Annotated in this window: 53 protein-coding genes and 4 pseudogenes (1 of these 57 running past the window's edge); 17 read left to right on the top strand and 40 right to left on the bottom strand. The window is 65.8% G+C overall.

Annotation, left to right across the window (positions count from 1 at the left end):
* Nucleotides 1–240 precede the first annotated feature (240 nt).
* The 4 genes from QH470_RS20675 to QH470_RS20690 all read left to right on the top strand — a co-directional run bounded on the left by QH470_RS20675 (nucleotide 241) and on the right by QH470_RS20690 (nucleotide 4,749).
* A complete protein-coding gene (locus QH470_RS20675; RefSeq protein ID WP_197986988.1) occupies nucleotides 241–576 on the top strand; it encodes a helix-turn-helix domain-containing protein in 336 nt (111 codons plus the stop codon).
* A 401-nt stretch (nucleotides 577–977) separates the two neighbouring features.
* Nucleotides 978–2,453, top strand: a complete 1,476-nt coding sequence (locus tag QH470_RS20680) for a hypothetical protein (RefSeq protein WP_043736662.1) — start codon at nucleotides 978–980, stop codon at nucleotides 2,451–2,453.
* A gap of 126 nt (nucleotides 2,454–2,579) precedes the next feature.
* Nucleotides 2,580–4,082, top strand: coding sequence for an exonuclease subunit SbcD (gene sbcD / locus QH470_RS20685; protein WP_113975353.1), 1,503 nt, complete (start codon nucleotides 2,580–2,582; stop codon nucleotides 4,080–4,082).
* Nucleotides 4,083–4,137: 55 nt separating this feature from the next.
* Nucleotides 4,138–4,749 carry a P-loop nucleotide/nucleoside kinase family protein gene (locus QH470_RS20690; RefSeq protein WP_051047265.1) on the top strand — a complete coding sequence of 204 codons (612 nt, stop codon included), beginning with the start codon at nucleotides 4,138–4,140 and terminating at the stop codon, nucleotides 4,747–4,749.
* A gap of 12 nt (nucleotides 4,750–4,761) precedes the next feature.
* Here QH470_RS20690 and QH470_RS20695 read toward each other — a convergent pair whose 3' ends face one another.
* On the bottom strand, nucleotides 4,762–5,673 hold the full coding sequence (locus QH470_RS20695) for a dihydrodipicolinate synthase family protein (protein ID WP_157227590.1): 912 nt from the start codon (nucleotides 5,671–5,673) through the stop codon (nucleotides 4,762–4,764).
* A gap of 86 nt (nucleotides 5,674–5,759) precedes the next feature.
* Nucleotides 5,760–6,533: a class I SAM-dependent methyltransferase gene (locus tag QH470_RS20700; RefSeq protein ID WP_067510743.1), complete on the bottom strand. Its 774-nt coding sequence runs from the start codon at nucleotides 6,531–6,533 to the stop codon at nucleotides 5,760–5,762.
* Between the two features lie 112 nt (nucleotides 6,534–6,645).
* Here QH470_RS20700 and QH470_RS20705 point away from each other — a divergent pair, with 112 nt between their 5' ends.
* Nucleotides 6,646–7,149, top strand: a complete 504-nt coding sequence (locus QH470_RS20705) for an HIT family protein (protein WP_043736653.1) — start codon at nucleotides 6,646–6,648, stop codon at nucleotides 7,147–7,149.
* A 237-nt stretch (nucleotides 7,150–7,386) separates the two neighbouring features.
* The gene (locus QH470_RS20710; RefSeq protein ID WP_043736650.1) at nucleotides 7,387–7,746 is read left to right on the top strand and encodes a hypothetical protein; all 360 of its coding nucleotides are present in this window, start codon (nucleotides 7,387–7,389) and stop codon (nucleotides 7,744–7,746) included.
* 156 nt (nucleotides 7,747–7,902) lie between these two features.
* Here the strand turns inward: QH470_RS20710 and QH470_RS20715 are convergent, their stop codons facing one another.
* The 15 genes and pseudogenes from QH470_RS20715 to QH470_RS20780 form a co-directional block, all read right to left on the bottom strand.
* A complete protein-coding gene (locus tag QH470_RS20715) occupies nucleotides 7,903–8,604 on the bottom strand; it encodes an HAD family hydrolase (protein WP_043736648.1) in 702 nt (233 codons plus the stop codon).
* Entirely contained in the window at nucleotides 8,601–9,962 is a 1,362-nt protein-coding gene (locus tag QH470_RS20720; protein WP_280274049.1) for a GDSL-type esterase/lipase family protein, read from the bottom strand. Before QH470_RS20720 ends, QH470_RS20715 begins: the two co-directional genes overlap by 4 nt.
* Before the next feature lie 5 nt (nucleotides 9,963–9,967).
* Nucleotides 9,968–11,692, bottom strand: coding sequence for a carbamoyltransferase family protein (locus QH470_RS20725; RefSeq protein ID WP_280274050.1), 1,725 nt, complete (start codon nucleotides 11,690–11,692; stop codon nucleotides 9,968–9,970).
* A 4-nt stretch (nucleotides 11,693–11,696) separates the two neighbouring features.
* Complete coding sequence (locus tag QH470_RS20730; RefSeq protein ID WP_067510745.1) at nucleotides 11,697–12,722, bottom strand: glycosyltransferase family 9 protein; 1,026 nt, start codon at nucleotides 12,720–12,722, stop codon at nucleotides 11,697–11,699.
* A 122-nt stretch (nucleotides 12,723–12,844) separates the two neighbouring features.
* Nucleotides 12,845–14,119, bottom strand: coding sequence for a PLP-dependent aminotransferase family protein (locus QH470_RS20735; protein ID WP_051047262.1), 1,275 nt, complete (start codon nucleotides 14,117–14,119; stop codon nucleotides 12,845–12,847).
* Nucleotides 14,116–15,240 (bottom strand): cytochrome P450, encoded by a 1,125-nt coding sequence (locus tag QH470_RS20740; protein ID WP_280274051.1) that lies wholly within the window; start codon nucleotides 15,238–15,240, stop codon nucleotides 14,116–14,118. The genes QH470_RS20735 and QH470_RS20740 overlap by 4 nt, the downstream gene beginning before the upstream one ends.
* A gap of 152 nt (nucleotides 15,241–15,392) precedes the next feature.
* On the bottom strand, nucleotides 15,393–16,502 hold the full coding sequence (locus tag QH470_RS20745) for a hypothetical protein (protein ID WP_138456835.1): 1,110 nt from the start codon (nucleotides 16,500–16,502) through the stop codon (nucleotides 15,393–15,395).
* Between the two features lie 14 nt (nucleotides 16,503–16,516).
* On the bottom strand, nucleotides 16,517–17,494 hold the full coding sequence (locus QH470_RS20750; protein ID WP_067510746.1) for an NAD-dependent epimerase/dehydratase family protein: 978 nt from the start codon (nucleotides 17,492–17,494) through the stop codon (nucleotides 16,517–16,519).
* Nucleotides 17,491–18,855 carry a PfkB family carbohydrate kinase gene (locus tag QH470_RS20755; RefSeq protein WP_232111129.1) on the bottom strand — a complete coding sequence of 455 codons (1,365 nt, stop codon included), beginning with the start codon at nucleotides 18,853–18,855 and terminating at the stop codon, nucleotides 17,491–17,493. Before QH470_RS20755 ends, QH470_RS20750 begins: the two co-directional genes overlap by 4 nt.
* Before the next feature lie 96 nt (nucleotides 18,856–18,951).
* Nucleotides 18,952–19,494 (bottom strand): annotated as a pseudogene (locus QH470_RS38275) (D-sedoheptulose-7-phosphate isomerase); the annotation flags it as partial.
* Between the two features lie 92 nt (nucleotides 19,495–19,586).
* On the bottom strand, nucleotides 19,587–20,381 hold the full coding sequence (locus QH470_RS20760) for an SAM-dependent methyltransferase (RefSeq protein ID WP_054814843.1): 795 nt from the start codon (nucleotides 20,379–20,381) through the stop codon (nucleotides 19,587–19,589).
* Nucleotides 20,382–20,409: 28 nt separating this feature from the next.
* Nucleotides 20,410–20,637: a hypothetical protein gene (locus QH470_RS20765; protein WP_043737912.1), complete on the bottom strand. Its 228-nt coding sequence runs from the start codon at nucleotides 20,635–20,637 to the stop codon at nucleotides 20,410–20,412.
* A complete protein-coding gene (locus QH470_RS20770) occupies nucleotides 20,637–21,605 on the bottom strand; it encodes a nucleoside hydrolase (protein ID WP_157227750.1) in 969 nt (322 codons plus the stop codon). The genes QH470_RS20765 and QH470_RS20770 overlap by 1 nt, the downstream gene beginning before the upstream one ends.
* Nucleotides 21,583–21,864: a hypothetical protein gene (locus QH470_RS20775; RefSeq protein WP_068048176.1), complete on the bottom strand. Its 282-nt coding sequence runs from the start codon at nucleotides 21,862–21,864 to the stop codon at nucleotides 21,583–21,585. Before QH470_RS20775 ends, QH470_RS20770 begins: the two co-directional genes overlap by 23 nt.
* A 6-nt stretch (nucleotides 21,865–21,870) precedes the next feature.
* The gene (locus tag QH470_RS20780) at nucleotides 21,871–22,074 is read right to left on the bottom strand and encodes a hypothetical protein (RefSeq protein ID WP_043737910.1); all 204 of its coding nucleotides are present in this window, start codon (nucleotides 22,072–22,074) and stop codon (nucleotides 21,871–21,873) included.
* Between the two features lie 200 nt (nucleotides 22,075–22,274).
* Here QH470_RS20780 and QH470_RS20785 point away from each other — a divergent pair, with 200 nt between their 5' ends.
* A complete protein-coding gene (locus QH470_RS20785; protein WP_043737908.1) occupies nucleotides 22,275–23,054 on the top strand; it encodes an aminotransferase class IV family protein in 780 nt (259 codons plus the stop codon).
* A gap of 66 nt (nucleotides 23,055–23,120) precedes the next feature.
* Entirely contained in the window at nucleotides 23,121–24,056 is a 936-nt protein-coding gene (locus QH470_RS20790; RefSeq protein WP_084537811.1) for an SUMF1/EgtB/PvdO family nonheme iron enzyme, read from the top strand.
* Between the two features lie 29 nt (nucleotides 24,057–24,085).
* On the opposite strand, the gene QH470_RS20795 is transcribed toward QH470_RS20790, so the two are convergent.
* Nucleotides 24,086–24,421, bottom strand: coding sequence for a hypothetical protein (locus QH470_RS20795; protein ID WP_157112997.1), 336 nt, complete (start codon nucleotides 24,419–24,421; stop codon nucleotides 24,086–24,088).
* Nucleotides 24,418–25,203, bottom strand: coding sequence for a hypothetical protein (locus QH470_RS20800; protein ID WP_043737903.1), 786 nt, complete (start codon nucleotides 25,201–25,203; stop codon nucleotides 24,418–24,420). The genes QH470_RS20795 and QH470_RS20800 overlap by 4 nt, the downstream gene beginning before the upstream one ends.
* Nucleotides 25,204–25,716: 513 nt before the next feature.
* Between QH470_RS20800 and QH470_RS20805 the strand changes: the two genes are divergently transcribed.
* Nucleotides 25,717–26,598 carry a helix-turn-helix domain-containing protein gene (locus QH470_RS20805; protein ID WP_197986986.1) on the top strand — a complete coding sequence of 294 codons (882 nt, stop codon included), beginning with the start codon at nucleotides 25,717–25,719 and terminating at the stop codon, nucleotides 26,596–26,598.
* 2 nt (nucleotides 26,599–26,600) lie between these two features.
* Nucleotides 26,601–27,011 carry a DUF397 domain-containing protein gene (locus QH470_RS20810; protein WP_051047393.1) on the top strand — a complete coding sequence of 137 codons (411 nt, stop codon included), beginning with the start codon at nucleotides 26,601–26,603 and terminating at the stop codon, nucleotides 27,009–27,011.
* Nucleotides 27,012–27,127: 116 nt separating this feature from the next.
* Here QH470_RS20810 and QH470_RS20815 read toward each other — a convergent pair whose 3' ends face one another.
* From QH470_RS20815 to QH470_RS20825, 3 genes are read right to left on the bottom strand one after another with little or no spacing between them, the layout of a single operon-like run.
* Nucleotides 27,128–30,175: a glycine--tRNA ligase gene (locus QH470_RS20815; protein WP_051047389.1), complete on the bottom strand. Its 3,048-nt coding sequence runs from the start codon at nucleotides 30,173–30,175 to the stop codon at nucleotides 27,128–27,130.
* A complete protein-coding gene (locus QH470_RS20820) occupies nucleotides 30,172–31,566 on the bottom strand; it encodes a radical SAM protein (protein WP_067510747.1) in 1,395 nt (464 codons plus the stop codon). Before QH470_RS20820 ends, QH470_RS20815 begins: the two co-directional genes overlap by 4 nt.
* 26 nt (nucleotides 31,567–31,592) lie before the next feature.
* Nucleotides 31,593–32,663 carry a PqqD family peptide modification chaperone gene (locus QH470_RS20825; RefSeq protein ID WP_157115845.1) on the bottom strand — a complete coding sequence of 357 codons (1,071 nt, stop codon included), beginning with the start codon at nucleotides 32,661–32,663 and terminating at the stop codon, nucleotides 31,593–31,595.
* Nucleotides 32,664–32,998: 335 nt separating this feature from the next.
* Here QH470_RS20825 and QH470_RS20830 point away from each other — a divergent pair, with 335 nt between their 5' ends.
* Both QH470_RS20830 and QH470_RS20835 read left to right on the top strand, forming a co-directional pair.
* A complete protein-coding gene (locus tag QH470_RS20830) occupies nucleotides 32,999–34,219 on the top strand; it encodes a hypothetical protein (protein ID WP_084537812.1) in 1,221 nt (406 codons plus the stop codon).
* Nucleotides 34,216–34,950 (top strand): glycosyltransferase family 25 protein, encoded by a 735-nt coding sequence (locus QH470_RS20835; protein WP_043737899.1) that lies wholly within the window; start codon nucleotides 34,216–34,218, stop codon nucleotides 34,948–34,950. Before QH470_RS20830 ends, QH470_RS20835 begins: the two co-directional genes overlap by 4 nt.
* 13 nt (nucleotides 34,951–34,963) lie before the next feature.
* Here the strand turns inward: QH470_RS20835 and QH470_RS20840 are convergent, their stop codons facing one another.
* The 5 genes from QH470_RS20840 to QH470_RS20860 form a co-directional block, all read right to left on the bottom strand.
* Nucleotides 34,964–35,581: an acyltransferase gene (locus tag QH470_RS20840; RefSeq protein ID WP_232110915.1), complete on the bottom strand. Its 618-nt coding sequence runs from the start codon at nucleotides 35,579–35,581 to the stop codon at nucleotides 34,964–34,966.
* 41 nt (nucleotides 35,582–35,622) lie between these two features.
* On the bottom strand, nucleotides 35,623–36,387 hold the full coding sequence (locus QH470_RS20845; protein WP_232110914.1) for an alpha/beta hydrolase: 765 nt from the start codon (nucleotides 36,385–36,387) through the stop codon (nucleotides 35,623–35,625).
* Nucleotides 36,388–36,429: 42 nt separating this feature from the next.
* The gene (locus tag QH470_RS20850) at nucleotides 36,430–37,146 is read right to left on the bottom strand and encodes a HalD/BesD family halogenase (RefSeq protein WP_051047386.1); all 717 of its coding nucleotides are present in this window, start codon (nucleotides 37,144–37,146) and stop codon (nucleotides 36,430–36,432) included.
* 29 nt (nucleotides 37,147–37,175) lie between these two features.
* Complete coding sequence (locus QH470_RS20855) at nucleotides 37,176–38,114, bottom strand: phosphotransferase (RefSeq protein WP_051047385.1); 939 nt, start codon at nucleotides 38,112–38,114, stop codon at nucleotides 37,176–37,178.
* Nucleotides 38,115–38,302: 188 nt separating this feature from the next.
* Nucleotides 38,303–38,857: a GNAT family N-acetyltransferase gene (locus QH470_RS20860; RefSeq protein WP_043737892.1), complete on the bottom strand. Its 555-nt coding sequence runs from the start codon at nucleotides 38,855–38,857 to the stop codon at nucleotides 38,303–38,305.
* A gap of 324 nt (nucleotides 38,858–39,181) precedes the next feature.
* On the opposite strand from QH470_RS20860, the gene QH470_RS20865 reads away from it, so the two are divergent.
* The 3 genes and pseudogenes from QH470_RS20865 (at nucleotide 39,182) to QH470_RS20875 (ending at nucleotide 42,627) form a co-directional block, all read left to right on the top strand.
* Nucleotides 39,182–40,012: a site-specific integrase gene (locus tag QH470_RS20865; protein ID WP_253807868.1), complete on the top strand. Its 831-nt coding sequence runs from the start codon at nucleotides 39,182–39,184 to the stop codon at nucleotides 40,010–40,012.
* Between the two features lie 54 nt (nucleotides 40,013–40,066).
* Nucleotides 40,067–40,408, top strand: a pseudogene (locus QH470_RS20870) (tyrosine-type recombinase/integrase); the annotation flags it as partial.
* Complete coding sequence (locus tag QH470_RS20875; protein ID WP_051047384.1) at nucleotides 40,405–42,627, top strand: tyrosine-type recombinase/integrase; 2,223 nt, start codon at nucleotides 40,405–40,407, stop codon at nucleotides 42,625–42,627. The pseudogene QH470_RS20870 and the gene QH470_RS20875, both read left to right, overlap by 4 nt.
* A 94-nt stretch (nucleotides 42,628–42,721) precedes the next feature.
* Here the strand turns inward: QH470_RS20875 and QH470_RS20880 are convergent.
* The 4 genes and pseudogenes from QH470_RS20880 to QH470_RS20895 all read right to left on the bottom strand — a co-directional run.
* Nucleotides 42,722–42,847: pseudogene (locus QH470_RS20880) on the bottom strand (recombinase family protein); the annotation flags it as partial.
* A gap of 138 nt (nucleotides 42,848–42,985) precedes the next feature.
* Complete coding sequence (locus tag QH470_RS20885; protein ID WP_051047383.1) at nucleotides 42,986–43,513, bottom strand: PaaI family thioesterase; 528 nt, start codon at nucleotides 43,511–43,513, stop codon at nucleotides 42,986–42,988.
* Between the two features lie 21 nt (nucleotides 43,514–43,534).
* A complete protein-coding gene (locus QH470_RS20890) occupies nucleotides 43,535–43,978 on the bottom strand; it encodes a universal stress protein (protein WP_043737890.1) in 444 nt (147 codons plus the stop codon).
* Nucleotides 43,975–45,558 (bottom strand): MFS transporter, encoded by a 1,584-nt coding sequence (locus QH470_RS20895; RefSeq protein ID WP_067510767.1) that lies wholly within the window; start codon nucleotides 45,556–45,558, stop codon nucleotides 43,975–43,977. Before QH470_RS20895 ends, QH470_RS20890 begins: the two co-directional genes overlap by 4 nt.
* Nucleotides 45,559–45,685: 127 nt before the next feature.
* Here QH470_RS20895 and QH470_RS20900 point away from each other — a divergent pair, with 127 nt between their 5' ends.
* Complete coding sequence (locus QH470_RS20900) at nucleotides 45,686–46,333, top strand: TetR/AcrR family transcriptional regulator (RefSeq protein ID WP_011212399.1); 648 nt, start codon at nucleotides 45,686–45,688, stop codon at nucleotides 46,331–46,333.
* A 19-nt stretch (nucleotides 46,334–46,352) separates the two neighbouring features.
* On the opposite strand, the pseudogene QH470_RS20910 reads toward QH470_RS20900, so the two are convergent.
* From QH470_RS20910 to QH470_RS20950, 9 genes and pseudogenes are all read right to left on the bottom strand, one after another.
* Nucleotides 46,353–49,368 (bottom strand): annotated as a pseudogene (locus QH470_RS20910) (Tn3 family transposase).
* A 223-nt stretch (nucleotides 49,369–49,591) separates the two neighbouring features.
* On the bottom strand, nucleotides 49,592–50,500 hold the full coding sequence (locus QH470_RS20915; RefSeq protein ID WP_043737886.1) for an IS5 family transposase: 909 nt from the start codon (nucleotides 50,498–50,500) through the stop codon (nucleotides 49,592–49,594).
* Nucleotides 50,501–50,628: 128 nt separating this feature from the next.
* Nucleotides 50,629–51,735, bottom strand: coding sequence for a DUF4238 domain-containing protein (locus QH470_RS20920; RefSeq protein WP_170160818.1), 1,107 nt, complete (start codon nucleotides 51,733–51,735; stop codon nucleotides 50,629–50,631).
* A gap of 64 nt (nucleotides 51,736–51,799) precedes the next feature.
* Nucleotides 51,800–52,234, bottom strand: coding sequence for a GNAT family N-acetyltransferase (locus QH470_RS20925; protein ID WP_068049986.1), 435 nt, complete (start codon nucleotides 52,232–52,234; stop codon nucleotides 51,800–51,802).
* A gap of 280 nt (nucleotides 52,235–52,514) precedes the next feature.
* Complete coding sequence (locus QH470_RS20930; RefSeq protein WP_043737884.1) at nucleotides 52,515–53,024, bottom strand: AAA family ATPase; 510 nt, start codon at nucleotides 53,022–53,024, stop codon at nucleotides 52,515–52,517.
* On the bottom strand, nucleotides 52,996–53,595 hold the full coding sequence (locus QH470_RS20935; protein ID WP_082393302.1) for an NUDIX domain-containing protein: 600 nt from the start codon (nucleotides 53,593–53,595) through the stop codon (nucleotides 52,996–52,998). The genes QH470_RS20930 and QH470_RS20935 overlap by 29 nt, the downstream gene beginning before the upstream one ends.
* Before the next feature lie 134 nt (nucleotides 53,596–53,729).
* Nucleotides 53,730–54,254 carry a hypothetical protein gene (locus QH470_RS20940; protein ID WP_138456832.1) on the bottom strand — a complete coding sequence of 175 codons (525 nt, stop codon included), beginning with the start codon at nucleotides 54,252–54,254 and terminating at the stop codon, nucleotides 53,730–53,732.
* Between the two features lie 81 nt (nucleotides 54,255–54,335).
* Nucleotides 54,336–55,289, bottom strand: a complete 954-nt coding sequence (locus tag QH470_RS20945; RefSeq protein ID WP_082393303.1) for a TRM11 family SAM-dependent methyltransferase — start codon at nucleotides 55,287–55,289, stop codon at nucleotides 54,336–54,338.
* Between the two features lie 104 nt (nucleotides 55,290–55,393).
* On the bottom strand, nucleotides 55,394–56,062 hold the full coding sequence (locus QH470_RS20950; RefSeq protein WP_043737879.1) for a hypothetical protein: 669 nt from the start codon (nucleotides 56,060–56,062) through the stop codon (nucleotides 55,394–55,396).
* Nucleotides 56,063–56,598: 536 nt separating this feature from the next.
* On the opposite strand from QH470_RS20950, the gene QH470_RS20955 reads away from it, so the two are divergent.
* Nucleotides 56,599–57,671 carry the 5' portion of a replication-relaxation family protein gene (locus QH470_RS20955; RefSeq protein ID WP_162240368.1) on the top strand. Its footprint extends 190 nt past the window's final position, so the window shows 1,073 of its 1,263 coding nt (coding positions 1–1,073); its start codon is at nucleotides 56,599–56,601; the stop codon falls past the right edge of the window.

The following is a 57,671-nucleotide window of genomic DNA, read 5'->3' on the forward strand; positions in this document are numbered from 1 at the left end:
CGCCCGTGCCCGACCCGAAACACGTGCCGTCCCGAAAACGTGGGGTTTCCGCGGGGTAGGACAAAATAAGACAGGCCCGGACCGATGCAACATCGGTCCTGACCTGCGATCTCTGTGGACCTTGGGGGACCTTACTACAACCCTAAAAGCGCAGGTAGAAGCCCTGAAACGCAGGCGGAAGCCCTGGAAAACCTGATCCAGAAGCTACCCGACCCCACAACATCGGCCCCACCGCCTGTGGTGAGAATCAGACCCCGGCGGGCACGGCAACTCGACGCCGATGAAGTCGCGGAGCTGATCACCGGCTACCAGGCCGGAGCAACCGTGTATGAACTGGCTGCCCGATTCGGTATCGAACGGCGCACAGTCAGCAATATCCTCCACCGACACGAGGTACCGATGCGCCGCCGCGGGCTGTCCCCCGACCAGGTCGACACCGCCATCCATCTCTACAAGCTCGGCTGGTCACTCGCCCGGGTCGGCAACCATCTCGACGTCAACCACACCACCGTCCTGACGGCACTTCGTCGGCGCGGAATACCCACGCGGGATCCTCATGGGAGAGCGCGAGTGTAATCGGTGGCTACGCTATCGCCTCGTAAGGAGAGGTGTTCCGAGACTGCGGCCCGGATGACCGGTCGGTGGCGGATCGTGGCGATGAGCCCCTGGGGTAGAGATGCCATCGGCCGATGGAGCCGGGCTTTATCGAATGAGACGCGGACGGCCCGGCCAGCTCCGATTCATCGCCGTCCGCGGCTGGTTCGACGGCCGCCGGGCCCCGCCGGAGCACGGCGACCGCCGACGAGAAACCAGAACAGGCGGCTGGCCGAACCACCACCAGGCCGACCCGCTACACCGGGCGCTGTCATCGAAACAGATGTAGCGCCGGACTGCCGTGGCGGGAGAGACTTTCGGCGTGACCGGCACTGAGGGGCTGGTACTGCCCCACGACGCGCCGGAGCATCGCTTCATGAGGTATGTCCGTGCACCACATGGCGAGCATCGGCCGTTGTATCCACTCGTCCCGGCGACGCGGCCCGCTGCGAGTCGGCCTGGATCTGTCGACCCTGGGGGCCGAGCCGCCCGATATCGCCGACTTCGTATCGGTGCTGCGACGGCGCCCGGAAATCGAGCCCGCGTTCCTCGTATTCGGCGAGCAACACGACGATCTGACCGAACCGTGGAGGCAGCGCCTCGATTGCGCGATCGTGCATGTCGTGGACTATCACAGCTTCGGCGAACTGGAAAAGATCGCCGACGCGTCGCAGGTCTGGGTGACCACCTACACCGCAGGCGAGCAGACCTTCGGCGGCTGGTGCCCGTTCTTCGGCGTCTACGCCAACCTCGACGCCCTACAGTCGGCAGAATCCGACCTCACCGAGGAAGACCGCTACCGCGCCGCAGCGCTGGCGGCCGTGGCCCTCAAACTCGGGCTAGACGTTGTGGTGACCGAGGCGCCGACCGCGGGCCGACCCGAAGTCGCCGACAACGATATCGCCGCCATGATCACCCCTCCCGACCTGCTACCGATATTCGGTCACTATCTGCGCATGACGGGAAACCTGAGCCTGCGGTACAACCGAACGGGCGTCATCGTCTACGACGATCTGCGCGCCGGATCGGTCAGCGGGGTCTACCACATCGGGATCGAGAGCCACATCCCGCATCTTCGCCACCTGATGGTGGCCGCCCTGATGGGCAGGCACACCGATGTCGTCTCCGACCTCGGCTCGATCTCGGCACGGGCCCAGCGCGCGCTGCGCGCGCTCGACGAGTTGCTGGCCGCACTGTCGACCCACAACGGGCCGCACACACCTACCGCCGATACCACCGAGCGGGTCAGCGAGGCATTCGACCGCGAACTGCTCTACCTGACCGCAGTATTCGACACATTCGGCCGACTGTTCAGACGGCTGCACGACGGCCGGGGACCGAAGAGGAACGAACCCAAGAGCCTGCACTCTCTGCCCCTAATCACCAGCCACATCGTCGAGAAATACGCCGCCGGTGAGATCGTGGACCGGATCGTCGAATACAGAACCTACGCCTACATCACCTCGACACTGCGCAACTACATCCATGAGGCCGTACTGCCGACTGGGCCGGTACCGAGCCGTGGATACGGCAGCGCTACCACCATCGCCGTAAACCTCGACCTGCTCGACGACGTGAAACTCACCCAGCAACAGGTCGCCAAACTCGGCGTCTGGAAGGCCAGCACCACGGTCCTGTCGGCCGAACCGACGACCGTCGGCGACTTGGCCACCTTCGCGGTCACCTTGATGACCACGGCGCTCGCCTACGTCGACACAGTGATCGAATTGATCCTGTTCCACCACCCCACCGACCCCACCGCAGACGCCCACCCACTCCTCGGATGCGCGCCAAAAGACCTCCATATACCCGAGCCACGCCCGGACGAATTGCTCATCCGCAGCTACTTCGGCTGGTAATCGGAGCAGCGAAACGGCCGGCGCCTGCCGCACGAAGGCCCACCGCTGGAACTCCTTGCGGGTACCCCTGGGCACTGTGACCCCGGTCCGCGAGAGTTGTCAGTGGCGCGGAATATCCTGTCGCGCATGCGGATCCTGCACACGTCCGACTGGCATATCGGGTTCCGGATGCGTGGCATGCCCTTGCTGGCCGCTCAGCGGGTCATACTCGTCGGGGAGATCCCAGCACTCGTAGAGGAGTGGGAAGTCGATCTCGTGGTCGTCGCTGGCGATATATACGACAGAACCGATCCATCTGAGGCCGAGGTTGCTGTGTGTCAGGACGCGTTCGCCGCGATCCGAGCTGCTGGCGCGCAGCTGCTGATAATAGCAGGTAACCATGACTCACCGATCCGTCTGGGAGCCGGAGCAGTGTTCTCTGCCGCAGGCGGGTTGCACTTGGTGACCAGCGTGGCCGGCATCGGCAGGCCGGTGTTGTTCGACGACGAGCACGGGTCTGTCGCGGTGTACGGGGTTCCATGTCTGCAGTTCACTGGATCCGCGCTCGGTTGTGGTGCGGGCCGGTCGCACGCCGATCGCTGGCTTACCGCGATGACGCGAGTGCGTGCGGACCTGGCGGGCCGTCCGGAAGCGCGTTCGGTGGTGGTCGGTCATGTTCCAGTGGCCGACCCCACCGAACGCGGTCCGGAACGGTTGCGGGTCGGTAGCCGTCACACGGTCCCGGTCGAGGTGTTCGCCGGAATCGACTATGTCGCGCTCGGTGACCTACACTGGCCGCACGCGGTCTCCCGCGCGGTCCGCTACTCGGGCTCGCCTCTGCCCTATGTCTACGACTTCGGCCCGCGGCCCATCGATTTCGACCCGCCGAAATCGGTCTGCATGATCGACCTCGGCGCAGACGGGCTGACCTCGACCACCGAAGTCCCTCTACTCATGCCGTCTGGACTGGTCCGGGTCGAAGGCACCCTCACCGAGCTCACGGCCGCCACGCGGTCGCTGGACTACGTGCACGCAACGCTGACAGACGCCTTTCGGCCATCCGGGGCATGGAAGCAGCTACGCAGGCGGTTCCCGTTCCTGGTTCGCGCGGAATGGGTCGATCCCGTCACCGCGAGCGTGACTCCACTTCATCCTGATGAAGCCGAACCACACGCGTCCCTCGCCACAAGCATGCCTGTGACCGGCGAGCTTTGGCGCGGGTTCTACGGCGAAATGGACCAGCCGTGCCTACGCTGCGGCGCGCACCCTGGACGCCCCTGCTTCCAGATTCGCAGCGCCATCGGCGCCTCGACCATCAACACCTTCCATCGCGAACGCGGACTCGACGCCGCCGAACTGGCTCGGCTCGGCTATCAACCCTACGAGGTCGACGACCACGGCACCCACCGCCAGCTGTGGCGCACCGAAAGCCAGTGGCCAGTACACCGGGACGGCTGCCACACCCTACCGCCGACGCCGGCCGAACGGCCCGGCCTTGCCGAAGGTCGCCCGAACCGTCTTGGGATCTGCGCCGCACCGGGGTGCGCGGCGCCACTGAAACAGCGCCGCGGTGGCAGACCAGCACTGTACTGCTCCGGCAAATGCCGTGTTCGCGCCCACCGCGCACGCACACCGGTTCCCGCAACGTGACCAGCACGCGGCTTGAATTCGCCAGCGCAAGCAAGTGTGATGGAGTCCATCGGTGATGAAAGAACAGCAGTCGACGTCCCTGGCCGCCCTGGTCTGCGAGCAGCTCGACCAGGCGGCGGCACCGATCCGGAGCACTGGTGCGATGGTGATTTGCGGATTCCCCGCATCAGGCAAGTCCTCGGCCGCGCGGTGGCTCGCCGCGGGGATGGGCGCGGTCGTGTTGGACAAGGACACACTCGCACCGGCGTTGGAGGAGTCGGTAATGACGCGGCTGACCGGCGATCCGTTCGATCGCGATTCCGACACCTACCGCGAGGTCGTTGCGCCGGGCATCTACGACAGCCTCATCCGTACCGGCCTGACCGTGGCCACCCACCACCCGGTGGTGCTGGACGCACCGTTCCTGTCGACCATGCGTGCGGCAGGCGCCGCAGGACTTCCGTTGGGAGTTTTCATGCGACAGCACACCGAAGCTGAGGCGGACCTGCCGGTCGTGACCGTGTGGATAGACTCGCCCACCGAACAGGTTCGACAGCGGATGATCGCACGGGGTTCTGCCCGCGACGCACCCAAGTTGGCGGACTGGACTGGGTATCGGTCCGGTGTTCTCGATTCCGGAGTTCGGGAACTGGCCCGCACAGTGTGCGATCTCGTGATCGAAAACTGAACCGGATTCTGATCAGTACGCCGGGTTGTCACGGTGGAGTAGCGGAAGTATCGATCTCATGACCGTGTGGATCTCTCGCGCATGTTCGGGTGATGCTGAGGTCAGCGGTGGCCGGACTAGGGTCGGGAACCCGGGCAGCCGGGTCGACACCGCGGCTTTGGCGAAGGCGACATCGCTGATGGGTAGTCGTTTACGGGCGTCGGTGTAGCGGTCGAATTCGTGTTGCCGGGCCTGGGCACGCTCGATGTCACCGGCCGCCACCGCCGCTGCGACCGCTACCGGCAGCTCCGCGACCGGCCCTCCGGCGCCGGTGACCACCCCGGCCGCCCCGATCTCCGCGATCCGGGCCCCGATCCGGTCGTCACCGAGATACACCCGGAAGTCGGGGCCGATCTGCTGATACTCGTAGGTCAATGAGCGGTCCTTCCCGGAGTCTTTGATCCCGGTCAGCTGCGGAAACTCTCCGGCCAGCTGCGCGGCGAGCCGCGGTGGGATTGGTGCCTGGGTGTGGCGTGGGAAGTTGTACAGCAGTGTCGGGCGCAGGCAGTGCGGCAACACTGCGCGGAAGTAGGCCCCGATCCCGGTTTCGGCAGCCTCGGCGAAGAAGAACGGGTTCATCACCGCCAGCGCATCGGCGAAGTCGCTGGCGTGGCGCGCCAATTCCACGGCATCACCGACCGCGCATGCACCCACGTGCACGACCAGGACACCGCTCCACCTGCTTCGGCAGTGCTCGGCGACCTGGATCCGCTCGCGCACCGTCAGACTGGCGAATTCCCCGGTGGTTCCGTTGACCAGGACCGTCTCGACACCCGCAGCCCCAATCAGATCCAGATAGTCGCTCAACGCCGAAAGATCCAGGTGACCGCCACGTTGGTACGGCGTTACCGTAGCGACAATCGGACAGGAGAAGGATTCGGTCACGGCCCCCAGCCTCCCACGCTCTCCGCAGCGCATCGTGCGGACGAGAGGCTCGGCGAACGCCTCGGGACGTACGCCGTGCGGAGCATCTACTGTGCGCGGGGTGCGATGAGGTGGAAGAACCGTGCGGTATGGGTGTACGGAGCGCGGTGGGACAAGGTGAGTTCCAGCCGCTCGAGCTTGCTGTAGAAATCCGGGTCGGACTTGCGGGAGTCGTCGACGATGAGGTCGCAGACACAGCGGATGCCGTACCTCCCGATAACGCTCAGCTCCGCCGTGCGCAGGTCCGCCGCGACCCGGTCGGCATAGCAGGCGTGAGTTCTGGTGTCGTACGCGCCGCTGTACCGGGTGGGGCTATCCAGCAGCCACAGTGCTTCGTCCAGATCCAGGCCACGCACCGCACTCAGCAGTGGGTCGGTGTCAGCGTTGGGTGCTATCAGCGACAGCACCCCAGCCGGCCGAAGCTGGTCCGCCAGCATGGTTGCGGTGCGTTCCCTCTCCGGAAGGTACTGAAGCACGTTATGCAGTAGCACGACATCGAAGCCGTCGGTGCCCAGCGTGGCGCCGAGGGAGTCGATATCGGCCGGGTATGTGGTGATGTGGTCGCGGACGCCACGCTCGGAGGCGATCGTGTTCGCTTCGGCGAGGGACTGGGGTGAGGGGTCGGCGATGGTGACGTGGTGTCCGCGTCGAGCGAGTTCAACCGCTTCCACACCATTGCCACCACCGACATCGAGGATCTCCAGTCCTCGCTCGGCGGGCAGGTGCCGGACAAGGTTCGCCATCGCCACCGTGTACCGCAGCCTGCCCCATGGGCTGGCCTGCCATTGCTGGAACTCGCCCAACTTGTCGTCGAACATCATTGATTCAGCTCCTTCTGCTCACCGCGACCACCCCGATCAGGCGGCACCGCGCCGCGTAATTATCGTGCCGTTCCGGCGCCTTCGTGAGCAGGATCGGCGCAGAATCGTTGTCATGGAACGCATCTCGTTCGACATCGACGACTATGAACGGCGGGTTCGCTCGAAACCGTGCTTCATCTGCGCCATCGTCGCGGGACAGCACGACTCGAAGCTTGAGCAGATCGTTGCTGAGGACGATGAGAACATCGCGTTCCTGTCCCGGTATCCGACCCTGCCCGGCTACGTGCTCGTTTCGCCGAAACATCACCATGAGCATGTGGTTGACGACCTGGACGAAGACGAATATCTGCGACTGATGAGAATGGTTCGCCGCGTTGGGAGAGCACTGCAAACGGTGGTCCCCACCGAACGGCTATATATCGCCAGTCTCGGCAGCCAACAGGGCAACGCTCACCTCCACTGGCACGTTGCCGCCCTACCACCTGGAGTGCCCTACCGCGAACAGCAATTCCATGCCCTGATGGCGGAAAACGGAATACTGTCCTGGTCTCTGGAGCAGGCAGTCGAACTCGCCGGCCTCATCCGCGCCGCCTTGGCTGCCGACGGCACGAACTGAACCACCATGCGTCGAAGAATTCATATCCGCAGGTAGCTGAGTAACCGCCAAGTGTAGGACCAATCCCTAAATTGTTTTCCGATGGACTCGCGAAAAATATTGCTGTGGAAATCTTTTCGCTGAATTACCTATTGATGGTCTCCGGGCGCACATATAGCGTCGTATCCGCCAGAATTGAGACGCCCCGGCTGGTGGGCCAACACCAGACCGGGGCAGGTACGGAGAAAGGGCTCCGCAATGCAAAGTGTAATCATCTCGGTCGGGTCCGAGGTCGAAGTCGAGGCACCATACGACCGCCGTTTCCACGACGCGGCGGACGAACTCGGTGGCACACCCACCTCGGATGGTGAAGCGTGGCGCTTCTCCCGCAACGACGAAGAACGTGTCCGCCAACTATGCAGCACAATCTTCGGAGAAGACCAGGGCACGACCCCGGCGACGGACCAGCCGCTCGACCGCTCCGAAGTCGGCACCAGCGAGGCTTCGGAACTGCCTGTTGTGAGCACCCATCAACGGCGGGCGGACCTGCTCGACCGTCTCGACATGCTGCTCGACGAGGTCGCTGAGGTACATACCGCCCTGCAAGCGCTGAAGTAGGGGCTGGCCTGCCACACAGAAATCAGAGGGCTTCGACCGGTGGCCGATCAATCCACCGGCCATCGGTCGTCGGCTCTCTTCTGATGCTTCGTGTTCTTGCTGCTGCTCGGTTGAACGCTCCGGTTTGCATTTGGCAGCAGGTCTACGGTGGCTCGTTCAGGCGGACAGCTCTTCCAGCCGATATCGGGTCCATTCGATGGCGGCACCGCCGCATCGTTCGAATGCCGCGCAGTTGTCGGCGCGGTCGTCGATCAGAAGCGCCTCGCCGAAGGAGAGCCCTGCGGTGGTCAGCCAGGAGCCGAAGAAGGCTTCAGGGTCTTCGGATTTCAGTACGCCGGTGTCGCTCGAGCTGATGATGTCGTCGAATACGGCGGCAGCCTCTTTCAGCGTCTCCGTGCCTGATGGTTGTTCGTTATGACTGGACGTGACGGCGTGAAAGGTGCTGGTGAACGCGTCGATATTGTCGGTCGCCAGGACAACGGTCGAGTGGTACCGGGCGTCACGCAGTGCTCGGAGAAGCGACTGGTTTACGGGCATGTGGGCGATGTCGTGTGCGAGTTGCGTCAGGAGCTGGTCAACATCGAGGCCCGAGTGCGTGGCAGCGAGGTTGGTGAGGATGTCGCGGGAGCTGCGCTTTCCGCACATCCATTCGCGGCCCTCCCGATTGCCTGTCGTGAACAGCCGGTCCAGTTCTCGATTCAGAACAGCGTAAAGGGAGTGATCCGGATCGTCGGTAATGCTGTGCCAGAACGGTTTCCGGCACAGCACTCCGTGCCAATCGCAGAAGACGACGCGAGGAGGGTCCGCACTTCGCATAACGTCTGCGATGGTCTTGATCGCCGGGTGGGCGAGGGTCACTGGGCGTATTCCCGAGCCGCGGTCGCGCGGTCGAGCCTGTCGAGGGTGAGCAGGCCATCGAGGACTCGGTGGGCGGTGATGGCTTGGTCGGTGATGTGTCGAACGGTTTCGTCGCCTTGTTCGGAGAGGTGCACTCCGTCGGCCCACACGCTGGGTGCTTCGGCGGCTGGGGCCGTGGGGGTGGCGGGTGACCATCCGAAGCAGGTGGCGACATAGGTGATGTCGTCCCAGATGTCGACGAAGACCGCGTCGTGGTCGGCGGCGGCGCGGCGGGCGCGCTGGTTGTATTCGGTCAGATCGCCGTTGGCGGCGGCGACGTCGATGGTGGGGTCCCAGCCGATCGGGGGTTCACCGATCACGACGATCCGGCGGGCGCAGGCGCTGAGGAGCCCGAGGGCGGTGCGGATGTTGGTGTCGTATTCGCCGATGCCGACTGCTTCGCTCATCCGGCCTTGGTGGTGTCGCCAGACGTCGTTGAGGCCGACTCCGAGGACGGCGAGGTCCCATCGGCCGCCGGCGTCGACTGCGGCTCGGAGGTTGGTCAGGACGTCGCGGCTGGTTGCTCCTCCTTCGCCGTGGTTGTCGGTGGTGAAGGTGATCCATGGGTAGCGGGTGGACCATCCGGTGGTCAGGACATGGACGTAGCCGCGTTTGCGCCATTCGGTGACCGTGATCTGTTCGCCGATCTCGGGGAGATCGGCTTGGACTGCGAGGCGGGGGTTGTGGGCTTCGTAGTGTTCCATCAGGGATGTTCCGAACCAGCCGATCCGCAGTTGGGGTCGGGGGTGTTCGGGGTCGAGGGGTCCGGGGTGGCGGGCGGTGACGCGGGCGGGCGCGCCGACGGCGGTGGTGTTCGGCGGCACGGATGCGGTGACGACGGCGTTGGCGCCGATGCGGGCGTTTTGGCCGATGGTGACGCCGGCGGTGATCGAGACTTTGTTCGCGACGATCGCGCCGGGCTCGATGGTGACTGGAGCGGTGTCGAATCCGCTGGCCCACGGGGTGATGGGCTCACCCGGGGTGAGGGTGTCGGGGGTGCGGGCGCGGTGGTTGTGGTCGTGGATGTCGACCATGTTGGAGATTCCTGCGCCGCGTCCGATGTGGATGCGGGTCATGGCGGACAGGACGACGTTCTCGCCGAGGGCGGTGTCGTCGCCGATGGTGATGTGTCCGCCGGTGTTGGCTTGCAGGGTCGTGCCGCGGCGAATGCTGACACGGTCACCGATGGTGATGGTGGCGTCGGTGTCGACGACGAAGTCGACGTCGTCGGCGATGTCGCAGTCGGCGCCGATGTGTACCGCGTCGCCGTAGCGGGCGCGGACTCGGTCTGTGAGGGCAATCGAGTCGGTGTCGGTCACGCTGGTCATGATCCTTTTCTCGGTGGTCGGTGCTGTTGATGGGTGGGTGCCGATGGTGGTGTGGTGACGAGGTAGTCGCCGATCACGAGGGCGTCCAGGCCGAGTCGGGCGCCGCTGGCGAGTGCGTCGGCTGGGGTGTCGACGATCGGTTCGCCGGGGCCGTTGTAGCTGGTGTTCAATACGACGCCGATCCCGGTCTCGGCTTCGAGGGCGTGCAGGAGTCGGGCGTATTCCGGTTGGTGTGCGGGGTCGACGTGTTGTGGGCGCAGTGTGCCGTCGGCGTGGACGACGCCGGGGATCTGTTGGCGTGCTCGGGGTGTGGCCTCGTGGGCGACGATCATGAATTCTGCCGGGCCGTCGGGTGTGGTGGTCCAGCCGGTCGGGTCGAGCATGCTCGGTGCGAGGGGCCGCCAGAGTTCGCGGTGTTTGATGTCGCGGTTGATGCGGTCGCGCAGTCTGGTGGTGCGGGGGTCGGCGAGGATGCTGCGGGCACCGAGTGCCCGTGGACCGGCTTCGGCGCGGCCCTGGTGCCAGCCGATGACCTTGCCCTCGGCTATCAGGCGGGCGGCGGTCGCGGCGATATCGGGTGGGGTGGTGAAGTTCGCGCCGGCATCGTGCAGGGCGGTCTCGATGGCGTGGTTGTCGTAGGCCGGACCCAAGAAGGCGTGTGCTTGGCGAGGACCGGGCACTGTGTGGTCACCGCGGCGGTGCGCGACTTCCAGGGCTGCGCCGAGAGCGCATCCGGCATCACCGGCGGCCGGTTGCACGAACAAGGTGTCGGTGTCGGGGGTGCGGGCGAGGATGCCGTTGGTGGTGCAGTTGAGCCCAACACCGCCGGCCAGACACAGCGCGGTCGCGCCGGTTTCCTCCAGAGCGGTGGAGACGACGCTGATCAGGCAGCGTTGCAGCAGGAATTGGGCCGATGCTGCGAGGTCGGCGGCGAGGCTTTGGTGGGCGTCGTCCGATCTTGGTGCTTGGCGCGGGATTCCGGCGTCGGTGAATACCTTGCGGTAGGCGTGGCGCAGGGCTCGGTAGTAGGTGAGGGCGGTGTAGCCGGCGGTGTGGTCGGCCTCGGGTGCGAGGCCGTAGGGGGTGAGGTCGAGGTGGTAGCCGTCGCGGGTGGGGTGCAGGAAGTTCAGGTCGATGGTCGGTTTTCCGTAGGCGGCCAGGCCCATCAGTTTGCCTGCGTGGGTCCAGTCGCCGAGCCCGGCGTGTTCGGTGGCGAATTGGTAGAACCAGCCCAGTGATTGTGTGAACGGGAAGGTTCGCAGGCATCGCAGACCGGCTCGGGTTCCGTGATGGATGCTGGTGGAGACACCGTCGCCGGAGCCGTCGACCACGATGACCGCGGCGTCGGCGACACCTGCGGGGTAGAAGGCGCTGGCGGCATGGGCGAGGTGGTGGCCGACGATGGTCAGTCGACGTGGTCTTTCCGGGCCGGTGCCGAGCGGTCCGAGGAGTTCAGCGATTAGGTCTGGGTCGGTGATCTCATCGGCGGGGTTCGGCCAGTACGGGTTCCAGGCCACCGCGATCTCGTCGATATCACCGCACCGGATTCCGGCCTGGGCCAGGCACCATGCGGCCGAGGAGGCGGCCGAGCGGGAATCGCGGTGATGCTTGATTCGGGAGAACCGTTCCTCTTCGGCGAACGCGACGGGTTGGCCGTCGGCGACGAGGCAGGCGGAGGCGTCGTGATGGTAGGGGCCGCCGAGCCCGAGCACGTATCCCACGCGGTCAGCCCTCCCGCACGGCGGCTGTGGACAGTGAGTTGCGGACCGCGCCATGGACGTCGGCGACCGTGATGGTGTCCATGCAGCCGCCGATCCCGCCGCAGGTGACCCGGTGTGCGCACGGGGAGCACGGCAGAGTCGACCGCAGCGCGGTGACATTGTCGGCGTGTTTGGGGATGACTTCGGCGCCGTTGCTCGGGCCCAGGAGCAGCACCACCGGCAGGTCGTAGGCGAGGGCGAGGTGGAATCCGAGGCTGTCGCCGGTCACCATCGCGTCGCAGAAGTCCGGGACCGCGGCGAATTCCTGCAGGGTCATGGCGTCGTGACGCACTCGGCCCACTCCGGTGTCCAGTTCTCGTAACAGCTGGTGGCAGGTGCGGGCGTCGGCGGGGCCGCCGGTGATGACCAGCCGGTGCCCGTCGCCGAGCAGTCGCCGCCCGAGGTCGGCCCAGTGACCGGTGGGCCACAGCTTGGTCGTCTTGGAGCCGCCGACGTTAAGGCAGACCCAGCCGCCGCTGGTACCTAGCCGCGCGGCGACGCGGGCTTTGGCCGCGTCCGGCACCGACAGCTGGTAGGGCTCGCCGGTGTAGATGTAGCCGGCGACCTCGAAGTACAGCTCGGTCCACGTCTTACTGTTTCCGCTGGTGCGGAAGTCGTTCCAGGTGTTCATGGCGAAGAAGTGCCGGGCCGCTGTGCCGATCGGATAGAGGCTGTTGTTCTCGCCGCCGTAGGCGAGGCCGGCGTGGTGCTCGGCGCTGATCCGGGGCACGAGCCCGGCCACGGCGGGGTGGCGTTCGAAGCTGTAGACGGCGTCGTAGTGTTCGGCGAGCACTGTGTGGGCGGTCTCGGTCTCCCAGGTCAGGACGCGGTCGACGTGCGGGATCATCTCCACGATGGGGGCGGATTCGGCGCCGACGAGCCAGGTGATGTGTGCGCCGGGGTGTTCGGCTTTGATGCGGGCCGGTAGTGGGGAGGCGATGAGCATGTCGCCCATCCGTTTGAGCATCACGATCAGGATGCGGTGGGTCACCGGGTCATACAGTGTGCACCCTGGGCAAGGACGCCAGTGCTTGCACGGCAGGCCGCCGATGAAATGACGACAGTCGGGTCGCCAGAAGAAGTCGCTGGTGGTCAGTGGCAGATCAGTGGCGTTCATGAAGTCCTCTCTTCCTGCCGCCACGCTCGGCGCAGCACCTCCTGCGCCGTATGGTCGGCCGCAGCGGCGTCGCCGATGCCGTAGCGGATGCGCAGGTCTGCGACGTTGCGGGCGACCTGTTCAGGGTGATCGCGGTGGATGAGTACGCGCGCCATGAGCGCGGCGAGTTCGTCGAAACCCGCGGCGTCGAGACCGGCGAAGGTCAGTTCCTGTGCTCCCAGCCGCAGGCCGGGCTCGGGCAGGTAGGGCAACGGGATGGCGTTGACGACGATCCTGGCCTCATACAGCAGCCGTGAGGCAGTATCAGCCGGGCACGTGGGAGCGATGTCGATCCACACCTGGTGTGATCGGGTGTATCCGTGGTCGGCCGCGCACACGGTGAACCCCTCTGCAGCGAGGGCGTAAGCCAGGCGGCGGGCGTGGGTGACGGTCGCGGTCGCGTAGTGGGTGGCATGGGCGGTCATCCATGCCGTCGAGATCGCCAGCGCGGCGACGTCGGCGGGGTGATGGTGCGATATCCATCCGGCGGCGTGGGTGTCGATCTGGTGGGCGAGGTTCGGATCGTTGGTGGCCACGATGCCCTTGCCGACCGGACCGGGCCAGGTCTTGTGGACGCTGCCACCGAGGCTGTCGGCGCCTTCGGTTAGGGGGTTCTGGAACGCGCCGCCCGCGATCAGGCCGAGGGTGTGCGAGCCGTCGTAATGGATCACCGCGTCCTCGCCGACCGCGGCCCGGATGCCGGCGATGTCATGGGGGAACAACGCCATGAACGAGTCGAGGTACACCAGCACGGGCCCGCTGGTCCGGCGGGCCTGGGAGGCCAGCAGCTCGAGGTCGACGCCCATAGTGGCTGGGTCGACGGGCAGGGGCTGCCAGTTCAACCCGAACCTGTGTGCGACGAACTGTGTCGAGCCGTGACCGCCATCGGCTTCGGCGAGGCTGAGCACGGTGTGTGCCGGCCCGGCCAGCGCCGAGAGCGCCACCGTCATCGCCGACAATCCCGAGACGGGTTTGGTGTTCACATGCTGGGCGCCGAGGAGTTCTCCGATGGCGTGGGCCGCTACCGATTCCAGCTCGGCGAGTTCGTCGCGTCCAGGCCACGCCCAGTGCGTGTCCTCGGCGCTGCCGAAGCAGTAGCGGACGGCGGCAGCGCTCACATACGGCAGCCGGGCGTCGGCGGGCATCTGGTTCTCGCTGGCGATCAGATGAAGCCGGGCTGCTGTCGCGGTTTCGAACCGGGCGAGCCGGTCGACGATGTCGTCGATGTTCACCGGCCAGCCACCTCCCTTGTGCGTATGCGGGCTTCGACCGGCCCCGCTGGCGCCCGGACCGGCTGGAATCGGCCGACCTCTGGTCGTCGGGCCGGCAGGTCGATCCAGTGTTCGGCCAGCACAGCCGCCGCCAGCAACAGTGTCGTGGCCTCGGCGAACCCGCGACCTGCACAGGCGTGCGGGCCGCGTCCGAACGCGAGCAGCCCCGCGGCGCGGCGCCTGCCCTCGGCACTGCGAAAGCGTTGCGGGCAAAACGCTTCCGGGTCCGGATATTCCTGCGGTAGAAGGTGGGTGACGGGAGCGCTGTAGGCGACGTGCCAGCCTGCTGGGACCAGATAGCCGCCGAGCGTCACCGGCGTAGTGGCCCGCCGGGTCGCGATCGTGTTGGGTGTATGGACTCGGGTGCACTCGGTCAGCACGTGCCGCAACTGCGGGGTAGCGCCGTGCTGGAGCACCTGCAACGGGTTCTCGACCAGACTGCGGGCTTCAGCGGTGAGCGCGGTGGCGAGCTGGTCGTCGAGCGCGCACTCGACCAGCAACCAGGTAACCAGGCTGGCGGTGGTTTCTCGCGCGGCGATCAGCAGGGCCAGCAGATGATCAGCCAAGCTTCCGCCCGGGGCGTGACCGGCGGCGACCAGCTTCGAGGTCACCGACTCGGCCCTGCCCTCTATGCGCACTGCGGGCGATTCGAGCAGGGCGCGCAGTTCCTCGGCGGCGGCGAGTGCGGCGGCGTATGCCGGGTCGCTGCCGGTCGTGCGGGTCGGTGGGAGTTCGGTTCCGGCGACGAATCGGTCGAACAGGTCCGGCACCCGCTGTGCGATGGGGTCGTCGACGGCCAGGCCGATGATCGCGGCCAGGCACACTGCCATCGTGTAGTCGCGCGCCGCCTGATAGAGCTCGATGGTCGGCAGGGTGGCCCATTGGGCGACATGGCGGTGCGCAATAGCGCCGATTGTCGGCAGGTAGGCGGTGACCGCACCGTGGCGCAACCCGGTCGACAGGAAACTGCGCGCCCGCAGGTGTTCGGCACCGTGGAGGGTGAACACCGCTCTGCGGAACAGCGCCTGCACCGCCGCAGTGTTGTACACCCTCAGCGTGCCTGCGCGTTCCTGGTCGAACATCTCCCGCACCGAGTCCGGCCCGATGCAGAACACCGTCGGCGGCCCCGTCGTTGAGCCGACACCAAAGACGGGGCCATGCCGAGCGTGCGCAGCAGCCAGAATCTGCGGCAGGTGCGACCCTGGTGGTGGTTCGGCGATGGTAGGTGGCGGTTTCACGGGGTGGCCTCGCCGACGTCGAGGGATGCCGCGGTGCGGGCAAGGATCGCGTCATGGTCGAGGTCGACCGCTCGTATGTCAGGCCGGCAGTCGCAGGTGACGGGCAAATCGGCGAGGTCACCGGTGACGCTGTAGGACACCAGCCCGTCGACGATGCCGTTCGCGCAGCGCTCGCAGGAGTCCGGGTACACCGAGTCGAAGTCTGTGCCGCGCATGTTGATACAGGCCACCCGCACCGCCGCTTTGGCGTGCGCGCCGCGCACGGCGTCGACGACGGTCCACAGGTTCGGCGCCTGGTAGTGCCCGCGTTGGTAGAGCCACCACGCCACGGTGTTCGGTGCCAGCCTCGTCGGGCACACGGTGACTCCGCCGATGCCGAGCGAGGCCACGTACTCGGTGGAGGAGATCACGTCGGTGATGGCCTCGCCGTCGGTGAGGAACGGGGGCTTGATCATCAGGTACACCTTGGGAATTACGTGGTGTGCCTGCATCAACGCCACCGCGTCTTCGAACGACTCACGGGTGATTCGGGTGTTGACCAGGGTTTCGCGGACCAGCCGGTCGGCCGATTGCAACCCGATTCCCACCTCGAGCTCGACATCGCCGAGGGCCTCGACGAAAGGTGCCAGGGTCTCGGGCGTGAGGAATTGGGGCAGGCTTTCGACGACCAGGCGGCGCACACCAGTGACCGCGACGCGGCGGGCGATATCGAGCTGGACCTCGGCCGGTACCTCGCGGCGGGCGAAGAACGACCCGTCGTTGTAGAGGGCGAGCATGTCGTAGTCCGGCTCGTCATCGGTGCGTGCCAGCAGCGTGGCGACCTGCTCGCGCAAGCCCCGGGGGTTCGCGCCGTGCAGGCCGAAGTTGTTGTAGTTGGTGAACGGACACATGGTGCAGGTCGGCACCGAACAGCCGCCCGACATCAGGATCGCCTTCTTGCGGCCGTAGGTGGTGCCGTCGGCATCGCGGACGGTGTCGTAGCTGATGTACCGCGGCTCTTGGAGGTGCTCGACCGCGGTCACCTCGCGCAGCGACCGCGACAAGGCCGTGAGCCGGTGGCGTAGCGCCTTCTCGCCAGCGAGCACGCCGGTTGTGCTGGTAGACATTGCGTTTCCTCCGATCACAGGGACTTCACAAGCTCGCCGACGCCGAAGGTTTCGGCGCGGGCGTGGTCGAACAGGTCGCGGGCGTACCGGTGGATCACCTCGGTGTCCACCGGCTCCAGGCCAGGCAACGCGGCGCGCAGTCGCCGCATATCGGCGCACGTCCAGTACTGGTAGCAGTCACGGATCGGGTTCGGCACCCCCACCAGCGGCACCGGTGCGCCCGCCCACTCCGTACACCAGCCCAGCAAGGTCTCGAACCGGATCGCGGTCCCGGAACCGAGGTTGTAGACGCCTGCGACCTGCGGGGTATCGAGCAGCCGCACCAGCGTCGACACCAGCACCTGCACCGGCAGGTAGTCCCGCGCGGCGGTCAAGGTGTCGTCGAACAACCGGACCGGCCGCCGCGCCGCCACGGCCGTGACGATCTGCCACAGAATCGAGGCCATCGAGCTTTTGGATTCCTCGCCGGGACCGAAGACGTTCGTGTAGCGCAACCCCACGCAATCCAGGCCGAACACCGCCGCGCGGCGCAGCATCGACTGATCCAGGACGAGTTTGGATTTCGCGTAACAATTCAGGGGGCCCGAGCAGCGCCCACGATCCTCGGTGTCGGATTCGCGGGACGACGCCCCGTGCGGCACCACGCCGTACACGCTGCCCGAGGAGGCATACACCAGTCGTGTCCCGGAGTCGGTGCATGCGCGAGCCAGCCGCAGCGGCACCGTGGCGTTGGCCCACCGCAACCGCTCGTCATCTGCGGCGAGGGTGTCGCTGACCGCTGCCTGGTGCACGACCACCGCGAACTCCCCTCCAGCGATCCGAGCCAGCACAGCTGGGTCGGCAGCGTCCACGGTGATCGATTCCCACGGCCACGCCGTAGCCGCGGGATTCTGGTCGACTCCGGTCACCGTCCACCCGGCCGCATGCAGACCGGTGGCAACATGCCCGCCGATGAACCCGGCCGTCCCGGTGACCAGCACGGAGCGGGTCATGGCTGCATCACCCGCCCGGCGACAGCGCGTTCGATCAGCTCGCTCGTCGACACCCCTTCCAGGTACGGGCCGACGACAACTTGGCCGCCATGACGTTGCACCACGGCCGTTTCGGGTAGTTCGGTCGCTCCGTAGTCGCCGCCTTTGACCCACACATGCGGACGCAACCTTTCCAACAGCGCAGCCGGGGTGTCCTCGTCGAACACCAGCACCGCGTCGACGAAGGAGAATGCTGTCAGCATCGCCGCCCGCTGCGCTTGCGGTACCAGCGGCCGGTTCGGTCCCTTCAAATTGGCCACCGACGCGTCGCTGTTGAGCAGCACGATCAAGCAGTCGCCCATGGCGCGAGCGGCCTCCAGCAGCTGTCGGTGCCCGTCGTGCAGCACATCGAAACAGCCGCCGGTGGCCACCACCCGGCCACCGGCTGCGTGCACCCGATCGGCCACAGCGAACCCGTCACCCGCGCCATCCGGTCGCGGGTGGTTGCCCGCCGTAGCGCGTTGCCCGGCGACGTAGTCGGCCGCCGCTGTGACGGCGCGTTGCACAGCTGTCGACATTGTGCGATTACCGATCAGTTCACCGAGCAGCCTCACGGCGAACCGATCACCCGCCCCGCAGGTATCGCCTTGCTCCCGGCGTGGGGCCGGGAATACGTGCGCGGGATCGGTGTCGGCGCCGACCAGGACAGCGCCATCGGCGCCTCGGGTGACCACCGCGTACTGGCATCGCCATCGTGATCGAAGGCTGCGCGCCCGGCGGACATCGCTGTCGAGGTCGCCGGCCGCTCCGTCCTCGGCGGTGAGCAGATCGGCTTCCTCCGCATTCGGGACGATGACGCTCACCCCGTCGGTCGGTGCCGGGCCGTGACGATGGGGATCCCACACCACCGGCACACGCCGCGCCACGGTGGCCAGCAGTACTCGCAGTCGTGGTTGGGCGGCTACCCCGCGCCCGTAGTCGGCGACGAGTACGCCTTGTGCCTCGACAAGGGCGTGCGCGACCTCTGGGGGCGGATCGCCCACCGGCACCGCCGGATCGGAGTCGTCGACCATGACCAGGGTCTGTCCGCGTGCCCGCATCCGGATCTTCACCGGGGTCGGCGCCTCGATGCCCAGATCGATCACCGACACCCCCGCCTCGGTGAGGTCGCTGAGAATCCGCAGGCCGGGCTCGTCGGCGCCGATCGCGGTCACCAGCGTGACCTCGCAGCCATCGTGGGCGGCAAGGATCGCGGCCAAGCCTGCCCCGCCTGGTCGCCACTGCCGTGACACCGCGCTGAGCACCGGCACTGGCGCTTCCGGCGATACCCGCGTGACCTCACCGCACCAGTCACAGTCGGCCAGCACGTCACCGACAATCACCAGGCGCCGAGCGTGCTCAACCGTCGGCGGCGGGACGGACTCGGCGGTCTCTGCTTCGGTCGGCTGCGACGTCGACGGGGCGGATGCCAAAGCCGCATCGACCGCCGCACACAGTTCGTGCGCGATCAGAAGGTGGCATTCTTGAATGGTTGAGGTCGCCGACGAATCGACTGACACCACCTCGTCGCATACTCGCGCCAATACGCTGTCAGCGGGACCGGTCAAGGCGAAGGTGAGCATCCCTAGCTCGTTCGCCTCTGTGGCGGCAGCGATCACGTTCGTGCTGCACCCGGAAGTGGAAATCGCGATCAACACATCGCCCTCCCGACCGTGTGCACGGACCTGCCGGGCATACAACTGGTCGAAGCCGTAGTCGTTGCCGATCGCAGTCACCACCGCGGAGTCAGTGGTGAGCGCGAGCGCAGCGAGTGGGTTGCGCTCCGTCTCGAACCGGCCCACCAACTCAGCAACCAGGTGCTGCGCCTGCGCGGCGCTTCCACCATTTCCGACGGCTAGCACTCGCCCGCCGCGCCGTAGTCGGCTGGCTACCATCTGGCCCCACGACCGGACCTTGTCCAGATCGGTGCGTTCCAGGGCTTCGGACAACTTCGCGACGCGATCCGCGCCGGATTCGTTCATCTGTCTCCCCGCCTCGATCATGGTTACGGATCTCCTTGTCCATCAGCACATTTGATGCTCATTTGGGTTGGCGTTCGCCGGGGCTCACCTCGTCATCGCAGTCGCCCGACGGCGGCGCGGCAACACAGGTCGTCGGCCTGCGGCGGCTCCCAGCCGAGGTTGCGGGCACGACGCTGGTCGACGTCGTGGGGTGACCACCAACGGTGTGGCGCAACCAGCCCAGGTTCGACGAGGTCATAGCCGGCCAGCAGTGCCGCGACCTCGTCGCGACTGCGAGAACGGAATTCGATGCCGAATCCGGTGTAGATATCGGCCGCGCGGTCGACGGGGCCGGGATCAGCGTCACGTGTGATATGGCTGAGTGCCAGGAACGAGCCGCTCGGCAGCATGGTCGTGACCGCGTCCACGACCATGCCCGGGTCGGGCAGGAATTCGGCGACGAACGACAGACACACCGCGATCGGCTCGCTCGGATCCATGGCAGCGGTGATCTCGGTGACGAGGGCGTCGGTGTCGCTCAGATCGGCGTGGACGAATTCAGTTTGTTCGTCGGCGAGAAATACTCGGCCGTGGGCGGCGACCACCGGGTCGTGATCGACGTAGACCATGCGTGCGGTCGGCGCGCAGTTGCGGGCTACCTCGTGCAGGTTCGGCGAGCATGGGTAGCCGCTGCCGAGTTCGACGAACTGCCGTACCAGCTGTTCACTTGCCAGGTACCGCACGGCCCGCAGCAGCCACAAACGTGTCGCGCGGGCCGCGACCAGAAAGGCGCGGGAGTGGGTGATCAGCTTGTGACCGGCCTCGAGGTCCACCAGATAGGCGTCTTTGCCCGCACCCAACAGGACGTCGTGAATGCGTCCGCTGTGTGCCTGAGACGGATCGAGCACGATCGCCTCATTGTCTGCGCGACGGGGACTAGTCATCTGAGCTCGCCTCTCCGATTTCACTGGCCGCAGTCCCGAGCTGTTCATCGATTCGGTTGCGGACACCGCAGCTCGGTGAGCAGTACTGGTGCAGCGTCTGGGCATGCAGGGCCTGGCCGTAGGTCAGTGCGCCGGGGTCGGCGAAGCAGTCGCCGATATTGGATTGGGTGTGTGTCAAGGTGGCCGGGTTCAGGTGCCCTCGCACCAGGCTGTCGGCCATTACCGGGTACCGATCGGCATGGCGTGCCCGGTGGCCACGGGTCGGGTGTTCCCCGGCTTATGCCCGATCAAGGCGGGGTCGTATCGCATCCCGACCTCGAGAGCATGCTGCACCACCGTGGTGACCCACGCCCGAAACGCCGCATAGTCCGCCGCCACCGACATGGACAGGGCCACACCGTCGGGGTTGTCGTACATGCGCGCGTCCGGCGCCACCGTCACGTGATGGGTGGCGAACTCGACGAAGCCCATCCCGGCCGCAGCGGTCACGGTCAGCGGGTCGGCCGCCATCGACGCGGAACGTTCCCCGGCGAACCATCGGTCGTAGCCCGCAGCGACGAGTTTCGCCCACTTCGGCGCGTTGGCCGCCGCGAGCAGCTGATACACCTCGCTGTCCGCGTCGATCGCGGTCTCGGGGGTGAAGGTGACATCGGAGGTCACCAAGGCTACGTCCAGATCGGGCGCGGTCAGCACCGTCCGGGCGCTTGCGGGGTCCATGCGCAGGTTGTGCGAGGCACGATCGGGCCGTCTGTACAGATGGGCGAAGCCGCCGCCCATCTGCATGATCGTCAGCCGCCGCGCCAACCCCGGTGCGTCGGCGTAGAGGTGGGCCAGGTTGCTCATCGGTCCCTGACCGATCCACGCCGCACGCCCGGTCTCGCCCAGCACCGCGCGCACGGCGTCGATTACCGACCCGGTCACCGGCGCCGAGACTGGCGGGAATCCGGCGGGCACCAGACCGTCGCACACCCATCGCGCTTGCGCGCCCTCGATTTCCGCGCCGGCGACCACCACGACCCCGGTTCGCCCGCACAAGTTCAGCAGGAACCGCGCCAGCCTTGCGCGTTGACCGCCGCCGAATTCGTCACTGGTCACCACCAGCCGCAGCGGCAGCGCCGCCGCAGCGAGGATGAGCGCCAGCAAATCGTCCGGGTCGTGCCCGACATCAGTGCAGATAATGGCGGGCATGCGGTCCATCGGCCGCATGCCAGGCCGCATCGGTGCTCGTATCGAGTCCATCAGTGTGGTCGTCCCTTCTGCTGGGTAGGAAAAGCCGCTGGTACGGAAGTTGTTTCATCTCGTCGGTCGCCAGATCGTCGACCGTCACACGCGCCAGTCCCTGTCGTGTTGCTTCGGCGGCGAATGCCTCTGCGGCACACCGCTCTGCTCGGTAGTGCTGTACCGGCACTCCCGGGATGTCGAAGTCAACGACCAGGCGGCGCTCCATGGCGGATCAATCGGCCGCAGGGTCGCCGGTCCATAGCGGTAATTGCTCAGCGACCCGTCGCATCGTCGCCTCGTCGCACGAGAACGACCGCGCTAGCGGGCCGCCGGACTCGTCTCGGGCGACGATGACCGTTGCCAGCGCCTCGCCCAGCCGCTCGAAATGCGTGGGCAACGTCGCTCCTGGATTACGCTGCGGCAGATCGTCGGTCATCACTGAACCCCTTGCGCATGTATCGAGCGGCCTGGCCGGGCACCGAACCCGGCCCTGCCCTCGGTGGTTTCCATGAACCTCAGAATCGGTGTGCGGGCGCTTGGCCGGAACTGTCGCTTCACGGCGTTGCACTGACGTTTCGCTGACGTTGAGCACCCAGCGCTGCTTCCAGGCAGGCCGGTCGATGACAGACTGGCCCCATGGAACTCAACGGGTCGCCAATCACCGAGTCCGATCTCGCTGCATTGGGTTTGGTCGGGTACGGGCACTTCACGTCCATGCGGGTCGAGAACCACGCTGTTCGCGGACTCAGCCAGCACATGGACCGACTCATCCGCGACTGCCGCACCGTGTTCGACACCGAGCTCGACCCCGACCGGGTACGCGAACTCATCCGTCACGCGCTGCCGGACACGGCGTCTCCGGTGGTTGTTCGCGTCACTGTGTTCGACCCGCACCTCGGGCTCGGCAAACCTGGAGCCGACGCCGACCCGCAGATCCTCGTCACCTCGCGGGAGGCTCCCGCCGTCCCGCAGGCCCCGCTGACTTTGCGGTCGGCCGTCTACACCCGCGACCTGCCCAAAACCAAGCATGTCGGGTTGTTCGGCAGTCTCTACCAGCGTCGCCTCGCGCAACGCGATGGCGCTGATGACGTCCTGTTCACCCTGGCCGATGGGACCATCACCGAGATCGCGACCTCCAATATCGGTGTGATCTCCGATGGCCAGCTGATCTGGCCGCAGGCCGAGGTACTTCCCGGCATCACGATGCGCCTGCTCAGCCAGACCCTCGATGAGGACGTCGTCGTCAAACCCATCACGCTGGCCGAACTGCCGCATGTCGACGGCGCGGTCGCGACCAACGCAGCGGTCGGCGTTCGCGCCATCGCCCGCATCGACAACGTCGACCTGCCCGTCGACCATGAGATGATCGCCAGGCTCCGGACAGAGTACGAATCCATTCCCCCGCAACGCATCTGACCTGCTTTGCGCCACTATTGTGACTAGGCTCGGAACCCACCGCTCGGGGAAGGGAGCACACAGGCGATGGGCATCGTGGTCCGCAGCTGGACCGGCGCCGAAGCGCGCGCACTGCGAGACGCACGGCGAATGAGTATCACCGAATTCGCCGCACACATCGGCGTCAATCCTCGGCTGATCTCCCGCTGGGAGGCCGGCGGCAAGAACATCCGCCCCCGCCCGGTCAACCAAGCAGCACTCGACACCATCCTGGCGCGGCTGGGCAGCGACGAACTGACCCGGTTCGTCGAAGCGATATCCCCGGCCGTCCTCAGCGACGCCCGCGATACCGACGTACCTGAGCAACGCACCGACACCCGCCATCCCGCTGACGGCAAGCTCATGACCTGGATTCCCGAAGGGATCTACCTCGCGGGGCCACAGGACCAACCCGTATGGGTGGCTGGGTACTGGATCGATGTCTTCCCGACCACCAACGCGGATTACGCGAGATTTGTGGCGGCCCAAGGGTATTCCGCACCCCACCACTGGGGCGGTCCGGCTCCGGCCCGTGAGATCGCCGATCACCCGGTGGTCTGGGTGAGCCGGGACGACGCCGCCACCTATGCCCGATGGGCCCAGAAGTCCCTGCCGACCAGCCAGCAGTGGGAGAAAGCTGCTCGAGGTACCCGCGGCAACGTCTGGCCCTGGGGAAACCAACCGACCCCAGCCAAATGCAATATTCGCGGTTCCGGCCCTGGCACGACAACCCCTGTCGCGACCTACGCCAGCGGTGTCAGTCCATTCGGTGTATACGACCTCGTCGGCAACACCTGGGAATGGACCGCCACCGAAACCACCAGCGGCCGGTACGAACTCAAAGGCAGTGCCTTCACCAGCCCCTTCGACCGAGGCGAACCGTCGGCATTCAACGACGCCGCGCATTCGATGCTCGACGACGACACCGGATTCCGATGTGTCGCAACCGGCCTCGCGAACGAGGCGGACCAAGTCGACCGATAGCGGATACTCCGTGTGGCCCGCGAGAGATGTCATCGGATCTCCCGCAGGCGATCGGGGCGCGATATCAACCGCGTCCTGCCTTCACCCTGGGGCCAGCACACGCCCCGATCGACCGACCACACCTCAGCTGTGCGCCGGGCGGCGGGAATCCACGCGCCCAAGTGGGCTTCCGACGGAATCATCACCAAATCGACCGAGTCGGGCAGATTCGCGAGCAGCCGGACCAAGCCTTCGCTGGAGTCGCGAAACACGATCTCGTCCAGCTGGATGCGGTGCACGCGCGCCAGCGCCCTGATCCCCGCAGCCACCGTTTCGGCCGCCACCCCCGCGATATCGCGACGGACGATCCCCAATGCCCGCCTCATGATGCTCGCCCCGCCGCCAGCGGTGACTGACCAGGCTCGATCGGCAGCCGGATCCAAGAGATTCGGGCGCCCCCGCGTAGCGAGCGTCGGCCAGCCGCTGCCGGGCCAAGTACGTCGGGACCGATCGGTTCGAGAGAAAGCATCGGCGACCGAAGAACCTGCACCTCCAACGCCGGGCCCCGAAGCAACAGCCACACCGTCAGAACGATCGACTCGGTCAGATTCGGCAGCGTGGCTGTGAGATCGGCGAAGATCGGCGGATTGCCGCCGCTGTCTGCGGGTATGAAGTCGGACAGAGCAGATAGCACGAAGTGTTCGACGTCGTCGACCATGTGCCGCAGCCTGGCTCTCGACAGGGTATTGAGGATGTCCATGCGGGCCTCCTCCACTACAGTCACCGAACCGGTCCGCAGCAGGAGTCGAGCCAACGTGCGCTCACGCGGCAGGACGACGCTGCGGCGAAATCCGCTCAGCACAACCGACCGGTTGCTCAGGTCCAAACACCACACACGCAAGCCGTCGACGGCATCGAGATCGTGGAGGAACTTCGTCCGCTGCTGACTACGGCCCGCAGTCAAATGCGCTTCGGACGGAACGGCGACATCGCGGGCACCGGTCGATTCGATGGCCCGCATCAACTGCCACAACGCACCGGTCCCCGCGCCCGTCTCGCAGAAGAGGGCCGCGATATTGAACCCGTTCAGCCCAGCCAGATCCCGCAGTCGATGTTCGACATCGCTCTGGTGGTCACCGAGCAGTTCCTTGCGCAGGTACCCGTACATCAACGACGGTTCTCGGTCCGCGTTCGACAACACCCGCGCTCACCTCCGCTCGCCCGGTAGCCAGATCCGCGCACGACGCGGTGGGAGATCAGGAATGGTGCAGGTGACACCCAGTACAACCGCGAGTTCATGGACGGTCAGCCCCAGCGCGTCAGCACCGAAGCGGATATCTCTCCAGCGGGGATCGCCGGGTGGAGGCGCAGCCTGTAGTGCCTCACCCGCATGAACAGCCGCATTCGCGGCCAGGGTGTCCACCGTCCTGCCCTGCATCCACGGCAACGTCCACGACTGTTGCCCGACATACCACGCGGACAGCCGGTCAGTATCGGCTCCAGTTACAAGTTGCATGGCTGATCACTCCTGAGATCACTCGAACACTCGCTGAGTGCGCGGTATTGATGTGTTACTCATGCCACGACATTGAGAGTAATGTAGCTGGTATATATACCAGCCGCAAGGGATGGGGCGATCCACCCTGAGAGGCGGGATAGGGTGCTAACGCACGATCGATGAATGGAGGCCGCGATGACGACGCCAGGATGGGACCGGTCAGATCCGAATGCCCTGCGGTTCCTCATCGGCCGGGAGTTACGCGACGCTCGGGAACGAGCCCGCATGTCACAGCGCCAGGCCAGCGAACACCTCGGCTGCACCCAGACAAAGATCAACTACCTCGAATCGGGCCGTAATCAGCAACAACCTGACGAGGTAACTCACCTACTCAAGCTCTATGGCGCCGACGACGTCCACATCACACGCCTCGCCGCGCTCGCGTCCCAGGCCGACCAGACAATCTGGTGGGCGCCGTTCGGCGACGCCTTCCCGAACTGGTTCCGCACCTTCGTCGGACTCGAAGGGCTCGCGACCTCGGTATTCACCTACGAACAGACACTGCTCCCAGGACAGCTCCAGACACCCGAGTACGCAATGGCGCTTCTTCAGGGGAACCTGAGAGTTCCGCCGATCGATGCACCTCAGGTTGTGGAGGCGCGGATGGCACGACAACGCCTCACCGCAGCAAACAACCCGCTGCGGTATCGCGCCGTCCTGGAGGAAGTCGTACTCGATCGCCTGGTCGGCGGTTCTACGGTGATGCGGCCGCAACTCGAGCGCCTACTCGAACTGCAGGAACTCGACAACGTCGAGCTGCACATCATGCCGCTCAGCGTCACCGTCCACGACGGACTCGACGGCGACTTCATGCTGCTGAACTTCGACAATGCCCAATCGATCGGATATGTCGAATACCCGGCTGGCGCCCTGTACATGCAGGAACAGGACCAGGTGCAGTTGTATAAAATGGCAGCTGACCGGCTCTGTGAGGCAGCGCTGTCGGAGTCCGACTCCGCTGAAGTCATCAGAGCCCGAATCAGCACCCTGACAGACAAGGAGTGACGGTGAACACCGGCACCCGCCTCGAATGGCGGACATCCAGCTACAGCAGCAACGGCGAGAACTGCGTCGAGGTCGCCCCCTCCGCCGGCTGGCGGACATCCAGCCACAGCGGGGCCGGTGAGAACTGCGTGGACGTCGCCCCCCGCGATAGTCGCGTCTACCTGCGGCACAGCAAGCACCCCTCGCACGGCACGATCACCTTCGATCTCCACGCATGGACCGCGTTTATCGACGAATCGCGCAGCGGCTCGCGCAGCGCCAACGGCATCGTCAATGTCCGCAAGGACGGAGCGGACACCCTCGTCCAGACTGCGGATGGCGCGATCAGGCTCCGCTTCGACGATGGCGAATGGACCGCCTTCGTTGCCGGAGCCCGCGACGGCGAATTCGATTTCCTGCCGAACACGAATTGACGGCGGCGGCCCGCGCGGCGGCAGCGGTAACTCATGACGGAAGCTCTGACCGTCTGACAATGACGTCGCGATCCGCCATGGCTCCAGCCGCCTGCGCGGTGCCGGGTCGACGAGTGTCATCCATCCCGCTTCTGCAGCATTTGGTGGACTTCTCGCCAGTCGATTCCGGCTGGAGCTTTCGCCAGGATCGCGGCCAGTAGACCCAGCCGTGCGGTGCGGTCGGCGGGGTCGTCGGCCATGACCAGGACATCGTCGAAAAACGTGGTCAGTGGCTCGATCAGGGTGTGGCCGTGGGGGATCCATTCGGTCAACGGCTTGCCATCGGCAACAGGCACCGAACCCATCACGGTCAGGAGCTGCTGCTCGGCGGGGCCGATGAGCCTAGCGGGGTCGTAGGTGGTGGGCGCGGCGGGAGGCAGGATCCGCATGATCCGTTGCAGTCCTTCCACAAGGTCGGCGAATCGGTTGTCCTCGCTGGCTTCGCTGATCTGGTCGATCAACATGTCCGCGCGATGCGGGGCCTCGGCGGAGGGACGGACTGCGGCGATGAGTCCTGGACCGACTGCTTCGTCGCGGAGTCGCTGCTCGTAGCGGGTGGTGATCAGTTCCTCAGCAGTGGACAGGACCGCGGGGTCGATGGTGAGGCCCTGGCCGCGGAGTTGGTCGGCGGCGGTCCTGAGGCCGATTGGGATGGTGACGTCGGCGAGTTCGGGGTGGTCGCGCAGGATTGCCAGGATTCCGGCTGCCGCGCGGCGCAGGCCGTAGGGGTCGGCGTTGCCGGTGAGTTTGGCGCCGACGGCGAGCATCGCGACCAGGAGGTCGAAGCGGTCTGCCAATGCAAGGAGCGCGCCGGGTGTGGTGGTGGGGAGGTCGTCTCCGGACGAGCGGGGCAGCTCCATTTCCCACAGTGCCGTGGCCACTGGTTCGGATTCGCGGGACTTGGTCGCGTATTCGCGCGCCATAGTGCCGGCGAGGGAGGTCATTTCGATCACCATTTGGGTGGCGAGGTCGAACTTCGCGAGGGCACCAGCGCGGGTCAAGGTGGCCGCGTCAGCAGCAGGGAGGCCACTGCGGGTGCCAAGTATGGAGGCCGCTGTGGCAATGCGGTCGGCGCGGTCAGCCATGGTGCCGACCTTCTCGTGGAACATGAGTGCCCCGAGCCGGGCCCGGAACTGGTCAGGGGCGATGGTCAGGTCGACATTCCAGAAGAACGCGGCATCCTCGAAGCGGGCGCGGAGCACGTTTTCGTTGCCGCCGCGGACGACGTCGGCGTCGCAGTCGCCGTTGGCCATCGTCACGAAGACCGGCAGCAGGTCACCCGCGCCGGAGCGGACCGGGAGGTAACGCTGATGCTTGCGCATCACAGTGATGAGGATTTGTTCTGGCAGGTCGAGGTATTTCGGGTCGAAATGGCCCAGGATACCGGTCGGGGATTCGACGAGGTTGGTGATCTCATCGATCAGGTCGGCGTCGCCGTCGACGTCGATCCGGCCGTTCGCGGCCTCAGCCAGAGCGGCGGCCGAGGACACGACGCGTGCGCGGCGCTCGACCGGGTCGACGACGATTCCCGCGGCCTCGAGTACTGGGAGATAGTGGTCGGCGGCAGGGAGATCGAACGTCGGTGTAGCGGACTGGCGGTGGCCTCGGGTGCTGCGGCCCGCTACCAATGTGCCGGCGGTGATCGGGAGGATCTGGTCGCCGAGTAGCGCGGTGAGCCATCGGATAGGGCGGGAGAAACTCAATTCCGGATCACGCCAGCGCATGTTCTTGTCCGCCCGCAACGACAGGGTGAGCCGGGACAGGACATCGGTGAGTACCACTGCCGCCGAACGGCCGGCGCGAGTGCTCTCGACCGCGACGTGCTCGGCACCGCCGACTTCGATCCGTTGCAGATCATCGGCCGAAACACCCTGCGCACGAAGGAAACCGGCGAGAGCCGGAGTGGATTTACCGTCGGCATCGTAGGCTGCGGCGACCTTCGGGCCCCGGCGCACGTTCACGCTGTCGGGTTCCCTATCGGCGATGCCCTCGACTCGCACGCCGATCCGGCGTGGGGTCGCCTGCACGGTGATCTCACCATGCGGCAGGGCAGTGGAATCAAGGAGTTCGATGAGTGTGGCGCGCACGCTGGAAATGCTCGCGGTCACGACATGCGGCGGTAGTTCCTCGGTGCCGATCTCGAACAGCAGCACCGATCCGGGTGCTGAAGTGATCGTGGCGGGATCGACGGGAGAAGTGGCCAGCGGCGGCGGGGCGTGTACTCCGCGCGGATACCCGGCCTCCGCACGTAAGTCGGTCCACAGGGCGGCGATCTCGCGGGATTGCTTGCGCATCACCGCGAACCACTTCGCGCGCTCGGCTGTACTCACCGCACCGCGCGAATCCAGAATGTTGAATGCGTGGCTGGATTTCAGGACATGTACATGCGCAGGGACCGGCAGCCGGGTGGTGATCATCCGGTCGGCTTCGGCCGAGTACGCGGCGAGCAGGCCACGGGTGGTGTCGATGTCGGCGTCGTCGAGGTAGTAGCGCGACATCTCGTACTCAGACTGGCCGAACACTTCGCCGTAGCTGACGCCGGGCGCGTAGGCGATGTGCTCGAAGTGTGTGACGCCCTGGATCGCCATCAGGATCCGCTCGAGGCCGTAGGTGATCTCGACCGGGATCGGGTCGAGGTTCTGTCCCGCGACCTGTTGGAAGTAGGTGAACTGGGTGATCTCCATACCGTCGAGCCAGACTTCCCAGCCCAGACCCCACGCCCCGATCGCCGGCTGAGCCCAGTTGTCCTCCACGAACCGCACATCGTGGGCATCGAGGTCGATACCGAGCGCGGCCAGCGAACCCAGGTACAACTCCTGCGGATCACCCGGTTCAGGTTTGAGTATCACCTGGAACTGGGTGTGGGTCTGCAAGCGGTTCGGGTTCTTACCGTATCGAGAGTCGTCGGGACGTACGGATGGTTCGACGTAGGCGACGTTCCAGATTTCCGGACCCAGCACACTCAGCAGCGTGGCGGGGTTCATCGTGCCGGCACCGACCTCGGTGTTGAACGGCTGACCCAGCAGGCAACCTCGCTGCGACCAGTACGCCTGCAGACGAAGGATCGCTTCCTGCATCGATACGGGGACGGAGGGGTTGTCGTTGTGGGCAGTTGCCGTGGTCATCCGGAAATCCTATCGGTGGCGAGAGCGGGCATTCCGAGCGCTACTCCGGTCGCTGGAGCGAAGAAGCTGGGCAGGTGGCAGCCGCCGCGGCAGGCGTCGGCGACTGCGCAACCGGTGCAGGTTGGCCTGGTGGCGACCGCTGCGTGCACGGCGTCGGTCAAGGCGGGCCATGCTCCGGCGAGGGGTTCGGTGTGCAGGGAACCGAAGTAGACGTTGGAGTGCGGACAGTTCCGCAATCGGCCGTCGTAGGAGACGCTGCCCCACACCATTCCCGATTCGCAGTGCCCGGATATCTGCGACAGCCGCAATCCGAGGGTTGGGTCGTCGGACCGTAACGGGGTGTCGGTATCGGAGGTGCACACCTTCTGCGCGCAGGGCCACGCCACCGTCATCCCGGGGCATTCGGTGGCAAGGAGGTGGTCGATGCGGGTGATCAGCGGCATGGTGACCGACACCGGAATGCCGTAGCGGTCGTCGTGGCGGCCGGTCGGGACGTAGCGCATGACGCCGAACTCGCGCACCCCGAGCGCATGCACATCGCGGATGACGTCCAGCGCACCGTCGATGTTGCTTTTGACCAGTGTCATCTCCGCGACCACGGTGATGCCGGCGTCGATCAGCAGTCGCATCGCGTCGATCGCGCGGTCATAGGCGCGGGGATGGCCGGTTAGTTCGTTGTGGGTGTCGCGGTCGCCGTGGATCGAGACGAGGACACAGCGCACGTTCGCTGCTGCCAGCCGCTTCGCCCGTTCGGCGGTGAGGAAGTGGCCGTTGGTGAACACCACCTGGTACAGGCCGCGGCGTCCACCGTGTTCGAAGATCTCCATCGCATCGGGGTGCAGCAGTGTCTCACCGCCGCTGTAGCGGATGACGAAACAGCCCCGGTCTGCGCATTCGTCGAGGATCGAGCATGCCAGCTCGGTCGGAATATGCTTTTCCGGCAATGCTTTTACCGCGCGCCGGACCTCGGCGTCGCTCATGTCCGGGTCGATCTTCCACACGTTGTAGCAGAATCCGCACGCCCAGTTGCATACGGCGGTGAGCTCGATTTCCAGCCGCAGCGGGAAGTCCAGCTTCGTGTCGAACCGCTTGTCGACGCCCAGCAACGATCCGCGGCCGTCGTCCTGGACGGCTGCTGGCTGCGGGGAGGTCAGGGTGGCGACCAGGTCGGCGGCGTCGGCGGCGACGCGTGAGGGGGCGGCGTTGTAGCGCTTCGCGATATCGCCGATGACGGTGTCGTCATCGGCGCCGGAGAACATCAGGGACACCATCGATTCGGCGACCGCGTTGCGGAGTCGATGGAAGGTGCCGGTGTGTGGGTCGAACAGCAGGCCGAGGTCGGCACGGTATCTCAGCTGCTGGGTCAGGGCCCGGGACAGGGTGGCGGGCATCGCGATGCTCCTCGAATCGGGGACGGTCAGACGGGTGAGAGCCGCGCGAACAACGTGGTGACGTCGTCAGCAACGCGCTCCGGCGGCACCTCATAGGTTTGGGCGAGCGTCTGCGTGATCTGCTCGAGGTCGAGACCCCGGTAAGCCAGCCGCACTGCCTCCGCGGCGGTGGTGTTGACCAGTCGTTCGCAGCGGTCGCGTTGCCAGTCGTGCAGCAATTGCTTGCCCGGGTGATAGCGGTAGTGGCGCAGGATCCACTGCGGCGACCCGGTCGGGGCTTCGTCGATGGCCCGGTAGATTGCGCGGGCCTGGTCGATGTGGTCAGCGACCGACGGTCGTTCCAGCAGTCGACGCGCGTAGTCGCGCACGGCGGGGTCGTCGATGCCGATATGCCAACCGCGGAGCTGCTGGAAGTAGGTCGACACCATCACATCCGCGAGCCCGAAGTCCCCGACGAGGAACGGACCACCCGAACGGCCCAACAATCCGGACACGACGTCACACAGCCACCGTGCCTGCCCCACCGCGCCGGGCCCAGGAATGCCGGGGGCGGTACGGAGCGAGCGAGCGTAGGACGCGCCCTCGCGCAGGTACGGCAGGTCGTGACTCGCCCAGGCGGAGATAGAGCGGACCAAGGCCCGCTGGCGTCGCGTGGTGCCCATGAGGCTGGGACCGGAGTCCGGTGCGATTTCATCGAGGTATTCGGCGATCGAGACCACATCTCCGGCAACGGCTCCGGTCTCGGTGTCGGCCAGAATCGGGACCCGAGGCAGCAGCGACATCGCGGAGTCCTCCAGAATGCCTTCGACATCGGCTTCCGCGAGTTCGTCGGCATCACACGCGCAGCCGATACCGGCCTCGCGTTCGTCGGTCCCGTCGCCGGCGAACAGCACCCCGTCCGGACTTTCCCGGATCGGCCAATCCAGCTCCACGATCCTTTCGGCCACTGGAAGGCCCTTCTCGGCCACCGCGACTCGACCGCGCATCGACCATCCCGAAAAGTGGAGATCACCCACGTACAAGGTCAGCATTCGACCACCCCTTGTTGTTGCCGCCGGTCCCTGGCCGACCACACCGCGGCCGACCAGGGTTGTCATCTCAGTCGCACTGGCGGCTGATCATCGTTTTCGTCTCCACCTTGGGGGCTTCGTACTCCCCACGCTCGGCCGTGGTGGTGGTTTGCTCCGACATGACTTTTCCCTTCCGTCGGTCTCCTGGACGGTGGCTGGAGTGCACGAATCCTGCTACTTCCGAACAGGTTTTCGATCAGCCACGATTCGAGTGTCTGTCGACTGCGGTGTATGTGCTATCCCTGCTGCATCCCGAGTTTCTGGACACCCTGGACTGGATTGGACATTTTCTGGACACAGGTAGTACGGCCGCTCGGGAAACCCGATGTCGCATTCGCCTTCGCTGGACATAAGGTGGACAGATGCTGGCGCCGCCCTCTATCGACCAGGTGAAGGACAGCTTGAGACGGGTGCGCCGCGGACTCGGATTGGCGCGGCCCACAGCACTGCTCACCATCATCGGCGAACCTGTGCAGGCATATCTGTGCCGCGACTCCGACGTCGAGCCTGGCTCTGCCGAACACATCGAACATCTCGCCGCAATCCTGCGTCAGGCGATCGGTCAGCTCACTGAGAGCGAGCGGGTCTACGCCGAAGTGGATTTCAACGTTCGACCTGACCACAGTTACCCGACGCTCACCGACAGGCAAGAGTCCCTGGCCCAGCACCTCAAGTGCGCGGTGAAGACCGTGCGCCGCCGTTCCGACCAAGCCCTCGACACCCTGGCTTATCTCCTGGTAACGATCTCGTCGGCTCCTGACGGGGCACAGACGCAGGCCATCGACCGCAGCCCGAGCCACCACGGCCGGGCCAGCAAACAGGATCCCTACGATGCTGTGCGCCGGTTCTGGGGCCTGCGTCCTGGCGGTGGCGTCGACATTGTCTGCTCCGAAATCCCCGTGGACGAACGTCCAGAGTATGCGTCACCACAGGATCGGAACTACCTGCGGTATGCCAAGTTCGCTGACTTGGACACATTGATCTTCGTCCGTACCCAACTGGCGCAACTCGCTCCCACCGCGGTTGTGCGCGACTTCGCGCCCTCGGAGTACTTCGATACCCAGGTCGAGGTTCTCGTGGTGATCGGCGGCCCACCGTGGAATGCCAAATACCGGGAGTTCCTCCCGCAGTTACCCTTCTACTTTGATGCGAATCCGCTCGGTGAGGACGACCCTCTCGTCGTACCCGAACTGGACAATCGCTGTATGGCTCCACGGTGGACACCCGGTGGCGAGCTGATCGAAGACCTCGCCGTGCTCACCCGGCTCACCGTGCAGGGAACCACCGCGCTACTGCTGGGCGGGTGCCTCACCCTCGGGGTCCTCGGCGCGGCCCGCGCACTACTCGATCCACGACGAGGACCCACCAATGTCGAATACCTCTCCGACCACGTCGGTCAGGATGACTTCGTCGTGGTCACCGAAGCCCGTCGCGTCGGCGGCATCACCGACGTCGCCGACCTCACCGTCATGGAGCCCCTGCTGCTCATGTCCCGCCCCCACGGCGCGAACTGGGGAGTCGTGATCGACAACACCAAACGCTTCACCTGCCATCACCGCTGCTCCCCCGGGCAAACGGCGTGACGAATCTGGACGACATCGCCACCTATGTCGTGAATCTGCCACGGCGGAAAGACCGCCGAGCATGGATCAGCGCCCGGCTACCTTCGGCAATGACGGTCACCTACACCTCGGACCTCGACGTGGTCATCGACGGCCGGCAACTCGCCACCAGCGACCTCCAGGCGCTTGGAATCAAGCTGTTCGACTGGCAAATCGACTCCGACAACCCGTGGTGGAATCGACCGCTCAAATACGGCGAAATAGGCTGCACTCTCGCTCATCTCGCATGCTGGAACCACGCCGAGAAGCACAGCGCAGCCCCGTACACTCTGATCCTCGAAGACGACGCGACCCTCCCACCGGAATTCGCACCACGCCTTCTCCAGACCCTGAACCTGATCGACGAAGTCGATATCGCATTCGACATGCTGTACCTCGGGCGCGACCTGCTCCGGCCGGACACCCCTACGCCGGTTCCCGGGATCGTCCACCCCGGCTACAGCCACTGCAGCTACGCCTATCTGCTCACTCGCAGTGGCCTGCGTACCGCACTGTCCACCGAACTCACCGAGGCCATCGTGCCGGTCGACGAGTTCCTTCCCGCCCTCTACACACCACATCCACGACCCGATGTGCGGGCACGGTTCGCACCGCGACTCACCGCGCTAGCGTTCGATCCGCCGCTGGTCACACAACGACCGAAGGACGACGCCGGCAGCGACACCGAGAATTCCGACTTCATTCGGTGGTGATGCGCGGCTTCGATCACCGCATCGGTCGCGGTGCCGTCCAGTGTTCGATCAGCGCCGAAAGACGTTTACCGGGCCACTCGCCGATCGGCGTGTGAACATTGACGCCGGTGACGACGTGCTCACTCGGCACGTTCTTGGTCACGACCGCGCCGGCCGCGACGTAGCTGCGAGGCCCGATCCGGACGCCGCCGACCACTCGTGCACCAAACCCGACCACCGAATCCGCCTCGACCACGGGCGGTTCTTCATCCACTCCCCACCAACCCAGATGCGGACTCGTGTACTCGTGGACCAGCTCGCCCATCACGGTCGCGCGGTCACCGATCACCGTCGCATCGCAAACGAACCCAGCGACACACGCGTCCGCGCCGATCGTGACGCGATCACAGATGTAGGCGCCGTGGACGACCCGGGTCCGGTCGCCGATCACACACCCGTACCCGATCCGTGCCCGGTCTTCTACCACGCACTCCATGCCAAGAGCTGTGCCTTCCTGGATGATGACCTGGTTGAACAGCAGACTCCGATCTCCGATCACGACAGGAGTACCCGCCGACCATCGCCCACGTTGAGCTTCCCGCAGACGCGTTTCCTTCGGGCATCCCAGAACGCAGTGCTCGCCGATGATCACATCATCACCGAGCCGAATCGGCCCGTGCAGGTCCCTGGGAGTCACGAGGCGGGCGCGACCTGGCCGACCAGCCAGTCAACCGTCTCCGAGATCGCCTGATCTTCGCGCTCCCGCGAGTCGAAGCCGTGATCCGAACCAGCGATGGTACGCAGCGCCGTATTCGGCCTCGACATCGCGGCCCGAGCGGAAATCTCGTAGGAGACCGCGGTGTCACGGTCTCCATGGACGATCAGCGACGGCACGGTGCTGTCGAGGAATCGTGCCAGTGGGTCGTAGTGGGCGAACTCGCTGAACAACACGCGGCCGAGTTCGAATTCCCCGTCGACCACCAGGACTCCGGTGTCGTGCAATAGTTTGCGCTGCGACGCGCCGAAGTTCTCTTCACCCCACGCCAAATCCGGCTCCAGGAACGTATGCCGCAGGTCGAGGACAGGATTCCACAGCACCAACCGATCAAGCCCATCAGCAAGCCACGGCAGCGACAGCACCGTGGACACGGCCCCGAAACTAGCCGCCACAATCGAAAACCGGCCCGGAAACCGCCCCTGGAGGAACTGCACCGCAGCCTCCAGATCCAGGCACTCGCCAGCAATGGTCACTCCGCGTTGCGTCCCACCGCTGTTTCCATGCCCCCGGAACGAGAACCGCACGACATCAAATCCCACAGCGGTCAGTCGCTCGGCCAAGCGGACGAACATCCCACCGCCCTCGTCCATATCCACAGTGATCCCGTGCACCAGCAGCACGACCCCCTTGGCCGGAACGGATGCCATATGGACCGCTGCGTCGAGCCGCACACCGTCCACTGATCCCAATGTGACGCTCTCAACCGGCAAGGTTTCCTCCGCTCAATCCCCAGGCTCGGACCACAGTGCGTCCATCGTCTCGTGCGATACGGGCCGCGACAATTCATCCTCCGCCGCGAACGCCATGTTCACAATCGTGCGGCGGCCCCGCCGAATCGGGTGCACCCGATGCAGCGTCGTACTCGCCCGCATGAGATACACCTGTCCCGGACCGGCCTCCAGCCGGTGGATCGCGCGATCACGAAGTACCTGCTCGATGCCCGGCTGCTGCTTATCCCACACCGTGCCCGGGACACACTCGACGAATCCGCCGTCAACGGTGTCCGGGCATTCGGCCACCCACACCAGCGCGAAACTGTAATCGTCCCAATGCCATCCATGCGTGTCACCCACCCGGTCCAGCTGGGTAACCACGAACTGTTCGGGCTCATACGGGCATGAATACACAGCTTGACCGGCCACGGCAGCCACAACCTCGGCGACCTCGGGTGATGCATACGTCTCCCGGATCACAACTCCGCTCTCCGCGATCTGCGCCCGCCTCACGTTCCTCATCCGGCGAGGCGTGAAACCTGTCTCGGCGAAAGCCAAGTCCCGACGGACGCCCAACTGCTCCGCCAACCAGATGGCCTCAGCCGCAATCGCATACCGAACTGACGCGGGAAAGAGCCAGGACACCACCGCGGCACCGTGCCGCTCCAGGTCGTCATGCGCGGCGGCGATCCGCTGCGCATGTTCGACTTCGTACCTCGTGTTCACACCACCGGTCATAGCGGACCGCGCTGCGCTCACTTCCACCCGACCCGCCGCTGCAACCACGCAACCGTTGCGCGACCTGACTCGGCGCGGTGCCGACGCAGAGCCACCGACTGCGACCCTCCAGGCCGACGGCTCTCTCGGATCCAGTACCCCGCCAGCGCGCACACCAGCGCAGAGATCGCATCAGGATCGACGCCCCGGGTGAGGGCGTGCGAGCCCAGGATCGGTTCGGGATCGACCCCATGCAGGGCGAAGGCGGTCGCCAGGAACACCAGATCCACCCACGCCGCACCCACGGATGGCCAGGACCAGTCCACGATCATCACCGTGCCATCGGGGCGCACCAGCATGTTGTCGGCGCGAAGATCGGTATGCAGCAACGTCTGCCCGACCGTGGCACGCTCCCACCCGGATTCGAGAACAGCGAGCCGATCCACGTTCCGGGCCGACCACTCGTCCAAGTTACCGGCCAGCTCGCCGCCGGCCAGCTTCCGCCAACCTGATAAGTCCGATCCGAGATCATCGGCCAGGGTCGGTACGTCCGGTAGTGGGTTCGGTGTCAGCATCCGTGCCATGTCCTCGACCACGGCGAGCACCGCCGCCAATTCCGTAGGCTGGTCGAAACGGGGATGGCGACCGGTGACGTCGTCGAATACCAGGACTCGCCACCCGTCGATTTCCAGCATGAACCTCACCGCTGGTGCCGGGATCTCTGCTGGGAGCTGAGTCGCGGTGTCGCCTTCGATCCGGTACCGGTGGGCGAAACGGTCTCTGATGGGGATTGCTTTGGCAAACACCGTGCGACCGTCCACCATCGCTAGCCGGGATGCCATTCCGCGGCTGAATCCGCCCGGTTGGGTCGATCCCGAACGCACTCCCGCGCCCAAGCGACTCTCGATCTCGCCTCGCACCGAGATGGGCAGCTCGCTCCACGCGATCCGGGACACCGGGATTTCGATCTCGGTCATCGGACAATAGTGCCGCGCGAACAGCGGCCTTCACCAGCTAATTTCCCGCTCGGCAGCCCGTCCGGGATGATCGTCGTCCCGGGCGATAGCGGGTCATAGTAGCCCTGACCGAGTAGGAGGCCGTCATGGTCGTAAGCGACGGTACCGAATCTGGAGGTGCCCACCGAGGTCAGCCAACAGGCGGCCGATCAGGACAGATCAGAACCCAACATCGAATACATGATCATGTCCCGACGCTCCTCGCCGACCAGCTGCCAACTGCGGAGCAGGCCCTCACACTGGAAACCCACACGCTCAGCCGTCCGCTGGGATGCGGCATTCCAGGGCTCGACATATAGGTGAAGGCGGCGGATCTCCAGGTCAGTAAGGGCCCAGGCAGTGACCGCTCGAAGCGCTTCCGCAGCGACCCGCTGACCACGAGCGGACTTGACCACCCAGTAGCCCAGCATCGCACGCCCCTCGTCCAGGTCCCGCAACCACAGACCGACCGACCCGAGCGGCCGACCGTCCTCAACCCGCACGATGACGAACGGATACCCACTGCCGGTCGATACACGCTCCCACTGCCGACGCACGAAGGCTTCGCCTGCTTCTCGCGAGTACACCGCCGGAACGGTCGTGATCAACGGGATGTGATCGTCGCTCGACGCCTCTCGAACCAGAGGCAGGTCGCTGATCTCCCAGGAGCGGAGCACAAATCTGTCGTTTGCAGTCAAACGCGGGATATCCAACGGGGCAACCATGCTCGCATCCTGCCGAGATGCCCACGCAGGCGCACGCCCATTTCACACCCGAGATCTGCGGGTTCGGCCAACGGAATGGCTTCACCGCCAAGGTGCGGGACGGCGGTGGGACCACGATCGAGCAATGGCGCCTCTAGTCGATCCAGTACCGTCGCATCGTGCTGCCGTCGGCCCAAAGCTCGACCCCCTCCAAGACCCCGCCGCAAGCCTCGATGACGTATTGACTGAACTAACTTCGTAATCCTTGCAGGTCAGCTTAGGTTTCTGCTAGCTTTCCTCGCCATGTGCGAAGAGGGCGGCGAGCGATATCTGTCGAGACTCGTTGTGCCGGACGTCGGTCGGCTCCAAAGGACCGGTGACGTGTGGGAGCCATACCAGCTTCTCGACGCGAACGGCGCGGTCATCGAACCCGCGGCGAGGTACTTCGCCGAGCTACAGGCCACCGACAAGCAGCCGTCGACGATCCGGTCATATGGCAGCGATCTGCTTCGCTGGTGGCGGTTCCTCGCCGCGATCGGCATGTCGTGGGACAAAGTAACGCCAATGGAGGGGCGCGACTTCGGACGATGGAGGTTGTTGGCGGACAAGCCGATGAGAGTTCATTGGCGGCACCGGACCGACGGCCAGTTGCCCGGTTTGCCCCGCGGCCGCCCCAGCCAGGTCGTCAATGCCGTCACTGGCAGGCCGAGCCCGGGACCGAAGTACTCGCCAGCGTCGCGGGCGCACGCCGAGACCGTCTGGCGGGCGTTCTACGACTTCCAGCTGGAACTCGGCAAAGGCCCATTGATCAACCCATTCCCGCTGGACCGCTCACGACGCTCAAGGCGGGCTCACGCGCACCACAACCCGATGGATCCGCATCGGAAGGAGCGGGTCGGCCGCTATCGGCCGAAGGTTCCCAAGCGGATCCCGAAGAAGATCCCCGACGAGCAATTCAACACGGTGTTCGCGGCACTGAAGTCGAACCGGGACCGCGCCCTGCTGGCGCTCTGGGTGTCCACCGGCGCCCGCGCCGAAGAACTACTGTCCGCCTGCCAGGGCGATGAGGATCCCGGCCAGCAACTGATCACGGTTACACGAAAGGGTTCTCGCAAAGCTCAGCAGTTGCCGGCTTCGCCTGATGCGTTCGTCTGGCTGCGGCTCTACCAGGAATAACTCTGGCGCAAGGGCGCTTCCCGCGGTCACCGCCATCCACTCTGGTTCACGCTACGCCGACCTTGGCGGCCGCTGTCCTATCACGCGGCCCGAGCAATGTTCACCCGCGCCCAGGAAGCGCTCGGCTCCAACTATCCGCTCCACGCCCTTCGGCACACCGCGGCCTACCGCATGGCCGATGACCCGGACATGGACATCACCGACGTCCAGTGGATCCTTGACCACGCCGATCTGACGACCACGCAGCTCTACACCACCCCTACCCACGGTGAGGTGATCACGGCTGCGCTCGCCCACCACGCGCGCCAGAACGAGCGCGCGGCAGCCCCACCGGAGCCGCCAGCGTCGGGTTACGACCCACGTTCTCTCGACGTCATATTCGGCAGGACGCAGTGAAATCATCGACAACCACAGCGACGGCTGAGGTCGGTTCGACCAGCCGAAAGCAGGAACTGACGCGCGAAGCGCGTGGAGTGCTCGCCGAGACCATCCTGGATCAATTTCCCGCTCGACCAGTGCTTTCCGCTTCGCGTCAGGCCCTGACCGTCGAGAAAACCATTGAACGGCTCGAGGGGTTACGGCTTCCTCCGGTGTCGGACGATATGCGCTTTCGTCGCAGACTGTGTGTCAAGAGGCTGCTCGGCAGGCTGGAGATCTTCCCTGGCGAGACCTGGCAGCAGCGATGGCAGGCCAGCGGTGCCGAAACCGCTGAGCCGCACTGGACTGCGGCCGCCGCGGAATGGCACCGGGCACACGGCCGGGTAGGCGACAAGTCCCAGCTGCTGACCGCGCTGATGCTGCTGTCCATTGCAAGGATCATCTGTCCCAGCCCGACATTCCTGCTTACTATCAACCGAACCGGAACCTGGACGACTAGGATCGCCGAGTATCGCGATCCGTCGGGTTTCGGGCTACTCAAGACGGCGATGACGCCCGAAATCCGGTCGAGCACCTGCCTCCCCGTCATCCGATGGCAGCTCTGTGTCCTGCTGCTGACCAAGGGCGGCGGCGTTCGCGACATCACCGTCGGAGACTGTGTCGAGTTACGCAAGCAGGAGATAGCCATCGGTTTGCCCGGAAAGGGGCGCTATCTGTTCTACACCCTGCTCGAGGCTGCGGGATTCCTTCCGCAGGGTGCGCCGGTGACCCTGCGCGCAATCATGAACTATGGCGGACGATCCAGCATCGAGCGACTCGTGGATCGGTATCACGTCGCTGATCCCGAGGTCCGCAACCTGCTGGTCAGCTACCTGGCGGAACGGCAAGTCGCCCTGGACTACACCACACTCGACTCGTTGTCGCGGGTGCTGGTTATGAATTTCTGGACGGATCTGGAAGCACACCATCCAGGCATCGACTCGCTCGACCTCGACCCGAAAGTGGCGCATGCGTGGAAAGAACGCCTCCGCGTCAAGATCCAGAATAAGCGCCTGCCGGACGGGACCACCGTCGAGGTCACCGTCCCACGGGTGAACTACCTCCAACTCCTGACCACAGTCCGGGCGTTCTACCTGGACATCGCGCAATGGGCTACCGAGGATTCTGCGCGATGGCCGCGATGGGCCGTTCCGTGCCCCATCCGCGCGTCGGAAACCGCGCACTCGACCAGGAAGGTCAATTCGCGCCGAAAGGCGCGCATGGACCAGCGGACCCGCGAACGCCTGCCCTTGCTGCCAGTTCTGGTGCGGACCGCCGAACGCCGCACCGAGGAGGCCCGCCTCCGACTGGACGCAGCGTTGAATTCTGAACCCGGCAAGCCGTTCACCGTCTTCGGCGAGACCTTCACCAGAGTCTCCGCACGCAGAAACGAAAATCAGCGGCTCAGTATGGTTACGGGCGTCTTCGACTCGACCGGCCGCCGCCGCCACCTTCGTGCCGAGGACCATCGTGCCTTCTGGGGTTGGGCAGCAGTCGAGTTTCTTCGGCACACCGGCGTCAGGGTCGAGGAGATGCTCGAAACGAGCCATCACAGCATCATCCAGTATCGACACCCCCAAGCAGGGCAGATCATCCCGCTGCTGCACGTCGCGCCGTCCAAGACCGACGAGGAACGCCTCCTCGTCGTCAGTCCGGAGCTGGCCGATGTCATATCCGCGATCATCGCCCGAGTTCGGCAGAAGGACGGAGCCATTCCATTGGTCCCCTTCTATGACCTCTCCGAACGATGCTGGGCCACGCCGGCTCCGCTGCTGTTCCAGTGGAACAACGGCAGCCATACGCGAGCCATAGCGGCGTCGACGATCCGCAAATGCATCAGGGAAATACTCGAGTCGACGGACATAAAAGACGCCGGCGGCCAACCGCTCTACTTCGTGCCCCACGACCTGCGCAGAATATTTGCCACGGACGCAATTCTGAACGGGATGCCCCCGCACATTGCGCATGCTGCTGGGTCACAACGACATATCCACCACCATGGGTTACAAGGCCGTCTACCCACAAGAAGCAATCAACGGCCACCGCGCGTTCATCACGCGGCGCCGAGGAACGCGGCCGAGCGAGGAATACCGCACCCCTACCGATGCCGAGTGGGAGGAATTCCTGGGCCATTTCGAGCGCCGCAAGGTTGCGCTCGGCGAATGCGGGCGCGCATACGGAACTACCTGCCAGCATGAGCACTACCTGTCGCTCGTCGATGGCCGCTGCGGCGGAGGTGGCGGCGGCGAGTGCGTTGTCCAGGCCGGCCCGGTTCTTGCGGGTGGTCCCGGAGAACCCTTTGTCGATGAAGATCCGCTCGCGCGGCGCTCCGAGCGCCAGTAGTTGTTCGGTTTGGATCTCGACGTCTTGTTCGTCGGTGGAGCAGCGGCAGTATCCGATGCGGAACGGCTCACCCATGCCGAAAGTGTTCCAGATGGCGGGGGTTGACCGGCACAGTTTGCGGAACACCTCTACGGAACACCGGTGTGCTGGGCCGATGTTCGTTCTGCGTGGTGTTCCGGTGGACGATCGGGTTACGGAACAGGTCAGGGGGTGTTATCGGTGTGTGGGGGTTTGTTGTGGGGTGAGGAAGTGGTTGACGTCGACGATGAGGAACAGTGCGGTGGCGGTGGTGACCACGTGGGCGTGGTCGTTTTCGATGGTGGCTTTCAGGTGGAGTTTGCGGCCGTCGCGGGAGTGGATGTGGGCGCGGAGGGTGTAGGGGGTGTCGAGCAGGATCGGGGCGAGGTAGTCGATGGCGAGGTGGCGGGTGACGGCGGGTTCCCCGACGGTGTAGAGCAGGAGTCCGAACAGTTCGTCGAGGACGGTGGCGACCGCGCCGCCGTGGGCGATCGCTGGGGCGCCGACGTGGCGGGAGTCGAAGCGGTGGTGGGCGTAGACGCCGTGTGTGTCGCGTCGGGCGCGTAGCTGGTGGCCGTGGGGGTTGGCCGGTCCGCAGCCGAGGCAGTGGTCGTGGTGGGGCGGCAGGTCGGCGGAGTCGGGTGCGTGTACGGGGAAGGCGGGGATCCAGTCCGGGACCTGGCGGGGCTCGGGTGTGTGGGTGCTGGGTGTGTTCTCGGTCATGGGTGCTTTCTGTGAGTGTGTTTAGGCGGTGATGAGGATGTCGCAGTGGGTTTTGCGGGCGAGCTCGATCGGTGGGGTGGACAGCAGCTGGGCCAGCAGTGGTGACCGGTGGGGGTTGGCGGTGACGATGAGGTCGGCGGCGGTGGCCGCGGCCAGGTGCAGCAGCGCGGGTAGGGCGGGTTCGTCCAGGATGTGGGTGTCGACGTCGGTGGCGCCGTGGGCGAGGGCGTGCTGGTGGGCGATGCGCAGGACGGTGTCGGCGGGGGTGCTGCCGTGCAGCGGGGAGGTCTCGGGTCCGGGCCGGTCGAGGTGGGCCTTGGGTGTGTGTTCGTCGATGCGGTGGCGAGCGCAGACGATCAGTAGCCGGGCGTGGGTGGCGTGGGCGAGTTCTGCGGCGTGCTCGACCACACGGTAGGAGCGGTCGGATCCGTCGGTGTCGACGATGATCGTGTGGTAGGCCGTCATGACGGGCGTCTTTCACGAGGAGAGGCGTGTGAGGAGGGGGGAGAGGTTCTCATGTGCGGGCGTGGCGTGCGGCCGGGGGCCAGGACGGCCAGCACGATCGCTGTGGCGGTGGTGAGGGCGGCCAGTGCGAGCGCGGCCTGGCCGCTGCCGTGCACGAACGCGGCCTGGGCGAACTCGGCCAGCGGCGCGGCCACCGGTCCGGCCTGGTCGGCGACTTGCAGGGCGGCGGCCAGGGAATCGGCGACCGGGCCGCGGGCGGGCTCGGGTAGCCGGGCCAAGGCGGGCTGGATGCGGTGGGTGTAGCCGGCCGCGAGGACGCTGCCGGCCACGGCGATCCCGATCGCGGCGCCGATCTCGCGGGCGGCGTCGTTGACCGCGGCGGCGACCCCGTGTTTGGCCTCAGGGGTGTCGGCGACGATGGCATAGGTCGCCGGGGCGGTGCACAATCCCAGGCCCGCGCTCATGATCAGCAGCGGCCACAGCAGGTCGGGATAGTTTGCGGCCAGGGTCAACCGGCTCACCAGCACCAGCCCGGCGGCGATGGTGAGCAGGCCGGTCACGGTCATCACCCGTAACCCGACCAGGCTCGACAGCCACGGCGCGATCACCGAGATCGCGACCAGCGGCACCACCATCGGCGCCAGTGCCAGCGCCGAGGCCAGCGGCCCATAACCGAAGATCAGCTGCAGGTACTGCACCAGCAGCAGGAACACCCCGAAGGTGACCAGGAACTGGATGGTCACCGACAGCGACCCGGCACCGAAACCGCGGCGGGTGAACAACCGCACATCCAGCAGCGGCGCCGCGCTGCGCAGTTCGACGACCACGAACGCCACCGCCGCGGCCACACCGATCCCGGCCGCGGCGGCGACGAGCGGGTCGGCCCAGCCGCGTGCGGGGACCTCGATCGCGGCGAACACGATCGCGGCGACCGCGACCGCCACCGCGCCCGCGCCGACCCAGTCCACCGGCGGATGCTCACGCTGGCGGGATTCGGCGATGGTGCACGCCAGCACCGCCAGCACCGTCCCGGCCACGGTCAACCCGACGAACACCGAGGGCCACGACCATCGTTCGAGCAGCACCCCGGCACCGAGGATCCCCAGCACCGCCCCGGATCCGGCGACCCCGGCCCATATCCCGACCGCCCGGCCGCGATGAACAGGGGCGAACCCCGCGGTCAGGATCGACAGCGTCGAGGGCATCACCAGCGCCGCGCCCGCCCCGGCCAGGGCGCGCGTCGCGATCAGCCACACCGGCTCGTCCAGCAGCAGCGGCAGCGCCGAGGCGGCGGCGAACACCACCAATCCCGCCACCAGCACCACACGTCGCCCGTAACGGTCACCGACGGCGCCGGCGGGCAGCACCAGACACGCCAGCACCAGTGTGTAGCCGTCGACGATCCAGGTCAGCTGAGCTTGGGTGGCCCCGGTCGCGACCGCGATCTGCGGCAACGCCGAATACAACGCCGCCATCGCCGCGACCACCAGCGCCACCGCCAGGCACGACACCGTCAGCATCCACCACTCGGCCCGGGTCCACCGGGCGATCTCGACAGTGTCCGTCCCAGGCGTGTCCACCGGCACCTCCCGACTTTAGAGACCGATAGTCTCTGTGCGAGACCATTCGTATCATAGGGGTCGGGGTGTGGGATAGAGTCCACTCACACCCACAGCCGCACGGCACGAACCGGAGGAACACGCGTCCATGACCGACCCGCACCCCGCGGACGACGAGCAGGCCGATCCGCGGCTGGCACGCTCACGCAACCGGTTGCTCGACGCGGCCACCCATCTGCTGTCCACCGGCGGTGTCGAGGCGGTCACCGTCGAAGCGGTCACCCGCGTATCGAAAGTCGCGCGCGCCACCCTCTACCGGCACTTCGGCAGCACCACCCATCTGCTCGCGGCGACCTTCGAACGGCTGCTCCCCCACGTCGACGCCCCCACCGGCACCACCCCGGTACGCGAGCAGCTCCTCACGCTGCTCACCACCCAAGCCGACCTCATCGAACAGGCCCCGGTACAGATGACCACCCTGGCCTGGCTGGCCATGGGATCCATCGACGACAACCACACCGACCCGGCCGCGCTCACCTCACTACGCGCCCGCGTCATCGAGCAATACCGCCGACCGTTCGACCAGATCCTCACCAGCCCCGACGCCCGCGCCACACTCGGCGAACTCGACACCACCTTCGCCATCATCGAACTCCTCGGCCCGATCGTGTTCGCCCGCCTCACCGGACTACGCACCATCGACCACGACGACTGCGCCCGGCTCGTCGACAACTTCCTCACCGCTCACTCAACAGCCACCGCATCAACCAGCCCGACCGGCACCGGCAGGCCGTAACCACAGATCGGCCGCGCAGTCAGAACAAGGTGTCACGCACCCGCAGCGGCCGGTACCCGGTCGGGCCCAGCTGGGCCAGCTCGGCGTCGATGTCGACCTCGATCGCGCCGAAGAAATTGATGTTGGCACTGTGGGCCGGGCTGATGTGGGCCAGGACCTCGTCATCGATACGCTGCCCGGCCCGACGCATCTGATCGACAGCGAGCCCGTAATACTCCGTGGTCCAAGCGATCACAGCGTTGGTCGCCAAGGTCAGGCACCAGGCTTGCTCGGTCTGGTCCTCGAGATGGCGTGCCCGAATCATCCCCTTATGGGCATAGAGCAGGTCGCGCCGCAGCGCGTGCAGCGACTCGCCCTTGTTGAGCTGCCGCGAGATCTTGCGCCGATAGTCCGGATCGGAGAGGTACCTCGCGGCGTAGATGGTGCGCCGCAGCGCCCCGTACTCCTTGAGCGCCGCGGCCAGAGTGTTCTGCCGCCCCGACGCCGAGAGCTTGCCGACCAGCAGCGACGCGGTGGCGTGCCCGAACTTCAACGATCCGGCCAACCTGAGCAGATCGTCCCAGTGCTCGGCGATCAAACCCGAGATTCGCTTTGCGGGTCATCAGCGGGCCCGCGTGCGGGAACCGGGCCTCGGCCTGCGCGCGCGGGCCCGGCCGGTACAGGGTGATCCGGCCCAGATCCCGGATCCGCGGCGAGAGCTGCATCCCGAGCAGGTCGAACAACCCGAAGTTGACCAGGGTGACCCCGTGGGTGTCGGTGGCGTGCTCGGTGATCGGCAGATCCGCTGCATTGCCCAGGATCTCATCGAGCACGTAATGGGCTTCACGTTTGGTCGCCACGATCACCTTGGTGCCGTAGGTGGCATGCTGATCGGTGACATGGGTGTAGGTCGACAGGCCCTCGCTGGCGAAATACCGGCTCAACGGCCTGGCCGTGGTTGATTTCCCACGCGTCGGGAACCGCTGCCCATCGCTCGACGACAGCGTTCCGGCACCGAACACCGCGGTCAGCGGCAGCCGCTGATGGTAGCCGATCAACACGAGGTTGGCCGCGCGCAGGGTCTCCTCGCGCACATACCACTCATCGGTCCAGGCCAGGATGTCGTAGGTGATCCCGCACGCCTGCGCCATCCGGGTCAACCCCAGGTTCGTCGAGTGCGCCAGCAGTACCGCGATCAGATTGCGTTTGAGCTCCGGCGTCCGGGTGGCCTGGCCGCCGGCGTGGGTGAAGCAGTCCAGGTAGCCGGTGCGCTTGTCCAACTCGATCAACAAGGAAACGATCGGCGCGAACGGCAGCATCTCGGTCAGCTCGGCCTTGAGCGCGATCGCCTCGGCGGGAACATCTTCCGCGCTCAGCGGCGAGATCACCAGATCCCCGCCCTCGTCCACCCTGACCGGGCCGTCCCCGCCGGCCAGCACCGCCTCCAGCTCACCGACCGCATCGTGCAGTTCGGCGACCACGGCCGCCAGCGCGACGCCCGGATCGGCGGATCGCCCGACCAGGCGGCAGAACTCGCCGCGTTGCGGTTCCCACTGCCCAGTGGTGATCAGGTAGGCGGCCGGGTCGGCGTAGCGGCGCGAGCCGGGCACGAACACATCCCCGCTGCGCAGCCCGTCGCGCAGTCCGAGCAGTACGCACAATTCCCAGTAGTGCCGGTACGCGGTGGCGCTACCGGTCTTTCGGGCCTCGTCGAGGTAGCCGCGCCATTTCGTCGGCACGAACCCGGTCGGGGCGTCGTCGAAGACCTTGCGCCGCCCGGTCGCGTTCAGCTCGCGCAGCATGTTCACCGCGATCAGCAGCTCGGTAGCGGCGGTGCCGCCGGCGAAGCGCACCGCTTCAAGCACTGCGGGGGTGAACTGGCGCAGGTAGTTGTAGGAGGAATCCAGCGCTGCCAGATGCCCGTGATCACGCGGCAACCTGGGTTTGGCCTGGGCGATCGCCGCGCGCAGGCGCTCCCACCCGATCTTCTCGCCGCGGATCAGCGCGCCGATCTCCTCATCAGCCACCGTCGGGTCGGTGACGATTTCCAAGAGATCGTCCAGCAGCGCCTGGCGGTCCTCGCCGGTCTTGCCGCGCTCGGCCAGCTGCTGCTGCATCTTCCGTTCGGCGGCACCGAACTTCGCCGAGATCGCCTGATCGAACAACACCACGACCTCATCGAGCACATCGGTGCCCGACTGGGCCAGCACCGTGAGCAGGATCGGATACCGGCGCTGCGGATCCCGACGCTCCAGGGCTTGCGGACTCAGACGCCGGCCCATCGTGGCCAAGAACCGGCGCCGCTCGGCGGGCAGCACCGACAGATCCAGCCGATCAGCACCCAAACCCCGCAGAAACCCCAGCTTGTCGACCTCGGCGCGGACCGCAGCCGCCGACGCCTCCACCGGCCCGGTCGACAGCCACCGCAACCGCGAGATCCCCAGCGACGCGTCCGTGACCAGCAAGCCGTCCAACTCCGCACACCGCGCCGCAGTGAACTCGTGAGCGAGCCGGTCATAGGTTTCGGTCTGGGCCTGGTGCCGGGCGTGGGCGACCCGCTCCACCACGGTGACAGGGCCCGGCCGGATCACCTTCGCCGAGATCAGATACTCACACGCCAGCCGGAACAACAGAGTCGGGGAATCGTGCTCCATCGCCCGCGCGAGCAGGAACTCGTCGAGCTCCTTGAACTCCAGCGCACCGGCCGCACGCCATCCCAGGTACCGCGCGGCCAGGCGCACATGCTCGGTGCGGGTCTTGGCTCGCCTGCCATAGGCACCGATCACCACCGGGTCGACCCGCAGCTGCTCGGCGAGGCGGGCCACCGCCCCCGGTGGGGCCGTGACCAGCCGATCCGGCACGAATCCCAGCCACGGCAGCGTACACAACGCGATCGCCAAGCCCAGCCGTTCGGCCGGTCCCCTGCCGCGGCCCGGATCCACGAACGCCAGATCCGCCGACGTGAGCGTGAAGTATCGAAACAGCTCCTCGCGGCTGATCTCCGGGAATCCCCGCAGACGTTCCAACTCCTCGTCCGCGAACATCCGCGTCGCCACGAACCCCAGCCTCCACCAGCGCCGACCAACACCAACACCGGCAGCCAAGCACCAACCAGCCGACAGCGCATGCCGAACCCGAAACCCGATGCCTACCAGGCGGCTACGCCATATCCGCCTGATTTTCGGCGGATGCTACGGCTACCCCTTTAGGGGATCGATAGGTGGTAGCGCCGCCGACTCCGGTGGCCAGGGTGTCCGCATCGTGCTCCTAGGCCGCGTTTCATAAGCCTTGGCCGGATAACCACAGGTTGATTGCGGCGACGCGGACCGTGGCCAGGTAACGGACAGCGAGTTTGTCGTAGCGGGTGGCGACAGCGCGGTGCTGTTTGAGGCGGCTGATCGTGCATTCCACGGCGTGCCGGAGTTTGTAGAGACCAGGGTCGAACGCCGGCGGCCGGCCACCGGCGTTGCCCTTGGCCACACGATGCGCTGCCTGGTCCGCCTTGATCGGGATGGTTGCCTTGATCCCGCGTTTCCGCAGGTAAGCACGGTTGGCCGCCGAAGAATAGGCTTTGTCGGCCAGGACCCGATCCGGCCGCGACCGGGTACCACCGACCGAGAGCCGCGGCACCCGTATATCGCCGAGCACCGTCGTGAACTGTGGGCAATCAGCCCACTGACCAGGCGTGACCACCAGCGCCAGCGGCCGCTGCCCCTGGTCGGCGGCCAGGTGCAGCTTCGTGGTGAACCCGCCCCGCGACCGTCCCAGCCCGTGGTCAGCGGGTTCGTCGTCGAAACCACCCGCCGCCTCGACCTGGCCGGCGAAGTCGCGGCGCGCACCCGCCGCATGCTGGTGCGCGCGGGCGATCGTGGAGTCCACGCTCACCGTCCACTCGATCTCACCGCCCGCATCGGCGTGGGCTTGCAGTGCGGTCAGCACCGATTCCCACGTGCCGTCACGCTGCCAGCGGCGGAACAACCCATACACCGTCTGCCACGGCCCATACACGCTCGGAATATCACGCCACGGACTGCCGGTCCGGATCCGCCACCGGATCCCGTCGATCAACTGTCGTTTCGACCACCGCGGTGGCCGGCCCGGCTTCATACCAGCAGGTAGTAGCGGTTCCAGTTTCGCCCACTGAGCATCGGTCAGATCCGCACGGCACGTTGCCGTTACGCTGTTCACGAGGTCTCCGGTTGGTTTCCGGTTGTGCTTGGTCGTTCAACCAACTACCGGAGACCTCGCCATATCACCAACTTCTCAACCCGGACAACGGGTTCCGTCCCCACACCATCGGGCTTATGAAACGCGGCCTAGTCAGTGGTCCATCGAGATAAGGGCCACTGCGGCGAATGGGGCGCGTCGGTCCATCGGGTCGGCAGGAGAACGGCGCGAGCGAACTCCGGAGCGGAGGTGATGCTACTTGACCAGTCCTGCTTCTCTGGGTAGTTGGGGATCTGAATCTGCGATGCGATCGAGGTTCCGCTTTTTTCGAAAACCAGCCGATTGCAGTTGTAGCAGAATTCGCGATTTAGAAACTTTGCCTCAGTCGAAGATAGTTCGAACGGGGGCTTGATCTTCACATTCTTCCGGCTCAGAATTAGGAGTCGATTAGGACTGATCGGAAATACAATTACTTCAGAATTTCTTATCGAGACCGGAAACTGGCGAGTGTTTCGCTTCGTTGGAATTCCGAGTACGGGTTCATCGCAGGTCAATAGATCGCCTGTGGAGCTTGCCAGCCAGTAGTCTCGATCGTTTTCAATCAGCGGGGCGAGAACGTTCTTCCAGGCGCCGATGGCTGCATCGATTGCCTTGGGCTTGGTTTCGCTGCTGACGGCCCGCTTGGCGAGTATCTGATTCACGATAGCCTGGTGTCTCGCTTCTGAGTACTCAATGCCGTACTCGCGACATAAGATCGGAAGCAGGCCGGTAATGTTCAGAATATGGCTGGCTCCGTAACGGTTCACTGCTGCGTCGATGCCCACGTCGGTCTGTCGCCCACGCTGGGTGCGCTGGCTTTGTAGGCTGATGTATACGGCTAGGTTGGAGATTAGGTTTTTATCCTTGATCCTCCCATCGGGCTGACCGTCGAGCGCGCGAAGCCAGTTCGCGGCCCGGCCCTCTATGCGTCCCATGTGGGTCTCGAACCACATGTCTGGATTTGCGTCGGCATCGATGTCGGGTGCCGATATTTGATAGAAGTTATCCTCGACGGCTGTCGATTCTATGGGTACGCAATTTGATTCTTTGGTGTCAACGTTTGTGACCTGAATTTCCCCGCTACCGTCGGTAGTCCACCGCTTGAGATACATTCTTGGCACGTAGTGGTGTCGGAATGTGGTTTGGGCGTTTTTACGAGTCTCTTCCTTGGATTTTTCGATCTCGACGTCGGTTAGCCAACGATTGACGGTAGTCACAGTCTGCATTGTAGGTCGCGCAGCCGCGAGCGACTCAATTCGGCAGTGCGACGAACTCTGGCAGTCAATGAAGCCCAGACAGTTCAGAGAAGATCCGTCGCGATCCGAGATTCGAATCGTCGCAGGTGAGCAGTATCCGGTCGATACCGATCGACCGGGCAACGACGATACTGCGGCGGAGAATGGCGCCACCGTACCCACGCCGCCTGTACTGGGGCAGCACGGCATACCCGATGTGCCCGCCTCGTCGACGTAGGCCCTCGTTGAGGGTGTGTCTGATCGAGGTTCGACCGACTACTTGGCCGTCAACAGTTGCGAGCAGATATGTGGAGGCCACGATGCCATCCGGCAGATTGGCACCCTGCCGCTGTTCCTCCCGGGCGCGGAGATAGTCCGCCCAGCTCATATCGGGTTCAAGACCCAATGCAAACGGAAAGCTATCGCCCTCGGCCAATTCGAGATGCGCGGCGCGGACAACTTTTTCGTCCGTTTCCTGCAACGCGCACGGCGGCGGATCCGAGCACTGTGTCGTGCTCCTCAGCGACGAACATCGCCCGAGTCCGGGTCCAGCGCTTCCACTGGTCGACGCTCCAAGCCAGTGCCTGCTCGTAGGTGGTGGAGAAGGTGCCTGCGGGGCTACCAGCGAGTGCGTCGAGGCGCACTGTTCGGGCTGTCTGCCAGCCGTCGGCGGTCAGGCGGCGCACGATCATGTACAGAACGATCAGGACTCACTGCGCCAGCAGGCAATCCAATATTGCCTGCCGCGCCTCATTTGACCGTCAGCGGAGTCGGTCGGTGGCGAGGATGTCGGTGTGAATCCGCTCGATAATGGAGTCGCGGCTCCAGCTGGAGTCGATGCGGACCTCCTCAACGTAGGACAGGGGTTGCCAACCGTGATACCACTCGGCCATCTGGTCAGGAGGAATCGTTGCGGCCTGCGGCCGGCCGGCATGGCGAGCGAGAGTTTCGTCGAAGGTGAGGTCGAAGCCGTAGTGGAGTGCACAGCCGGCGGTGTCGGCGAGACGGTGCAGCATCGCCCCGTAGCGATCGGCGTCGAGGATGCCTTCCACGATCGTCACCATCCCACGGGCCAGGCACAGTGTCGCGATATGTTCGATCAGCTCGATATTCCACCCGCCGGGCTCGTCGCGCTCACGGACAATCTGCCGTCGCACTACATCCTGACCGATGACCGCGCAGTGGCCGTGCTCGAAGCGACGTTGGAGGCCGGCGGCGACGGTCGATTTGCCCGACGCGGAATTACCGCGGATGACGACCAGCGTAGTCATCGAGCGGCAGCGGGTTGGAGGACGGTGTCGAGCTTGCGGATGAAGCGTGGGAGGTGGGGATCGGTGCTCGGCAGGCCGTGGGGTCGAGGTCCCACCAGCGGCCCCCGTCGAACTCGGCGGGATCGAGGTCGTAGTGCTGGGCCCGGTCACCCCGAGCGACATGCCACAGAGAGATATCAACATGGCCAGCGGTGGGGCCGACGGTGGGAGTCACTGTCAGGAACAGGGGCTTATCCCCAACGACATCGAATCTCGGGTCGAACCCGAGTTCCTCGCGTGCTTCCCGCCGCGCCGTAGTGCATGGGTCTTCGCCGGGAGCCAGGTGCCCGCCCATCGGGAGTTCGAGACCGGATTTGCGGTGTCTACCGAGGTAGATGCCGCGCTCGGTGGGGTCGACCAAGACCACGTACGCGACCAAGTGCTGCGGTGGAGTCGCTGGTGGAACTCGGCGGAAGATGTCATTGGTTTGGGCGAGCCAGGCCAGTGTCTGCTCGATGTGTTGCTGTTCAACCTCGTCGATAGGCGTGATCGCGGCAACAAGATCAGCGATGGCTGCGGTGGCGGGCTCCATGTCGCGCGAGCATAATCACGCCCTGCGACACCTCGGAATGCCCTGCCCTTTCGGTGCTCCCCGCCTCCGGTTCACCAACCCGGGCCTGCCGGTACACCAGCCTGGACAGATGGCCGGTTGACGCGGCAGGGTGGTCATGCGCCGGGTGCGCCGGGCGCTCGCCGTTCCCTCCGGCGGGCTTCCTTTCTGGGGCGTTCGAACCCTGCCGTAGCGCTGATGTCGACGAGGCCGACGGTGTCCGGCACGGCGATTCGTGTCGTGCCGTACCAGCGCCCCCAGAGTGCGATGTTGCCGGTGTCGGCCTCGGCGAGCAGCTTCTCCACCGACCATCGCTTGTTCGAGCGGTCGATCTCGATGGCGATGCACGGCAAATGGTCGTCGCGCCAGCAGAAAACGTCCAAATGGCCGTGGTACATCCGCCGTCCGGTACGCCTGGCGATCAATGCCTCTCGCTCGAGGTCGACCGTCCAACCGTTGGCGTGCCCCCACCGGACCGTGTGTTGGGTGATCAACGCTGTCGCTTCCCGCGCGGACAGGCCGGTGACCCGGACTTCGGAGAGCCATCTTGTCAATGACGAGGCCAGCTCAGCGGTTTCTACAACGTTCCCCACTGGCTTGATCCTAGAACGCGGCGGCGATGTCCATTCCGGCACGGCCACGGCCTCGCGAGACCTGCTTCCGGAGGCAGGGAGAACCGGGTTCCGGCGAACCCGGTTCTCCCGCGTGGCTATTCTCGTAGTTCATGCCGCCCATTTGCGGTCGACCCAGGCAGCCGTCGACACCAAACTCCGGTTTGGATGAGTTTGCTTGAGCTGCAACGAATCTGGCACGTCCCTGCGCTCGAGCACAATGACGTCCTCGTGTGCGATCAGGTGAACGGGAAGCCCTCCGCGGCGGTTCTTGACGATGAAGTCGCGCTGGAAGAAGCTGCTTCGGGCGATGATGTCGTCGTCGGCGAGGCGGCCGAGGAGTGCGACGCAGCGTTCGACGGGGGTGAGTCCGGCAAGGGTGCCGCAGGTGGTGATGTGGGTGGGTAGGTCGATGAGTTCGGCGTGCTGTCGCCAGGGGCGAGCGGTGATGACGACGTGTCCGCCGGGTTTGAGGTAGTCGGCGACGCCGGTGAGGATTCTGGTGAATCCGGTCAGGAGCCGGCCGATGCCGACGTTGGCGAGGTTGCCGCGGTCGAGGACGGCTCCGTAGCGGTGGTCGTACTTGCGGACGCCTTCGCCGGGCTTGACTCGGACGTGACCGTGGGTGGAGTCGCCGTATGGGGGTGAGGTGATGACGAGGTCGACCTGGCCGCGCAGGTCGGCAGGAAGCAGAGTTGGAAGTTTTCGGGCGTCGCCTTGGTAGACGGCAGCGTCGAGGTCGATGCCGGCACCGTAGGCGAGGTCGATGTTGGTGCGGGCGAGGTCGGCCCATCGGGTTTCGTATTCGACGCCGATGGCGCGGCGGCCTCGGTGCAGGGCCTCGACGAGGGTGGTGCCGATGCCGCACATCGGGTCCAGGACCAGGTCCCCGGGGTGGGTGTATGCCTCGATGGCGTGGGCGGCGATGGCGGGCAGCATTTTCGCGGGGTGTTTGACGCTGTCGGGGTGGTAGCGGCCGGTGCGTTGAGTAGCGGGCGCGGCCTGCGCGGTCGGCCATACCGATACCGCGGCGATGTTGTTCTCCGTTTTGTGGGTTGCGGTCATCGAAAGGTGCCTCGATTCGAGATTCGGTGGTCAGGAGCTACATGCCGCCATCGTGTGCCCAGCGTCGTACGGCGGGGCCCAGTACGGCAGGGCCACTGCGGCGATCAGGGGCGCAAAAGAACGGTGATATCGGTATGCACGATGCTGTGCGTGCGGGCGTGCCCGGTGTTGTCGAGTCCGGGTGCCGCGACGGTGTCGCCCGCGATCGGGACGGCGACGATGTGCTGAAGGAACAGCAGGTCGGCGGCCTGACCGGCGGCTACTGTCCAGCCGGTCGGATCGAGCAGGACACCGTCGCGGGTGTGCGTGCAGCGGGTGAACACGACAAGCACGCCGCCGGGGTTCAACCGGGTTGCGGCGAGCGCGACGATCTCGTCGACTGCCGAAGGTGATGTGGCCTCGGGAGCGAGCAGGCTGGCCAGGACGAGGGCAACAGCTCCTTCGTGCGGTGGCCGATGTTGGTGAGCATCGGGGCGTTCGATCAGGCTGTCGCGGCCGAGGCTGTCGATCACGGCGAGCACGTCGGCAGTGTCCGGCGTCGGGAAGGGTGTGTCGGGGGCGGTTGAGGCCGGGGGCGCCAGCAGCACTTGGTCTCCGGGGCGGGAGAACTCGGTGACGGCGCGGGAGACGATCGGCGTCGGCCATTGGTCGGTGGGGTCGATCGGGTCGGTTCCGGAGGCCCAGATGGTTGAGGGAACCTCGGCCGCCGGAGCGCGGCGCGAGCCGGACGAGCCGGTGTGGCGACGGCGGCGGACTGGGGTGTGTTCGGTCATCGGCGCGGTCCTTGTCGATTCCAGTGCATGGGATGTGTGCACTGGTCAACTCCTCACGAATTCGCCGTTTTTGGACATCGAACCGTCCCGAAAACTATGCAAATCGACTGATCGATCTTCGATATCCACAGTTGTAGAGCGCCACATCTGACGCCAATTTTTCGACGGTCCACCCGAAAGCTTCTCGCGCGGTGTACAGCGCCACCGGAACGCCACCAAACGTACACAACCCCTGGTAGATAGCAGTTTCCCGGCACCGCGCTCAAGCTCCCGTACCGGTTCCGTGTGGTCGAATCCGGCTGATCGGTGATCGGCCGGAGGTCATCTCGAGGTCGTTTGGAGGTTATTCGGAGGCTTTTTGGTGGCGGCCGTTCTGTGTCCTTGCCGAGTCGGATTTATCAACGCTTCGAGCAAGGGGAATGGCAATGAATGCGAATTACAGTATTTCTGCGGAGAGGCCGGATCATGCGGAAGCTTCGCCGCTGGCGGTCGTGCGGTCGGCGCTCGACCGGATAGCCGATCACCCGCTACCTGTCGTGAGGAATCAGGTATCGGGACTCGGCAGGCAGGTCGATACCTGGGGCCAGTTGCGGCAGGTGCTGTCGGACCCGGCGCTGCCGATCGAGACCGTGGATGCGGTCTGGGTGTGGCTGATCGGCCGGTCTCGAACCCACGGTTCGGATGCAGCCTTGGCGTGTGCCGGGATGGCGGCACCGATGTTGGCGGGGATGGCCAGCGTGTTCGGACCTCGCCGGCGCGAGGACCGCGCTGACATCGAGGCCGATCTGTTGGCCGAGTTCTTCGCCGAATTGCCGCGCATAGATGTCGAGCGCCCGTTTCTGTGGTTCCGACTGCGGTGGGCGCTGTTCCGTGGTGGCCGGGCTTGGGTGCGGCGGGAGGCCGCTGCCCCCGTGCCCGGTGCGGATGTCGGCACTGGAGCCGACATCGACACCAGAGCGGACGAACCGGTGCAGGTGATGTGGGCCCCGGCGGGGCATCCCGAACAGATTCTCGCCGAGGCGGTCGCGGAGAACGTGATTACCGCCGAGGTCGCCGAGTTGATCGCCGCCACCCGGCTGGAGGGGCGGTCGGTGACCTCTCTGGCAAGCGATTCGACGGGGTTGTCGCACTGGGCGTTGCGCAAGACCCGCCAGCGAGGCGAACACGATCTCCTCGACTGGCTGGTCGCGCGCACGGCAGCCACCGATCCGGCACGCACCAGCACCGTCGAGCACCGCGCCCTGCAACTCCTGTCCTGTTCGGCCGACGACCAGGGCTCAGAAGTGGCCGCGCAGCGACAGCGACTCACCGAGCGGGACCTGGAAGTGCTGCGGCTGCTCGATGCTGAGCAGGGTCTGAGTGCCGACCAGGTCGCCGACCTGTTGTTCCCCAGCGTCGACACCGCACGGAAAAGGCTGACGGCGCTGACCCGTCGCGGGGTGCTCACCCGTTGCCGTCGTACCCGCCCCGGTGTGGGGCGTCGTGGTGTGCCGCCGTGGCAGTACGCCCTCAGCCCGCTCGGCTCGGCGATCCTCGCTGTCGGCCTGCACAACACCACACGGCACGGCGAGATCACTGGCGAGCACGCACCGCGGCGGTCGGGTTCAAC

It is taken from the genome of Nocardia wallacei, from assembly GCF_029868745.1.
Lineage (GTDB): Bacteria > Actinomycetota > Actinomycetes > Mycobacteriales > Mycobacteriaceae > Nocardia > Nocardia wallacei_B.

Coding starts and splice junctions, on each gene's coding strand:
- QH470_RS20820 (WP_067510747.1), bottom strand. CDS start 31,566: ATGCCCGCCACCCTGTCCCGGGCCCTGACCCAGCAGCTGAGATACCGT.
- QH470_RS20860 (WP_043737892.1), bottom strand. CDS start 38,857: ATGGTTGCCCCGTTGGATATCCCGCGTTTGACTGCAAACGACAGATTT.
- sbcD (WP_113975353.1), top strand. CDS start 2,580: ATGCGGATCCTGCACACGTCCGACTGGCATATCGGGTTCCGGATGCGT.
- QH470_RS20790 (WP_084537811.1), top strand. CDS start 23,121: ATGGGCATCGTGGTCCGCAGCTGGACCGGCGCCGAAGCGCGCGCACTG.
- QH470_RS20885 (WP_051047383.1), bottom strand. CDS start 43,513: ATGACCGAGAACACACCCAGCACCCACACACCCGAGCCCCGCCAGGTC.
- QH470_RS20890 (WP_043737890.1), bottom strand. CDS start 43,978: ATGACGGCCTACCACACGATCATCGTCGACACCGACGGATCCGACCGC.
- QH470_RS20780 (WP_043737910.1), bottom strand. CDS start 22,074: ATGACCGACGATCTGCCGCAGCGTAATCCAGGAGCGACGTTGCCCACG.
- QH470_RS20740 (WP_280274051.1), bottom strand. CDS start 15,240: ATGTTCGACCAGGAACGCGCAGGCACGCTGAGGGTGTACAACACTGCG.
- QH470_RS20680 (WP_043736662.1), top strand. CDS start 978: ATGTCCGTGCACCACATGGCGAGCATCGGCCGTTGTATCCACTCGTCC.
- QH470_RS20785 (WP_043737908.1), top strand. CDS start 22,275: ATGGAACTCAACGGGTCGCCAATCACCGAGTCCGATCTCGCTGCATTG.
- QH470_RS20825 (WP_157115845.1), bottom strand. CDS start 32,663: ATGACAACCCTGGTCGGCCGCGGTGTGGTCGGCCAGGGACCGGCGGCA.
- QH470_RS20805 (WP_197986986.1), top strand. CDS start 25,717: ATGGAGGCCGCGATGACGACGCCAGGATGGGACCGGTCAGATCCGAAT.
- QH470_RS20705 (WP_043736653.1), top strand. CDS start 6,646: ATGGAACGCATCTCGTTCGACATCGACGACTATGAACGGCGGGTTCGC.
- QH470_RS20830 (WP_084537812.1), top strand. CDS start 32,999: ATGCTGGCGCCGCCCTCTATCGACCAGGTGAAGGACAGCTTGAGACGG.
- QH470_RS20855 (WP_051047385.1), bottom strand. CDS start 38,114: ATGACCGAGATCGAAATCCCGGTGTCCCGGATCGCGTGGAGCGAGCTG.
- QH470_RS20930 (WP_043737884.1), bottom strand. CDS start 53,024: ATGACTACGCTGGTCGTCATCCGCGGTAATTCCGCGTCGGGCAAATCG.
- QH470_RS20710 (WP_043736650.1), top strand. CDS start 7,387: ATGCAAAGTGTAATCATCTCGGTCGGGTCCGAGGTCGAAGTCGAGGCA.
- QH470_RS20745 (WP_138456835.1), bottom strand. CDS start 16,502: ATGTCTACCAGCACAACCGGCGTGCTCGCTGGCGAGAAGGCGCTACGC.
- QH470_RS20935 (WP_082393302.1), bottom strand. CDS start 53,595: ATGGAGCCCGCCACCGCAGCCATCGCTGATCTTGTTGCCGCGATCACG.
- QH470_RS20690 (WP_051047265.1), top strand. CDS start 4,138: ATGAAAGAACAGCAGTCGACGTCCCTGGCCGCCCTGGTCTGCGAGCAG.
- QH470_RS20945 (WP_082393303.1), bottom strand. CDS start 55,289: ATGACCGCAACCCACAAAACGGAGAACAACATCGCCGCGGTATCGGTA.
- QH470_RS20800 (WP_043737903.1), bottom strand. CDS start 25,203: ATGTACGGGTACCTGCGCAAGGAACTGCTCGGTGACCACCAGAGCGAT.
- QH470_RS20765 (WP_043737912.1), bottom strand. CDS start 20,637: ATGGCCGACAGCCTGGTGCGAGGGCACCTGAACCCGGCCACCTTGACA.
- QH470_RS20775 (WP_068048176.1), bottom strand. CDS start 21,864: ATGGAGCGCCGCCTGGTCGTTGACTTCGACATCCCGGGAGTGCCGGTA.
- QH470_RS20700 (WP_067510743.1), bottom strand. CDS start 6,533: ATGATGTTCGACGACAAGTTGGGCGAGTTCCAGCAATGGCAGGCCAGC.
- QH470_RS20900 (WP_011212399.1), top strand. CDS start 45,686: ATGACCGACCCGCACCCCGCGGACGACGAGCAGGCCGATCCGCGGCTG.
- QH470_RS20815 (WP_051047389.1), bottom strand. CDS start 30,175: ATGACCACGGCAACTGCCCACAACGACAACCCCTCCGTCCCCGTATCG.
- QH470_RS20770 (WP_157227750.1), bottom strand. CDS start 21,605: ATGCCCGCCATTATCTGCACTGATGTCGGGCACGACCCGGACGATTTG.
- QH470_RS20750 (WP_067510746.1), bottom strand. CDS start 17,494: ATGACCCGCTCCGTGCTGGTCACCGGGACGGCCGGGTTCATCGGCGGG.
- QH470_RS20795 (WP_157112997.1), bottom strand. CDS start 24,421: ATGAGGCGGGCATTGGGGATCGTCCGTCGCGATATCGCGGGGGTGGCG.
- QH470_RS20950 (WP_043737879.1), bottom strand. CDS start 56,062: ATGACCGAACACACCCCAGTCCGCCGCCGTCGCCACACCGGCTCGTCC.